This is a genomic window from Kitasatospora sp. NPDC047058 (assembly GCF_040643935.1).
In the GTDB taxonomy this organism is placed as follows: domain Bacteria; phylum Actinomycetota; class Actinomycetes; order Streptomycetales; family Streptomycetaceae; genus Kitasatospora.
The window spans coordinates 1-55,554 of sequence record NZ_JBEYVJ010000013.1 but is presented as its reverse complement, the minus strand read 5'-3'; the positions used below and the strand labels follow the sequence as shown (position 1 = coordinate 55,554).

Annotated in this window: 42 protein-coding genes and 5 pseudogenes; 16 read left to right on the top strand and 31 right to left on the bottom strand. The window is 73.3% G+C overall.

The window, feature by feature from the left end:
• Window positions 1-165: 165 nt before the first annotated feature.
• The 12 genes from ABZ885_RS03610 to ABZ885_RS03555 form a co-directional block, all read right to left on the bottom strand.
• Entirely contained in the window at window positions 166-2,370 is a 2,205-nt protein-coding gene (locus tag ABZ885_RS03610) for a bi-domain-containing oxidoreductase (RefSeq protein WP_360182939.1), read from the bottom strand.
• Window positions 2,371-2,406: 36 nt separating this feature from the next.
• Window positions 2,407-4,341, bottom strand: coding sequence for an asparagine synthase (glutamine-hydrolyzing) (gene asnB / locus ABZ885_RS03605; RefSeq protein ID WP_360182937.1), 1,935 nt, complete (start codon window positions 4,339-4,341; stop codon window positions 2,407-2,409).
• A gap of 3 nt (window positions 4,342-4,344) precedes the next feature.
• Window positions 4,345-5,886 (bottom strand): Wzz/FepE/Etk N-terminal domain-containing protein, encoded by a 1,542-nt coding sequence (locus tag ABZ885_RS03600; RefSeq protein WP_360182935.1) that lies wholly within the window; start codon window positions 5,884-5,886, stop codon window positions 4,345-4,347.
• Entirely contained in the window at window positions 5,883-7,271 is a 1,389-nt protein-coding gene (locus ABZ885_RS03595) for a Wzz/FepE/Etk N-terminal domain-containing protein (RefSeq protein ID WP_360182933.1), read from the bottom strand. Before ABZ885_RS03595 ends, ABZ885_RS03600 begins: the two co-directional genes overlap by 4 nt.
• Window positions 7,268-8,560 (bottom strand): glycosyltransferase family 4 protein, encoded by a 1,293-nt coding sequence (locus ABZ885_RS03590; RefSeq protein ID WP_360182931.1) that lies wholly within the window; start codon window positions 8,558-8,560, stop codon window positions 7,268-7,270. The genes ABZ885_RS03595 and ABZ885_RS03590 overlap by 4 nt, the downstream gene beginning before the upstream one ends.
• A complete protein-coding gene (locus ABZ885_RS03585; protein WP_360182929.1) occupies window positions 8,550-9,866 on the bottom strand; it encodes a nucleotide sugar dehydrogenase in 1,317 nt (438 codons plus the stop codon). The genes ABZ885_RS03590 and ABZ885_RS03585 overlap by 11 nt, the downstream gene beginning before the upstream one ends.
• Window positions 9,867-9,939: 73 nt before the next feature.
• On the bottom strand, window positions 9,940-11,403 hold the full coding sequence (locus ABZ885_RS03580; protein ID WP_360182927.1) for a sugar transferase: 1,464 nt from the start codon (window positions 11,401-11,403) through the stop codon (window positions 9,940-9,942).
• A gap of 584 nt (window positions 11,404-11,987) precedes the next feature.
• Window positions 11,988-13,010, bottom strand: a complete 1,023-nt coding sequence (locus ABZ885_RS03575; RefSeq protein WP_360182925.1) for a TolB-like translocation protein — start codon at window positions 13,008-13,010, stop codon at window positions 11,988-11,990.
• 111 nt (window positions 13,011-13,121) lie between these two features.
• Window positions 13,122-14,408, bottom strand: coding sequence for an MFS transporter (locus tag ABZ885_RS03570; RefSeq protein WP_360182923.1), 1,287 nt, complete (start codon window positions 14,406-14,408; stop codon window positions 13,122-13,124).
• A 2-nt stretch (window positions 14,409-14,410) separates the two neighbouring features.
• Window positions 14,411-15,307 (bottom strand): alkaline phosphatase family protein, encoded by an 897-nt coding sequence (locus tag ABZ885_RS03565; protein ID WP_360182922.1) that lies wholly within the window; start codon window positions 15,305-15,307, stop codon window positions 14,411-14,413.
• 188 nt (window positions 15,308-15,495) lie between these two features.
• Window positions 15,496-16,764: a S8 family peptidase gene (locus ABZ885_RS03560; protein WP_360182920.1), complete on the bottom strand. Its 1,269-nt coding sequence runs from the start codon at window positions 16,762-16,764 to the stop codon at window positions 15,496-15,498.
• Window positions 16,765-17,563: 799 nt separating this feature from the next.
• Window positions 17,564-18,580: a helix-turn-helix domain-containing protein gene (locus tag ABZ885_RS03555; RefSeq protein WP_360182918.1), complete on the bottom strand. Its 1,017-nt coding sequence runs from the start codon at window positions 18,578-18,580 to the stop codon at window positions 17,564-17,566.
• A gap of 341 nt (window positions 18,581-18,921) precedes the next feature.
• Here ABZ885_RS03555 and ABZ885_RS03550 point away from each other — a divergent pair, with 341 nt between their 5' ends.
• Both ABZ885_RS03550 and ABZ885_RS03545 read left to right on the top strand, forming a co-directional pair.
• Complete coding sequence (locus ABZ885_RS03550) at window positions 18,922-20,253, top strand: L-serine ammonia-lyase (protein ID WP_360182916.1); 1,332 nt, start codon at window positions 18,922-18,924, stop codon at window positions 20,251-20,253.
• A gap of 358 nt (window positions 20,254-20,611) precedes the next feature.
• On the top strand, window positions 20,612-21,991 hold the full coding sequence (locus tag ABZ885_RS03545) for a dipeptidase (RefSeq protein ID WP_360182914.1): 1,380 nt from the start codon (window positions 20,612-20,614) through the stop codon (window positions 21,989-21,991).
• A 522-nt stretch (window positions 21,992-22,513) separates the two neighbouring features.
• On the opposite strand, the gene ABZ885_RS03540 is transcribed toward ABZ885_RS03545, so the two are convergent.
• Together ABZ885_RS03540 and ABZ885_RS03535 are read right to left on the bottom strand one after the other, a co-directional pair.
• Window positions 22,514-22,666: a hypothetical protein gene (locus ABZ885_RS03540; RefSeq protein WP_209413824.1), complete on the bottom strand. Its 153-nt coding sequence runs from the start codon at window positions 22,664-22,666 to the stop codon at window positions 22,514-22,516.
• A gap of 222 nt (window positions 22,667-22,888) precedes the next feature.
• Window positions 22,889-24,457: an MFS transporter gene (locus tag ABZ885_RS03535; RefSeq protein ID WP_360182912.1), complete on the bottom strand. Its 1,569-nt coding sequence runs from the start codon at window positions 24,455-24,457 to the stop codon at window positions 22,889-22,891.
• 242 nt (window positions 24,458-24,699) lie between these two features.
• Between ABZ885_RS03535 and ABZ885_RS03530 the strand changes: the two genes are divergently transcribed.
• Window positions 24,700-26,373, top strand: coding sequence for an Imm49 family immunity protein (locus tag ABZ885_RS03530; RefSeq protein WP_360182910.1), 1,674 nt, complete (start codon window positions 24,700-24,702; stop codon window positions 26,371-26,373).
• Window positions 26,374-26,488: 115 nt separating this feature from the next.
• Here ABZ885_RS03530 and ABZ885_RS03525 read toward each other — a convergent pair whose 3' ends face one another.
• Entirely contained in the window at window positions 26,489-28,621 is a 2,133-nt protein-coding gene (locus ABZ885_RS03525; protein ID WP_360182908.1) for a SpoIIE family protein phosphatase, read from the bottom strand.
• Window positions 28,622-28,851: 230 nt separating this feature from the next.
• On the bottom strand, window positions 28,852-29,718 hold the full coding sequence (locus tag ABZ885_RS03520) for an alpha/beta hydrolase (RefSeq protein ID WP_360182906.1): 867 nt from the start codon (window positions 29,716-29,718) through the stop codon (window positions 28,852-28,854).
• Between the two features lie 63 nt (window positions 29,719-29,781).
• On the opposite strand from ABZ885_RS03520, the gene ABZ885_RS03515 reads away from it, so the two are divergent.
• The 3 genes from ABZ885_RS03515 (at window position 29,782) to ABZ885_RS03505 (ending at window position 31,545) form a co-directional block, all read left to right on the top strand.
• Window positions 29,782-30,333, top strand: coding sequence for a helix-turn-helix domain-containing protein (locus tag ABZ885_RS03515; RefSeq protein WP_360182904.1), 552 nt, complete (start codon window positions 29,782-29,784; stop codon window positions 30,331-30,333).
• 143 nt (window positions 30,334-30,476) lie between these two features.
• Window positions 30,477-31,130, top strand: coding sequence for a sigma-70 family RNA polymerase sigma factor (locus tag ABZ885_RS03510; RefSeq protein ID WP_360182902.1), 654 nt, complete (start codon window positions 30,477-30,479; stop codon window positions 31,128-31,130).
• A gap of 196 nt (window positions 31,131-31,326) precedes the next feature.
• Entirely contained in the window at window positions 31,327-31,545 is a 219-nt protein-coding gene (locus tag ABZ885_RS03505) for a DUF6480 family protein (RefSeq protein WP_360182900.1), read from the top strand.
• Between the two features lie 128 nt (window positions 31,546-31,673).
• Here the strand turns inward: ABZ885_RS03505 and ABZ885_RS03500 are convergent, their stop codons facing one another.
• The 7 genes from ABZ885_RS03500 to ABZ885_RS03470 form a co-directional block, all read right to left on the bottom strand.
• Window positions 31,674-32,408, bottom strand: coding sequence for a DUF1295 domain-containing protein (locus ABZ885_RS03500; protein ID WP_360182947.1), 735 nt, complete (start codon window positions 32,406-32,408; stop codon window positions 31,674-31,676).
• Between the two features lie 56 nt (window positions 32,409-32,464).
• Window positions 32,465-33,814 carry a cyclopropane-fatty-acyl-phospholipid synthase family protein gene (locus ABZ885_RS03495; RefSeq protein WP_360182898.1) on the bottom strand — a complete coding sequence of 450 codons (1,350 nt, stop codon included), beginning with the start codon at window positions 33,812-33,814 and terminating at the stop codon, window positions 32,465-32,467.
• Complete coding sequence (locus ABZ885_RS03490) at window positions 33,811-34,554, bottom strand: DUF1365 domain-containing protein (protein ID WP_360182945.1); 744 nt, start codon at window positions 34,552-34,554, stop codon at window positions 33,811-33,813. Before ABZ885_RS03490 ends, ABZ885_RS03495 begins: the two co-directional genes overlap by 4 nt.
• 44 nt (window positions 34,555-34,598) lie before the next feature.
• Window positions 34,599-35,936 carry an FAD-dependent oxidoreductase gene (locus ABZ885_RS03485; protein WP_360182896.1) on the bottom strand — a complete coding sequence of 446 codons (1,338 nt, stop codon included), beginning with the start codon at window positions 35,934-35,936 and terminating at the stop codon, window positions 34,599-34,601.
• 139 nt (window positions 35,937-36,075) lie between these two features.
• Window positions 36,076-36,822, bottom strand: a complete 747-nt coding sequence (locus ABZ885_RS03480; protein ID WP_360182894.1) for an anti-sigma factor — start codon at window positions 36,820-36,822, stop codon at window positions 36,076-36,078.
• Window positions 36,819-37,403 (bottom strand): sigma-70 family RNA polymerase sigma factor, encoded by a 585-nt coding sequence (locus ABZ885_RS03475; protein ID WP_360182892.1) that lies wholly within the window; start codon window positions 37,401-37,403, stop codon window positions 36,819-36,821. Before ABZ885_RS03475 ends, ABZ885_RS03480 begins: the two co-directional genes overlap by 4 nt.
• 224 nt (window positions 37,404-37,627) lie before the next feature.
• Complete coding sequence (locus ABZ885_RS03470; RefSeq protein WP_360182890.1) at window positions 37,628-41,296, bottom strand: DUF4132 domain-containing protein; 3,669 nt, start codon at window positions 41,294-41,296, stop codon at window positions 37,628-37,630.
• Between the two features lie 282 nt (window positions 41,297-41,578).
• On the opposite strand from ABZ885_RS03470, the gene ABZ885_RS03465 reads away from it, so the two are divergent.
• The 5 genes from ABZ885_RS03465 to ABZ885_RS03445 all read left to right on the top strand — a co-directional run bounded on the left by ABZ885_RS03465 (window position 41,579) and on the right by ABZ885_RS03445 (window position 46,682).
• A complete protein-coding gene (locus tag ABZ885_RS03465; RefSeq protein ID WP_360182888.1) occupies window positions 41,579-42,094 on the top strand; it encodes a hypothetical protein in 516 nt (171 codons plus the stop codon).
• Between the two features lie 4 nt (window positions 42,095-42,098).
• Window positions 42,099-43,127 (top strand): peptidase, encoded by a 1,029-nt coding sequence (locus ABZ885_RS03460; RefSeq protein ID WP_360182886.1) that lies wholly within the window; start codon window positions 42,099-42,101, stop codon window positions 43,125-43,127.
• Window positions 43,128-43,426: 299 nt separating this feature from the next.
• The gene (locus ABZ885_RS03455; protein WP_360182884.1) at window positions 43,427-44,182 is read left to right on the top strand and encodes a hypothetical protein; all 756 of its coding nucleotides are present in this window, start codon (window positions 43,427-43,429) and stop codon (window positions 44,180-44,182) included.
• A 130-nt stretch (window positions 44,183-44,312) separates the two neighbouring features.
• Window positions 44,313-45,887, top strand: coding sequence for an HD domain-containing phosphohydrolase (locus ABZ885_RS03450; protein WP_360182882.1), 1,575 nt, complete (start codon window positions 44,313-44,315; stop codon window positions 45,885-45,887).
• A gap of 108 nt (window positions 45,888-45,995) precedes the next feature.
• A complete protein-coding gene (locus tag ABZ885_RS03445; protein ID WP_360182880.1) occupies window positions 45,996-46,682 on the top strand; it encodes a class I SAM-dependent methyltransferase in 687 nt (228 codons plus the stop codon).
• Between the two features lie 55 nt (window positions 46,683-46,737).
• Here the strand turns inward: ABZ885_RS03445 and ABZ885_RS03440 are convergent.
• A pseudogene (locus tag ABZ885_RS03440) lies at window positions 46,738-47,352 on the bottom strand (zinc-binding dehydrogenase); the annotation flags it as partial.
• Between the two features lie 2 nt (window positions 47,353-47,354).
• Here ABZ885_RS03440 and ABZ885_RS03435 point away from each other — a divergent pair.
• A pseudogene (locus tag ABZ885_RS03435) lies at window positions 47,355-48,125 on the top strand (LysR family substrate-binding domain-containing protein); the annotation flags it as partial.
• 134 nt (window positions 48,126-48,259) lie between these two features.
• Here the strand turns inward: ABZ885_RS03435 and ABZ885_RS03430 are convergent.
• The 4 genes and pseudogenes from ABZ885_RS03430 to ABZ885_RS03415 all read right to left on the bottom strand — a co-directional run.
• Window positions 48,260-49,063: an exodeoxyribonuclease III gene (locus ABZ885_RS03430; RefSeq protein ID WP_360182878.1), complete on the bottom strand. Its 804-nt coding sequence runs from the start codon at window positions 49,061-49,063 to the stop codon at window positions 48,260-48,262.
• A 200-nt stretch (window positions 49,064-49,263) separates the two neighbouring features.
• Window positions 49,264-49,542 (bottom strand): hypothetical protein, encoded by a 279-nt coding sequence (locus tag ABZ885_RS03425; RefSeq protein WP_360182876.1) that lies wholly within the window; start codon window positions 49,540-49,542, stop codon window positions 49,264-49,266.
• 35 nt (window positions 49,543-49,577) lie between these two features.
• Complete coding sequence (locus ABZ885_RS03420; protein ID WP_360182943.1) at window positions 49,578-50,162, bottom strand: recombinase family protein; 585 nt, start codon at window positions 50,160-50,162, stop codon at window positions 49,578-49,580.
• 100 nt (window positions 50,163-50,262) lie between these two features.
• Window positions 50,263-50,460 (bottom strand): annotated as a pseudogene (locus tag ABZ885_RS03415) (CGNR zinc finger domain-containing protein); the annotation flags it as partial.
• 60 nt (window positions 50,461-50,520) lie between these two features.
• Between ABZ885_RS03415 and ABZ885_RS03410 the strand changes: the two are divergent.
• The 3 genes from ABZ885_RS03410 to ABZ885_RS03400 all read left to right on the top strand — a co-directional run bounded on the left by ABZ885_RS03410 (window position 50,521) and on the right by ABZ885_RS03400 (window position 52,963).
• A complete protein-coding gene (locus tag ABZ885_RS03410) occupies window positions 50,521-50,676 on the top strand; it encodes a hypothetical protein (protein ID WP_360182949.1) in 156 nt (51 codons plus the stop codon).
• 122 nt (window positions 50,677-50,798) lie between these two features.
• On the top strand, window positions 50,799-51,413 hold the full coding sequence (locus tag ABZ885_RS03405; protein WP_360182874.1) for a PadR family transcriptional regulator: 615 nt from the start codon (window positions 50,799-50,801) through the stop codon (window positions 51,411-51,413).
• Complete coding sequence (locus ABZ885_RS03400) at window positions 51,410-52,963, top strand: FAD-dependent monooxygenase (RefSeq protein WP_360182872.1); 1,554 nt, start codon at window positions 51,410-51,412, stop codon at window positions 52,961-52,963. The genes ABZ885_RS03405 and ABZ885_RS03400 overlap by 4 nt, the downstream gene beginning before the upstream one ends.
• Before the next feature lie 40 nt (window positions 52,964-53,003).
• Here the strand turns inward: ABZ885_RS03400 and ABZ885_RS03395 are convergent, their stop codons facing one another.
• The 3 genes and pseudogenes from ABZ885_RS03395 to ABZ885_RS03385 form a co-directional block, all read right to left on the bottom strand.
• Window positions 53,004-53,489 carry a Tn3 family transposase gene (locus ABZ885_RS03395; protein WP_360182941.1) on the bottom strand — a complete coding sequence of 162 codons (486 nt, stop codon included), beginning with the start codon at window positions 53,487-53,489 and terminating at the stop codon, window positions 53,004-53,006.
• Between the two features lie 428 nt (window positions 53,490-53,917).
• Window positions 53,918-54,261: pseudogene (locus ABZ885_RS03390) on the bottom strand (DUF4158 domain-containing protein); the annotation flags it as partial.
• Complete coding sequence (locus tag ABZ885_RS03385; protein ID WP_360182870.1) at window positions 54,164-54,364, bottom strand: DUF4158 domain-containing protein; 201 nt, start codon at window positions 54,362-54,364, stop codon at window positions 54,164-54,166. The gene ABZ885_RS03385 and the pseudogene ABZ885_RS03390, both read right to left, overlap by 98 nt.
• A gap of 343 nt (window positions 54,365-54,707) precedes the next feature.
• On the opposite strand from ABZ885_RS03385, the pseudogene ABZ885_RS03380 reads away from it, so the two are divergent.
• A pseudogene (locus tag ABZ885_RS03380) lies at window positions 54,708-55,442 on the top strand (GntR family transcriptional regulator); the annotation flags it as partial.
• Window positions 55,443-55,554: the final 112 nt, after the last annotated feature.

Here is a 55,554-nt window from a genome sequence, read left to right as displayed (position 1 = left end):
ACAAGGGCGACTGGGTGACGGTGAACTACACGGCCAAGGACTGGACCACCGGCAAGGACCTCTCCGACCGCCACCGCCGCCGGCGCACCGCGTCGCCCACCCGCCCGCCGACCTCCCGCGGCCCCATCCGGGACAGCCGCCGCAGGTACCACCCCGCGCTCATGGTCATCGCGTCCTCGCCAGGGTCACCGGTGCGCCGCCGGCCAGGCCGGCCTGCACGGCGAGGGTGGCCGCCGTGGTGGCGACCAGCGACTCCAGCGGCACCGGCATCGGCCCGCCGGTCCGCACGGCCTTGACGAACGCGGCCAGTTCGGCGGACTGGCCCTTGTCCCGCGCCTTGGGCAGCCGCGAACTGACCCACCGCTTGCGGCCGGCCGCGCTGCCCTCGAAGTACACCGAGGCGCGGACGAAGTCGTCGAGCTTCAGCACCCTGCCGTCCGCGACGAGGTCCAGCGTCTCCTTGGGGAAGCCGGGCGCGCCGGTGGTGACGTAGCTGAGGGTGGCGGTGGAGCCGTCCGGGTAGCGCAGCACGACCTGGAGGTCCTCGTTGCCGGACGGCGCGACCGCGTACACCGAGACCGGGTCGGCCCCCAGCAGCCAGCTCGCCGTGTCGATGAAGTGCCCGCCCTCGCCGGCGAACCGCGAGCCCTCCGTGCCCTGCTGGAGGTACCAGCTGCCGTGCTGCAGCCGGCCCGCGTTGACCAGGTAGCGGAGGTTCGCCGGACCGGTCCGGGCGCCGAACCGGCTCTTGGCCTCGCGCAGCAGCGGCGCGAACCGGCGGTTGAAGCCCACCTGCAGCCGGTCGTTGCCGGACTCCTCCACCGCCGCGAGCACGGAGGCCAGTTCCTCCTCGGTGAGGGCCAGCGGCTTCTCCACGAACACCGTCTTGCCGGCCAGCAGCGCCTTCCGGGTCAGGTCGGCGTGCGAGCTGTGCCGGGTGACCACGAACACCGCGTCGACGGCCGGGTCCCCGAGCACGGCGTCGAGATCGGTGGTCGCCCGGGCGAAGCCGAACTTCCGCTGCGCGTTGGCCGAGGACAGCGCCGTCGTGGTGACGACCGTGGACAGCGTGACGCCGTCGCGCTGTGCCAGGTGCGGCAGCAGCATCGACGTCGCGTAGTTCCCCGCGCCGACGAACGCCAGCCGTACCGGCAGGTTGGCGGACCGGACCGGGGCGGGCGCCGTCGTGCCGCGCCGTACCGCGGGCACCGCCACCGCCGGGGCCTCCGCCTCCCCGTCGCCCGCGGCCTCGGGGTACCGGAACAGCACGGCCACGGCCTTGAGGTCGCCGTCCTTCAGGCTCCGGTACGTCTCCACGGCGTCGGCGAAGTCGGCGACGTGGGACACCAGCGGTTCCACGTCGACGCGGCCGCGGGCGAGGAGGTCGAGGAAGCACGCCAGGTTGCGGCGCTCCGTCCAGCGCACGTAGCCGATCGGGTAGTCCCGCCCCTCCAGCTCGTACTCCGGGTCGTAGCGCCCGGGGCCGTACGAGCGGGAGAACCGGACGTCCAGCTCCTTCTCGTAGTACGCGTTCCACGGCAGGTCCAGGCGGCACTTGCCGATGTCGACGACCCGGCCGCGGTCCCGGCTCAGGTGGGCGGCCAGCTCCACGGGCTGGTTGCTGCCGCCGCCGGCGGCCAGGTACACCTGGTCCACGCCGTGACCGCCGGTCAGCTCGGCGACGGCGTTCTCCACGGCCGCGGAGCCGGGGTCGCCGCAGGCCACGGCGCCCAGGCCCTCGGCGAGTTCGCAGCGCGCCGGGTCGGGGTCCGCCCCGACGACGCGGACGCCCGAGGCGGTGAGGAGCTGCACCACCAGCTGCCCGATCAGCCCGAGGCCGATGACCAGCGCCACCTCGCCGAGCTGCGGCTCGCCCTGGCGGACGCCCTGCAGCGCGATCGACCCGACGGTGCCGAAGGCGGCGTGCCGCGGCGCGAGGCCCTCCGGTACCCGGGCGTAGAGGTTCCTGGGCACCCAGTTCAACTCGGCGTGCAGCGCGTGCTCGTTGCCGGCGCAGGCCACCAGGTCGCCGACCTTCACGTCGTCGATCCCGGCGCCGACCTGCTCGACCACCCCGCACAGCGAATAGCCCAGCGGCGTGTAGGAGTCCAGCTTGCCCATCACCTTGCGGTAGGTGGCGGGCAGGCCGTTGACGGCCACGCTCTGCATGACCTTGGCCACCTGGTCCGGACGCGAGCGGGCCTTGCCCACCATCGACATGCCGGCCTCGGACACCTTCATCATCTCGGTCCCGGTGGAGATCAGCGAGAAGGCGGTGCGGACCAGCACCCCGCCCGGCTTGCACCCCGGCACCGGCACGTCGAGCACCGACAGCTCGCCGGTCTTGTAGTTCTGCACAACCTGTTTCACCGGAAGTCCCCTTGCTTCTTAGCCGTCAGGTGAGCTCTAAGCCGTCACGTGCGTGCTGTGGCCGGAGCCGGAGGTCGCGCCGCGGTACCAGTACTCCAGGGTCAGCACGTGCCACAGGTGCTTGGAGAAGTCCCGCTGCCCGGAGGCGTCCTCGGCGACGAGCCGCGCCAGCGCGTCGCGGCGCAGGAACCCGGACCGGACGAGCTCGCCGTCGTTGATCACCTCGCGCACCAGCGGGGCCAGGTCCCGGCTCATCCAGGCCCGCAGCGGGGCGCTGAACAGGCCCTTGGGCCGGTACACGATCTCCCGGGGCAGGACCGAGGTGGCCGCCTCCTTGAGGACGGCCTTCCCCTGCCGGCCGACGATCTTGCGGTCGCCGGGCACCGTGAACGCCGCCCTGACCACCTCGACGTCCACGTACGGCACCCGCACCTCGGTCGACGCGGCCATGCTCGACCGGTCCGTGTACGCGAGGTTCAGGCCCGGCAGGAACATCCGGGCGTCGCCCAGGCACATGCGGTTGACGAAGTCGTCGAGGTCGTTGTCCCGGTAGACGTCCGCGTGCTCGGTCAGCACGTCCTCGACGGTGCCGGCCAGGTCCGGGTCGACCAGGGCGAGCAGTTCGTCCCGGTCGTACATGGTGTAGCTGCGCCGGAACGCGGTCTCCTCCGGCAGGTCGGCGAAGGAGAGGAACCGCTTCGCGAACCGCACCGACCGGAACCCCCGGCGGGCCGTGGCGACCGGCAGCCGGTCCACGGCCGCGGACAGGCCGCGCCGCAGCGGCCGCGGGATGCGCTGGTAGCGCAGCGCGAGCCGGTTGGCCAGGTGCTTGCGGTAACCGGCGAACAGCTCGTCGGCACCCATCCCGGACAGCATCACCTTGACCCCGGCCTCCCGGGCGGCCGAGCAGATCAGGAAGGTGTTGATCGCGGCGGGGTCGCCGATCGGCTCGTCCAGGTGGTACGTCATCTGCGGCAGCAGGTCGAGCACGTCCGGAGCGATCTCGATCTCGTGCAGGTCGACGCCGAACCGCTCGGCCACCCGCCGGGCGTAGCGGAGGTCGTCCGGCATCGCCTCGAACCTGGCGTCCTCGGCGCGGAACCCGATCGTGTAGGCGGAGATGCCGGGGTGGTCGCGGGCCGCCAGCGCGGTCAGGTAGCTGGAGTCCAGCCCCCCGGAGAGGAAGGTCGCCACCGGGACGTCGGAGAGCAGGTGACGCCGCGTCGACTCCTCGACGACGGCGGCGATGTCCGGCCGCTCGCCGGCCCGGGCCCGCTCCCGGCCCTCGGCGGCGACCTCCCGCAGGTGCCAGAACCGGCCGCGCTCCACCCGGCCGTCGGGGCGGCACCGGAGCCAGCTCCCCGGCGGCAGCTTCTCCGCCTCGCGGAACGCGCACCGCGAGTCCGGCACCCAGTAGTACAGCAGCGAGGCCACCAGCGCCGCGTGGTCCACCTGCAGCGACCCGCCGGTCGCGGCGGCCAGCGCCTTGAGCTCGGAGGCGAACACCAGGCCCTCGCCGCGCCGGACCAGGAAGAGCGGCTTGATGCCCAGCTGGTCGCGGGCGAGCACCAGCTCACCGGTCCGCTCGTCGAAGACCCCGAACGCGAACATGCCGCGCAGCCGGGGCAGGCAGTCCGTGCCCCAGCGCCGCCAGGCCTCCAGCAGCACCTCGGTGTCCGAGGTCCCGCGGAAGCGCACCCCGGCGGCCGCCAGTTCGGCCCGCAGCTCGGGCGCGTTGTACAGCTCGCCGTTGTACGTCAGGACGAGGCCGTCCCGGACCATCGGCTGGGCGCCCGTCCCGGACAGGTCGATGATGGCCAGCCGGCGGTGCCCCAGGTGCACCTCGCCGTCGCCGACGGGGTGGCTGTACCGGCCCGACCCGTCCGGGCCGCGGTGGGCGAGGGTGTCGGTGAGCAGGTCGGTCACGACCTTCCCGTCCGGCCACCGGTAAGTGCCTGCGATGCCACACATGTCCTACTGTGCCTCCTGGTCGCCGTCCGGGACCGGTGCGGCCCACTTCGGCAGTCGCTCCGTCCGCCGCCGGCCCGTCCCGTTCTGCCGGGCCGGCCCGTCGTTCCGGTCGTTCCGGCCGAACACCCCCGCGGTGCGCGGCCCGTCCCACAGCGTGCCGTCGGTCCGGTCCCGCGGGTCGGGGTCGACCAGCACCACACCGGCCACCGGAATGTGCTGGTCCGCCAGCTGCCGCGCCACGGTGTGCAGCCAGGCGGCGCTGCCGTGCCCGGCACGCACCACGAGCACCGTCCGGGTGCCCAGGTACCGCAGGTCGGTCCACGCCGTGCCGGGCGCCACCGAGCCGACGCCGAGCCGGCGCTCCGGACCCGGCGCGGCCGCGGCGTCCGCGCCGCCGACCACGGCCGGGTCGCCCGGCTTCGCGCGGCGCCCGGCGAGCTGCCGGCCCGGCAGACCGTCGACGATCACCACCGGCCCCTGCTCCGCCAGCGCCCGGGCGAGGTCCAGGGCGATCACGCCCGTGCTGCGCGCACAGCCCAGTTCCAGCAGGGACACCGGCTCCGCGGAGCCGCCCAGGGCGCGGGCGAGGGTCGTGGTGAGCCGTGTCCGTGCCGCCCGGGTCCGCCGGCGCTGCCACCGTCCGGCCGGCCGGCGGGGCACCCCGCGCAGCTCCGCGACGACCGAGGCGCCGAGGTTCGCCGCGATCTCCCGGCGCAGCACCGGGCGGTCCGCCACCACCGCGCCGACCGCGGCCACCGCGAGCCCGAGGACCAGCCCGAGGACGAGCCCGATCACGCCGTTGGTGGCGGCGGTCGTGGGCAGGGACTGCCGCACCACGCGCGGGGCGTCCACGATCTGGGTGCCGGCCACCAGCCGGGGCAGGCCGACCCGGGCCTCCGCGGCGCGTTGGCCGAAGTCGGTGATCCGCGAGGTGAGTTCGGCCCGGCTGGCGAAGAGCGACTCCAGGTTCGCCGACGCCTTCGGCCCGCTCTGCTGCGATCCGTCCCCGATCGCCTGGTTGACCTTGGCGAGTTCGTCCCGCAGGCGGTCACGCTGGTCGAGCAGGGCCTTGGCCTCGGCGTCCGCGGCCTCCTGGATCCGCCGCACGTGGTCCGCGACGAACGCGTCGGCCAGCGCCTTGGCCCGGGCCACCGCCTCCGCGTCGCTGTGCGCCGTCACATCGATCTGCAGCAGGTTGTTGGTCAGGCCGACAGCCGTGCAGTCCTTCAGGAAGTCCTCCGGCTTCTCCGGGGACCCGAGGGACTGCAGGGCCTTGCCGGCGATCCCCGTGGTCTGCAGCACGGCGACGTCGGTGCGGATCAGCGTCCCGGGGTCGTTCGGCTGGTCCGCCTCGTGCGCGACCAGGACCTTGGCCACCGCGGTCGGCGGCGGCGGCCGCAGGACCGCCACCGCAGCGCCGAGCAGCAGCCCGAGCAGCGCCAGGGAACACCAGAGACGGCGCCGCCTGCGCACCGCGATCACCAGCGATTGGAGGTCCACCAGCGGAGCGGCCGCCGGCGCCTCCGAAGTCGTACGCGTCGTCACCCCGTACCTCTCCCCGCGTCGTCGCCGGCCGTGAGCGCCGGCGTCGTGCCGTCCGCGAGCGCCGCCGTGGCGCCGTCCGGACGACGGCCGGACGGGCGCGCCGGACGGACCCGGACCGGGCCGGCGACGACGATGCCGACGACCTCGTGCCCGGCGTCCGCACACGCCCCGGCGATGCCGGCCAGCTCCCCCGCCGTCCAGCTGCCCGCGCTGAGCACGACCAGAGCACCGGACTCGTCGTCGCGGTCCGGCACCAGCGGCCGGGACACCGGGACCTCCGCCACCCGCAGCAGCGGATCGCTCCCGGCCTCCGCGACGAGCTGCCCGGCGGCCCGGCGGGCCATCTCGTCCCCGTCCGGGACGACCACCAGCAGCCGTCCGGCCGCCGGAAGCCGGTCCCGGAGGCGGGCGCACACCCGCCGGTAGCGGAGCTGCCGGCTGGCCTCGTCGCCGGAGGCGTGCGGGGCCGGCAGGTCCCACCGGACGTCGGTGCCCAGCAGCCGGCGGATCAGGGCCCGCGGGCCGCGGCCTCCCGGCCGGTGCGCGGGCCGTTCACCGGGCACGTCGACGGTGCCGAGCAGCGCCGAGCCCAGCGCCGCGGCGATCTCCGGCTCGGTGCGCAGCCGGCGGCTCATCCGGGCGGCGGTGAGATGGCCGATGACCGCGAGCAGGAACGCGGTCAGCGCCCCGGCGACGACGAGCTGAACCCTCGTCGGCGCCGCCTCGCCGGACGGCCGGGCCGCCGGCCCCATGACGACCATGTTGGCCTTGCTGACCGCCGGATCGGCCTGGTCCAGCTTCTTGACGGCCTCCTGCAGCGCGGTGCGCAGCTTCGCCAGCTCGGTGCGGGTCTGCACGCTCTCCACGGTCTTGCCCGGATCGGCCGCGTCGGCCAGGTCGGTGATGCGACGGCTGGCCTGCACCACCATCTGCCGCAGCGCCTCGGGCTGCGTCGCCTCCGGGTCGGTGCCGTCACCCGCGATCCGCGCGGCGAACGTGACGAACTGACGGGCCGCCTGGTCGGACAGCTGCTGAGCGTGCTCCGGGGTCTCGGCCGTACCCGAGATCTTGATGATGTTCCCGTCCGCGGCCGTGGCGCTCACCCGGTCCCGCAGCTCGCTGCCGCCCACCCCGGCCCAGCCGAGTGCGGCGGCCGTGCGGTCGAGCACCACCGAACTGGTCGCGATCTCCGCCTGGGTCAGCAGCTCGCGCTCCTGCCACGCCCCCGGCAGCAGCACCGACGCCGACGTCGTGTACCGCGGCGGGAAGAGCAGCGAGGCGCCGTACCCGACGAGCGCACCCAGCAGGGCGAGGACGGTGAGGAGCCGCCAGCGCCGGCGGAGGATCCGGCCGATCGTGACCAGGCGTATCGTGTCGTCGCTCAACGGCGCGGCCTGCTCCCTGCCCGGCCCGGGCCGCCCGCCGCCACCGGCGCGCGGCCACGGCAGGCGGCGGCGTAGGCGGCGAGCAGCGACCGCTGGGAGTTCCGCCAGGAGAGCGGCCCGTTGATCCGCTCCTGGCCGAGCTTGCCCATCCAGGCCCGCTTCTCCGGGTCGTCCAGCAGCTGTGCGACGAGTCCGGCGAACCCGACCTCGTCGTTGGCGGGCGCGTACACGGCGGCGTCACCGGCGGAGACCCGCGCCTCCCGGAGGTCGAACGAGACGACCGGCCGGCCCATCACCATGTACTCCAGGACCTTGTTCATGGTCGACACGTCGTTGAGCGGATTGCGCGGGTCGGGGGAGAGGCACACGTCCGCGGTGGACAGGTAGCGCACCAGGTCGGCGTCCGGAACGCGCCCGGTGAACTCCACCTGGTCCGAGAGCCCGAGCCGCCGGGACAGCTCCACCATCGAGTCGAAGGTGTCGCCGGCGCCGACGAACACCGCGTGCCAGTCGGTCCGCCCGAGCTCGTCGCGCAGCTTCGCGAGGGCCCTGAGGGCGTAGTCGACGCCGTCCTGCGGGCCCATGACGCCGAGGTAGCACAGCAGATGGGGCTTGCCGCGCTTCAGCTCCGGCTCGGGCGGCACCGGCCGGAACCGGTCGGTGTCGGGCGCGCTGCGCACCACGAAGACGTCCTCCGGCCGCCGGCCGCCGCGGCGCACCGCGACGTCCCGGTAGCTCTCGTTCGTGGCGAGCACGACGTCCGCGGCCCGGTAGGTCAGCCGCTCCAGCGCGCACACGGCGCGGTAGAGCAGGTCCCGGCCGCGGTCGAACCGGGAGAGGTACAGCTCCGGTACCAGGTCGTGCTGGTCGAACACGAACCGCGCGCCGCGCCGCTTCAGCCACAGGGCCGGCAGGAACAGCAGGTCGGGCGGGTTGCAGGCGTGGACCACGTCGACCGGACCGACCCTGCGGGCCAGCCGGGCGGTGTGCCACAACGCCGATCCGTACTCCCGCAGGTAGCCGGCCGGCCCGCCGGTGGCCGCGCGCAACGGGTAGCGGTGGATCCGCACCCCGTCGATCTCGGCCTCCGCCTCCGTGTCCCGCTTGCTCCCGCGGGGACAGATGACGTCCACCGTCCAGCCCGCGTCGCGCAGCGTCGTGCACTCCTGCCACACCCGCCGGTCGAACGGCACCGACAGGTTCTCCACCAGGATCAGCGCGCGCCGGGCCGGCCCGTCGCCGGCCGTGCCACCGGGCGGTGTGTCGTCGAACGCTGCGTCACCAAGCAAGGCCCATGTACCCCGGTTCGGTCCGGCGCGCCTCGGCGTCGGGAAGGCGGATGAGGTCGACGATCGCCGGGCCGCCGCCGTGCGGCAGCGCCGACAGCACGGCCGGGTCCCTGGTCCCGACCACGCACACCTCGGCGTGCCCGAGCACCTCGTCGACGGACTCCGCGAGCAGCTGCGCGAGGTGCGGCAGCCGGGTCTCGATGTACTCGCGGTTCGCGCCGAGCAGCCGGGAGAGGTTCACGTTGGGGTCGTAGATCCGCAGGTCGTAGCCCTTGCCGAAGAGCCGCTCCGCCAGTTCGACCAGCGGGCTCTCGCGGAGGTCGTCGGTCCCGGGCTTGAAGGACAGGCCGAACAGGCCCACCCGGCGCTTGCCGGTGCGCTCGACCAGGTCCACCGCGCGCTGCAGGTGGTCGGAGTTGGAGGACAGCACGTGGGAGAGGATCGGCACCGAGACGTCGGCCCGCCGCGCCGCGTGGACCAGGCTGCGCAGGTCCTTGGGCAGGCAGGAGCCGCCGAAGGCGAAGCCGGGCCGCAGGTAGGCGGGGCTGATGTTCAGCTTCCGGTCGGCCAGGAACACGTCCATCACCCGGTGCGAGTCCACCCCGAGCGCCTGGCACACCGCGCCCAGCTCGTTCGCGAAGCCGATCTTGAGGCCGTGGAACGCGTTGTCCGCGTACTTGATCGCCTCGGCCGTCGGGACGGGCACCCGGAACACCTCGCCGGGCAGTCCGCCGTACAGCGCCGCGACCACGTCGCCGCTCTCCCGGTCGAGCTCGCCGATGACGGTCTTGGGCGGGTCGAAGAAGTCCCGCACGCTGGTGCCCTCGCGCAGGAACTCCGGATTGACCGCGACCCCGAAGTCCACCCCGGCCGTGCCGCCGGCGTACTTCTCCAGGATCGGCACCAGCAGGTTCAGGCAGGTGCCCGGGAGCATGGTGCTGCGGAACACGACGGTCTGCCGCCCGCCCCGCTCGGCCACCGCGGCACCGATCTGCTCGGTGACCCGCTCCAGGTAGGTGGTGCACAGGCTGCCGTTGGGCTCCGAGGGCGTGCCCACGCAGACCAGCGACACCTCGCTGCCCGTGATCGCCTCGCGGACGTCGTGGGTGGCGCGCAGCGCTCCGGACCGCACGACCTCGGCGATGAGCTCGCCGATCCGCTCCTCCACCACCGGGGCCTTGCCGTCGTTGACCAGGTCGACCTTCACCTGGTTCACGTCCACGCCGATGACCTCGTGACCCAGGCTGGCCAGGCACGCGGCCGACACGCAGCCCACGTAGCCGAGACCCAGGACGCTGACCCTCATGACCCGCTCCTCCCCTCCGGCCGGCCTTTCCGGCCGGCTGTCCGCGCGCCGATCGGACGCTGCACCCGGCGCATCAGTAGGCCCCCTGACCCTGGATCACCGCGCGCAGCGTCTTCCACAAAATCACCGTGTCGAGGGCGAGCGACCAGTCCTCGACGTACCGCAGGTCGAGCCGGACCGCCTCCTCCCACGGCAGGTCGCTCCGCCCGCTGATCTGCCACAGGCCGGTGAGCCCGGGCTTGACGAGCAGCCGCCGCCGGATGTCCGGGCCGTACGCGGCGGACTCCTCCGGAAGCGGAGGCCGCGGACCGACGAGCGACATCGAGCCGGCGAGCACGTTGAGCAGCTGCGGGAGCTCGTCGAGCGAGTACCGCCGCAGCACTCCGCCGACCCGGGTCACCCGCGGATCCCGGCGGAGCTTGAAGAGCAGGCCGGCGCCCTCGTTGCGGTCGGCCAGCTCGGCCCGGGCCTGGTCGGCACCCACGACCATGGTCCGGAACTTCACCAGGGTGAACTCGCGGCCGTCCTTGCCGACCCTGGGCTGCCGGTAGAACGCCCCGCCCCGGCTGTCCACCAGCACGAGCAGCCCGACCAGCACCATCAGCGGCGCGAACAGGACCAGCAGGACCGCGGCACCCAGCCGGTCGAAGACCTCCTTGACCACCCGCGGGCCGCCGGTGAAGGCGGGCATGCTGACCCGCAGCATCGGGATCCCGAGCACCGCGTCGACGTGCAGCCGCGGGCCGGCCACCTCCATCAGCACGGGGGCCACGACCATCTCGGCGTCGCCGCCCTCGAGGTTCCACGCCAGCCGCTGCAGCCGGTCCGGTGACCAGTGCGGGTCGGGCGTGACCGCGACGACGCGGTAGCCGTCGCGGCGGACGTGGTTGGCGACGTCCGTCAGCCGGCCGACGATCGGCACCCCGTCCAGCCGGTCCTGGTTGCGCCCGAGGCTGTACGGCGTGCACACCGCCTCCACCCGCCAGCCGAGGTGCGGGAACTTGCGGGTCCGGGCGATCAGGTCACGCACGGTGGCCGGGCTTCCGGCGGCGAGCACCGGGCGCAGGCACCGTCCTGCGTTCCGCTGTTTGTGCAGCCAGAGGCGCAGCAGGTACCGCTCGGTCATGGTGACCAGCGTGATCGCCGGGATCGCGACGAAGATCCAGAGCTTGATGTTGTGCGAGGTGAGGGCGATCCCGCCGAGCGCGAGCACGACGGCCGCCGTGAACAGTGCGCGGCCGAGCCGGCGGAATTCCTCGGCGCCCTGGCCGAGTACGGCCGGAGCCCACGACCGGGTCATCGCCAGCGCCCCCAGCACCAGCAGCTCGGTGCAGAAGGCGAGAATTCCCCATTTCTCGTGCCAGTTGGCCGCGTCCCTAACGCCGAAGAAGCGGCCAATCGCGCCCACCACGAACGCGGTGGCCGCGGTATCGCTGATGATGACGGTACGGCGGTACTGCTGCTCCCAGTCGAGCGCGGGCCGGCCGATTTTCCCGTTGGCCGGACGCCCCCGCGCCGGTTGAAACGGGATGGCCAATTCTCCTTCCCCCTGCTTGACAGCCCCGTCCAGGTCGGCAGTGGGTTCGACGTGCTCGCTCCACACGGTTCCTCCCCCCGGGGAGGCCTGCGCCTCCCGCACTGTTCCTCCCCCCGGGAGGCCCCGCCTCCCGTGCCGCGCTGTTCCTACCTCCGGGAGGCCCCTCCTCCCGCGAATGGCGAACGGCTATTGCAGTGCTACGTGAAACATCCCACCGGGGCGGGTGCGTGGATAAACCGTCGACGGCTGCTCTCCGCACGCAAAGCCCTCTCGGGTACCTGCCGCCGGGGACATGACTACTGACCGTCCGCAGTGGCTGACCTGTAGATCGCTATCTGTCACCTCGCATCCAGTCGTACGAAGTGAAAATCAATCTAGAGCATCGGGGCCGCCCGAAGAGGGCGATGTGTGAAATGCGTGGTCGAGATTTGAAGCTTGATCAACCGGGCGGTGACGGAACGGGTTTATCGGGAATGGAGTTATGTATTGTGACGCGTGTTGCAGGAGTTGTCCGGGCGGCCGGCGCCGGAAATCCCGGGGCGACCCCGGCCGCCGTCCGGGCCGGACCGGCGAGACGGGTCGTGTCACCGCACGACGGCGGGGGAGAGGGCGGCGGCGGCGAGCAGGGCCGGGGTGCCGGTACCGTCGGCGGGGACGGTCCACAGGTCGCTGCCGTCGTCGCCGGGGAGTGCGTACGCGAGGGTGCGGTCGTCCAGCCAGAGGGCCTGGTCGTCGATGGTGCGCTCCTCGGTGGTCGCCGTCTCGGCCATGGTGGCCAGGTCGAGGACGTAGAGCCGCCAGGGGGCGTCGTCGCTCAGGCCGGGGACGCGCTTCTTGTAGGCGATGTGGCGGCCGTCGGGGGACAGGGACGGGCACTCGACGTTGTCGTGCAGGGTGGTGAGGGTGTGCCGGCCGGTGTCGCCGGCGACCAGGTGGGTCTGCCCGCCGGTGGCGAGGGTGGCGTAGAAGTGCTCGTCGTCGGCGAAGGTGACGCCCCAGATGTTGGTGTCGGCGGCGCGGTAGGGCTTCCCGTCGAGGGTGACGGCGTACGTCTCCAGGTCGTCCTGGAGGGTCCAGGTGCGGGTGTCCAGGATCGTGGTGCGGGTGGAGAAGTCGGTGCCGGCGTAGGAGTCGCCGCCGACGAAGACCGTCCAGGCGACGAGGTGTCCCGAGGGCGACACCCGTGCCCGGGTGGGGATGCCGGCGAGGTCGTACCCGCGCCGCTCGTGCAGGTCGGCGTCGAGGACGACCGCGCGGTAGGTGTCCTCCAGCAGACCGTGCACGGCCTGGAGGCAGATCCCGGTGCCGGCGGCGGCGTGGAAGCGCAGGCAGGCCGGCACCGCCACCGTCCGGGTCGTCCGGGGACCGGCGAGCGGGACCGCGGCGAGGTGGTCGCGCCGGGGGCCCCAGGTCATGGAGCGGAACACCAGCTGCGCTCCGTCGGCGTGCGGTCCCAGGGTGACGACGCCCGCCCTGGCCGGCGGACCGTCGTCCGCCCGGTCGCCGCCCCGGCTCGCGTCGCCGGCGCGCAGGACGGTCCAGGCGCCCGCCGCCACGAGGACGGCGGCTGCGGCGAACAGGACGAGGAGGCGGCGGCCGAAGGTCATACGGGGTCCTCTTCCAGGGGTGCTTCGACGGGCGGGCGGAGCGGCAGGGCGGAACGGCAGGAGGGAACGGCAGGGGGAACGGTAGGAGAAGCGGGCGGGCACCGCGGCCGGTCAGCCGCCCGCCGCCCGCCCGCCGCCGTCGGTGAGCCGGCCCAGCAGGCGGGCGGCGATCGTGACGGCGACGGTGAGGGCCACGGTCATGGCGGCCAGGGCGGCGGTGTCGCCCCAGCGGCTCCAGAGCGCGCCGACCGCGAGCGAGCAGGCGAAGCGTCCGGCGGCCTGGCCGGTGCCGACCAGGGCGAGGCCCGCGCCGCGCCGCTGCTCGGGCACGGCACCCGCCGTGGCGGCGGCGAGGACGCCGTCGGTCGCGGCGTAGAAGAGCCCGTGCAGGGCGAGAACCGCGGCGGCGAGCACCGCACCGCCACCGGGCATCGCGCCGCCACCGGGCCGTGCGAGCAGCAGGCCGTAGCCGGTCAGCAGTGCGGCATGGCCCAGCACGAACACGCGCCGGCGCCCGATCCGGTCGGCGAGCGCGCCGGACGGGACGGCGAGCAGCAGGTAGACGGCGGCGGTGCCCAGCGGCAGCAGCGGGAACCAGGCCGCCGGGAGACCGAGCCGCCGCTGCAGCAGCAGGTAGACGAAGGAGTCGCTGACCGTGGCGAGCCCCAGCAGGGCGGCGCACGCCGTGATCCGGCGCAGGGCCGGCAGGTGCAGCAGCTCGCGCAGGCGCAGCCGCGCCGTGGGGGCGGGTGTGGAGCGCAGGCTGCGGCCGGGGACGAGGAGGACCAGGACGAGCACGCCCAGTGCCGCGACGTACGAGCTGACGGTGAAGACGGCGTGGAAGCCGCCGGGGGCTGCGCGCAGGATGAGGAACGCGAGCAGGGGCCCGGCCAGCGCGCCGACGGTGTCCATCGCCCGGTGCACGCCGAAGGCGCGGCCGCGCCGCTCGGGCGGGGTGGCGAGGGAGATCATGGCGTCACGGGGTGCGGTCCGCAGCCCCTTGCCCACCCGGTCGGCGGCGAGGACGAGGCCGATCAGCGGCGTGGTGCGGACCAGGAGGAGCGCGGGCCGGCAGAGCGCGGAGAGGCCGTAGCCGGCGCCGGCCACGGCCTTGTGGCGTCCGCCGCCGTGGTCGCCGAGGAAGCCGCCGAGCAGCCGCAGGACGGCGGAGGCGCCGTTGAAGACGCCGTCCAGCACGCCGAAGCCGAGCGGGGAGACACCGAGCGCGGTGACGAGGTAGAGCGGCAGGACGGCGGTGACCATCTCGGAGGAGACGTCGGTGATCAGGCTGACCGTGCCGAGGGCGAGGACGGTGGGGGCGATCCGCGCGGACCGCCCCGGCCCGGGGGCCGGGGCGGCGGCGGACGCCGCGGAACGTCGGCTGTCCGCGAGGTACAAGGTCAGCTCCAGACGCCGGCGATGTCGTGGGCGTTGGCCGCCTTGCCGGCGTGCGTGCCGAGCCCGGCCAGGTCCTCCAGGGTGCGGAGCATGTCGTAGTGGTTGTATTTGGTGGTCGGCGCGGAGCCGGCCTTGACGGGCTGTCCGTACAGCACGGTGGGGATCTGGTTGCCGCTGTGCTTGTCGTCCTCGTCGTAGGTGATGACGAGCAGGCTGTTGTGGGTCCTGGCCCACTCGGCGTACGCGCCGAGGTTGTTCTTGATCCAGCCGTCGCCGGTGCCCACGGAGCAGTCGTGCATGTCGGAGCAGAGGTTGGGGGTGACGAAGGAGACGGCGGGGAGCTTGCCGAAGTCCGTGGGGAACTGGTCGAAGGTGTGGCCGGTGGCGGTCGGCACGTTCTTGAACGCGAACCAGGGGTTGTGCTTCTGGGCGTACTTGCCGCTCTTGCAGGTGGTGGATCCCTCGCTCGGCAGCGACTCGTTGTAGCTGCCCCAGGTCCTGCCCGCCGCGATCAGCTCGGAGGCCAGGTTGGGGGCCGACATGGAGCCGACCTTGTAGCAGCCGTCGTCGGTGACGCCCTGGGTGCTGCCGGAGAAGACGGCGAAGTAGTTCGGCTGGCTGGGGTGGGTGATGCCGTAGGAGGCCTTGAGGACGGCGCCGCCCTTGGCGAGCGAGTTCAGGTACGGCGCGTCCTTGCTGCCGATGATCTGCTGGAAGGCGTGGTTCTCCATCATGACCACGACGACGTGGTCCGGCTTCGGCACGGTCGCCGCGGCGGAGGCGGAGCCGATCCCCGCCGTGGCGGTGGCGGCGCCCGCCGCCAGGGCGGTCGGCAGGGCGACGGCGAGCAGGATCTTCTTCCGGGAGCGGCGGTGACGGCCGGGGGTACCGGTGGACATGGGTGTCTCCTGTGTCGGGGTGCGGGGAGGTGGTTCAGGACCCGGGCGGCGGCACTCGGCCGCCGGCCCGGACGGGGCTCGGTGAACCGGCCGGGACGCGCGGGCGCGGCCGGCCGGGGAGCTGGTCGGGAGCTGGTCGGGGGTTGGTCGGGGGTTGGTCGGGGGAGCCCGACCCCGGGGAGCGGTCGTCACCTGGTGGGGTTGTCGCCCAGGCCGCTGACGTAGAGGAGCCGGTTCGGGGTGTTCGTCCCGGCCTTGCCGATCTTGCCGGTGGTGGCGGCCTTGACCAGCGCGTCCTGGACCTGCGCGGGAGTGGCCTGGGGGTGGGCCGACAGGTAGAGCGCGGCGGCACCGGCGACGTGCGGCGCGGCCATCGAGGTGCCGGTCAGCTGGTGGCTGTCGTCGTCGCCGCCGTTCCAGGCCGAGGTGATGCCGGTGCCGGGCGCGAACAGGTCCGTGCAGGCGCCCCAGTTCGAGTCCGAGCGGCGCTGGTCGGCCGAGGTGGAGTTGTTCACGACGATGGCCTCGCCGATGTCGCCGGGCGAGTTCCTGCACGCGTCGGCACCGCCGTTGCCCGAGGAGACCACCCACGTGATGCCGGAGGCGATCGAGTTGCGGATCGCCTTGTCCTCCGCGGCACTGACGCCGCCGTTGATGCTCATGTTGACCACGGCCGGCCTGACGGCGTGCTTGGTGATCCAGTCGGCGGCCGAGACGATGGCGGACGTGGGGATGGAGTCGTTGCACGGGGTGACGCGGACGGAGACCAGCCGCACGCCCTTGGCCACCCCGTAGTCCTTGCCGCCGACGGTGCCCGCGACGTGGGTGCCGTGCCCCAGGCAGTCGGCGCCGTTGCGACCGTCACCGACCAGGTCCACCCCGATGCTCGCCCGCCCGCCGAACTGGCTGTGCGTGGTGCGCAGTCCGCTGTCGACCAGGTAGACCGTGACGTTGGCGGCGGTGTTCGGTGCGGTGTAGCCGTTGTCCAGCGGCAGGTTCCGCTGGTCGATGCGGTCCAGGCCCCAACTGGCCACCGAAGCCGCCTGGGCGGCCTGCGGCGCCGACCCCGAGTGCCGGATGCCGTCCTGCTCCACGGACTCGACCGCCGGGTCCGCGGCCACCGCCTTCGCCTCGGCCGGTGTCATCTCGGCGACGTAGCCGTGCAGCGCCGTGTCGAAGACCGTCCGGACGGAGCCGCCGTGGGCCTGCGCCAGCCGGGCCGCGACGTCCGCCACCGGCATCCGCCCGGCCTGCGCGGCGGCTCCTGGTGCGGGGGCTTCCTGGACGGGGGTTTCCTGGGCGGGGGAAGTGGGCGGCGCCGCACCGTCCTTGAACACCACCAGGTAGCGGCCGGCTATCGGCTCTGCGGCGGTCCGCGCGTCGTCGGTGGCGTGCTGGGCCGCGTTCGCCGGGCTGATGACCACCGCGGCCGCTGCGGCGGCGACGGCGGTGGCCACGGCGACCACGGTCGTCGGCTTCGTCCTACGGGCACGGCGACGTGTGCGGTACAGGGACAAGGGAACTCCTCGAGGAGCGCGGCGGGGTTCGCCGCTTCGGGACGGGGGTGGTGGGGCGCCCGACGTCGACGACGCGGAAGGCGCCGGTCGTCCGGGCGGACCGGCGGACCGGTGACGGCGGGCGTTCGTCCGGCCAGGCGGTACGCGGATGCGGCGGCGGACGTTCAGAGGTGAGGATGGCGCGGGCCCGCGTGGCCGGCCGCCTCCGAGGTCGTACCCGGCCGCTGTCCGGGCGGCATCCGACCGCTTTCTGCGCTGAACGGTGCTGCGGTGAAGCGGGTGTGTCGGAGCCTCAGCTCAGGAGGGCCGTTGTGGCCGGGGGGCTTGAAGGCGCGCTGTCGTGGCCGGCGCCGAACTCCCACGGCTTCCTGCCTCGCGGCGAGGCGGAGGAACGGGCGCCTGCCGGGGAGAGGGTGTCGGCGCCGGCGGTGACGCCTGTGCCGATGGCGAACTTCCTGAGCATGAACGTCTCCTGGGTGGGGTCAGGATCCGGGCGGAAGGGTGCGAGCCGTGTCGACCCGGCCGAGCCCGGCACGGGGGAGGGCTCACGGCCCGACGCGAGAACTCCGGTCCGGCGGGGGGAGCCGGTGCACCAGAAGTACCGTCAGAAAGGCTGTGGCAGGAGTCACTTGCCGCCACTGGCGCACTTTGGCCATGAAGGTCGCACACGAGCCGGTGGCTGCAGCCCGTCTGGAGGCGGGGTCGCTTCCGGCCCCGCCGCGAACGGCCGGCGACCGGATCAGATCCAGCCGTTGCGTGCCGCGTGCAGGGCCATCTGGAAGCGGGTGACCGATCCGGCACGGGAGTTGAGCTGTTCCAGGTGGCGCGAGAGGGTGCGGCGGCTGACGCCCAGCAGCTCGGCGATGGTGTCGTCGGTGACCCCGGTGGCGAGCAGCTCGATGATGCGCCGGTGGATCGGGGTGAGAGCCGGCGGCACACGGCCGCTCAGGTGCATCGGCAACGCCGCCCGCCAGGACGCCTCGAACAACCCCGTGAGCGCGGACAGCAGGCTCGACGGACGGACCAGCAGCAGCGAGTCGTTGACCTCCGCCTCGACGAACGACATCGACACGATGGCCAGCCTGCCGTCGAAGATGGTGAGCTTCACCGGGACGGTGGGCAGGATCCGGGCCTGCTCCCCGGCGGCGATACAGGGTTTGATGTTGGCGGCGTAGTACGCGGCGTTCTGGACGGCCGACCGGGAGTACACGACGCGGTACTCCACACCCTGCCGGAGCTTCTCGATCTGCGTCGGGTTGGCCGTCCCGTGCGTGTGGTACGGCGGAGAGTCGAAGCGCAGCACCTCGCTCTCGGCGGCCGCCTCGATGGTCTCGATGCGCTCGACGATGGAGGCGCCGGTGACCACCTCGACCAGGTTCTCGGTCGGTTGGGGACTGACGGAGCGCCGGTAGCCGCCGTAGGCGTTGACGGCGGCCTGCTGGGCCTCTCTTAGCTCCGCGGCGCGGCTGTGCGCCAGGAACTCCAGCGCGATGGTGGGCTCCACCGGGACGTGCCGGCCGCCCTCGGCCTCCGAGACGGTGACCAGGCCGAGCCTGCGCAGCTGGGCGAGGTCCTGCTGCAGCGCCGGATCGCCGTCCGGGCCGCGGTCCCCGGGCGCTCCCCGGTCGCACCGCGGGCTCCCGGCCGGCCGCCCGCCGTCGTCGGACCGGGCGGCGAGCAGCGCGGTGTAGGCCTCCGCCTCACGGCGTGTCAGCCCCAGGCGGCACAGGTGCGTCGGCAGGTCCTCGGCGGTCATCGGCGTTTCTCCCGGTCAAGGTGGGCCGGCTCGGGCGTGCACCGGAAGCGGCACGGCCGCTCCGGCCCCGTCGCTGCCGGCTGCGTGCGGTGTGCCGGGCATCGTGGCACGTACCAACCGGTAGGTGTCGGGCGAGACCCCCCTGGACCAAGATCCACACCAGGCCCGACCGGGATCCGCACCATCCGGCCGGAGCCCCGGACCGGCAGGGCGGCCGGACGGAGGTCCGCAATCCCGGCCGGGTGCCCGTCCACGCCAGTGGCGGTCCGTCGCCACCACGCGGGTCCGGCGGGCGGTAGACCGATAGCCCCACCCCCGGCCGCCTCCCCCTGGAGCCCTCATTGATCAGCGTGTTCGACCTGTTCCGCGTCGGCATCGGACCGTCAAGCTCCCACACGGTGGCGCCGATGCGCGCCGCCCACCACTTCGTCGGGGGGCTGGAGCGGGAGGGCGTGCTGGCCGAGGTCGCCACCATCGACGTCGAACTGTACGGCTCGCTGGCCGCCACCGGGGTCGGTCACGGCACCGACAAGGCCGTCCTGCTCGGACTCGCCGGCGAACGGCCGGAGACGGTCGACGTCACCACCGCCGACGAGCGCTTCCGCCGGATCACGGCCGAGCGCCGGGTCCGGCTGTGTGGGTCGCAGGCCGTCGAGTTCGCTCTCGTCCTCCACCACCGGTTCCTGCCGGACGCCCACCCCAACGCCCTGACGTTCACCGCCCTCGACCGGGACGACGTCGTTCTGGACAGCCGGACCTTCCACTCCATCGGCGGGGGCTTCCTGCTCCACGAGGCCCGTGACGCCCCGCACGAGGTGCCCCACCCCTTCACCGACGCCGAACAGCTCGTCAACCGGGCCGGAGAGGGCCGGATCAGCGACCTGATGCTGGCCAACGAGACCGCCCGGCGGCCCGAGAGCGAGGTCCGCGAACGGCTGCTGCGCCTGTGGGACGTCATGCGCGACTGCGTCGACCGCGGCTGTCGCACCGAGGGCACCCTGCCCGGCGGCCTGGACGTCCCCCGTCGCGCCCCGGCGCTCCACCGCCGCCTCCGCCGGCACGGCGGTCCCGGCGACCCGCTGCACGCCATGGACTGGGTCGCGCTCCACGCGCTGGCGGTCAACGAGGAGAACGCCGCCGGCGGCCGGGTCGTGACCGCGCCCACCAACGGCGCCGCGGGCGTCCTCCCCGCCGTCCTGCACTACTACCACCGGTTCGTCCCCGGCGCCGACGACGACGGCACCGTGCGCTTCCTGCTCACCGCCGCCGCCATCGGCATCATCGTCAAGCGCAACGCCTCCGTCTCCGGCGCCGAGGTCGGCTGCCAGGGAGAGGTCGGCACCGCCGCCGCCATGGCCGCCGCCGGCCTGGCCGAACTCCTGGGCGGTACCCCCGGCCAGGTGGAGAACGCCGCGGAGATCGCCCTGGAACACCACCTCGGCCTGACCTGCGACCCCGTCGCCGGACTCGTCCAGATCCCCTGCATCGAACGCAACGCCATCGGCAGCCTCAAGGCCATCGCCGCGGCCCGCCTCGCCCTCAACGGCGACGGGCGGCACCTCGTCCCGCTCGACGCCGCCATCCGTGCCATGCGCGACACCGGGGCGGACATGAGCAGCAAGTACAAGGAGACCGCACTCGGCGGCCTCGCCGTCAACTTCCCCCAGTGCTGACCGGAGGGGCATCTCCGGTGCCGGGGCCCCGGTCACGTCCAACGGCCCAAGCGGGCGTGCGGCGGGAACGGAGGGCCGCCACGATCGGAGACGACGTGTGAAGCGTCGACCGGCCGGGTGAGGAGGCTTCCGTTGAGCACCGTTGACAGGCCGGGTGGTGGCGCCGGCCGGGCCGGAGGCGGCAGGGTCTGTGGCGGGTCCGGATCGCCAACGGCGCCGGCCGGTCCCGGGAGGCGCCCGGTCATCGCCGACAGCCGGATCCTGGCGGCGGGCGCCGAAGTGATCAAGGTGTACTGCCCGGACAGGCCGGCGGGCTACCGGGAACGGTTCGACGCGCTCAAGACCGCGGACCGCGTCGATGACTGAGCCGACCGCCGCCCCGCACGCGGCCGACGACCTCGCCGCCCGGGTCGCCGCACTGATGCCCCGGGCCATGGCCGACCTCGCCGAACTGGTGGCGATGCCGTCCGTCGCCGACGCCCGCCAGTTCCCGCCCGAGCACTGCCGGCGCACGGCCGACTGGGTCGCCGCCGCCTTCGCCGAGGCCGGGCTGCAGGACGTCCGCCTGGTGGAGACCCCGGACGGCAGCCACGCCGTCCTCGGCCACCGTCCGCCCCCGCCCGGCGCCCCCACCGTCCTGCTCTACAGCCACTACGACGTCCAGCCCCCGCTGGACGACGCCGCCTGGCACTCCCCGCCGTTCGAGCTCACCGAGCGCGACGGCCGCTGGTACGGGCGCGGCGCCGCGGACTGCAAGGGCAACATCGTCCTGCACCTCACCGCCCTGCGGGCGCTCGGCGACGACGTTCCGGTGGGCATCAAGCTGGTCGTCGAGGGATCGGAGGAGCAGGGCACCGGCGGACTGGAGGCCTACGTCCCCGGCCACGCCGACGAGTTGCACGCGGACGCCCTGCTGATCTGCGACACCGGCAACGCCGCCGTGGGCACCCCGACGGCGACGACGGTGCTGCGCGGCCTGGCCGACGTCGTGGTCACCGTCTCCACCCTGGCCGGGGACGTGCACTCCGGCATGTTCGGCGGCCCGGCCCCCGACGCGCTCGCCGCGCTCATCCGCCTGCTCGACTCGCTGCGCGACGCCGACGGCGGCACCCGCGTCCGCGGCCTGGACGGCGGCGGCACCTGGCCGGGCGTCGGCTACGACGAGCAGCGGTTCCGCGCGGACGCCGGGGTGCTGGACGGCGTCGCACTGCTCGGCTCCGGCAGTGTCGCCGACCGGCTGTGGGCACGCCCGGCGGTCACCGTGCTCGGTATCGACTGCCCGCCCGTGGTCGGCTCGGCCGGCGCCGTCCCCGCCCGGGCCAGGGCCCGGGTGAGCCTGCGAGTACCGCCCGGGACGGACGCCGGCGCGGCCGCCGACGCCCTCACGGCCCACCTCAAGGCCGCGGCCCCCTGGGGCGCGCACGTCGAGGTCGAACGGGAGGGCACCGGATCGCCGTTCCGCGCGGCGACCGACGGGCCGGCCTACGCCGCGCTCGACCGCGCCATGCGCGAGGCGTACGGCAAGCCGGTCTCCTACCTGGGCCAGGGCGGTTCGATCCCGCTGTGCAACGTCCTCGCCTCGGCCTTCCCCGACGCCGAGCTGATCCTGATGGGCGTGGAGGAGCCGCGCTGCCTCATCCACGCCCCCAACGAGAGCGTCGACCCGGCCGAGATCGAGAAGATGGCCCTGGTCGAGGCGCTGTTCCTGCGTCACTACCCCCGAGCCGCCGGCCGCTGATCCCTCGTCGCCCCTCCGAACCGGGGGTGCAGCGGCGGCCGACGCCTGACCAGCACCCGTGTGGAGGAGTCGCCGTGATCGACCGGTTGCGTGACCTGCCGGCAGGGGTCATCGGATTCGAGGCCGGCGGAAGGATCTCGGCGGAGGACTGCCGAGTGGGTACGCGCCTGACCGGGGCGCCGCCGGGCCGCCATGGCGGCCGGCTCGGCCGGGGCGGAACGAGCTCGCGAAGGTGTTCCTGAGGCCGGCGTCGAGCTCGCGGAGGCGGAGTCGGGTGGATCACGGCCCGCTTCGCGGCGGCGCACGGGCACCTGCGGAAGACGGGCCGGCGGGCTTCCGGCCGGCTGTCGTACGGGGACCGGATCGTCAACCGCGTCAGGGGCGGGCGCACTCCGGAGCCGCGGTGGTGCGGCCGTGGCCGGTGTTCGATGAGCGGGGAGACGCTGCTCCCGGGTCAGCGACCCGCCGGCCGGCCGGTGGCCAGGGCGTCACGCCGCGGGTGACGCCCTGCCGGGGCGGTGCTCATCCGCCGAGGCGGGCGAGGAGCAGGCGGGCCCGCCGGGTCTTGGCCTCGGCGCGGTTCTTCAGGTACAGCGCGTGGGCGAGGCGGTGCTGCTCGGCCTCCCGCATCCGCTCGTCGATGATGGCGCGCGCGGTGTCGAGGTGGTAGTTCATGACGGTCGTTCCCCCTGTCGGCGGGTGGCCTGCCGATGGCTTCCGCATCAGCCCCAAGGCCCCCTTATGCCTAGGATTCTACACCAATTTTTGGGAAACTGCCGCCAATTCATAGCCTGATTGGGTTGTTGTCCTGGTGTTTGAAGGCTTGTCGGTTGGTGAGCAAGAGGTGTGCCGGGTGTGGCCGCCTGCTGTCCGGCGCCGGTCCGCCTGGTTGCCGGCTCAGGCCTGGCCCTCGTGGCCGGTCGGGAGGGGTTGCTGTTGCTCGGGGGCGGGCTCGGCCTGCACGCCCGGGCGGAGGCCGACGATCGCCACCACCGCGGCCACGGCCATGATGCCCGCCATCCAGTAGAAGACCGTCTGGGTGGCGTGCGCGAAGTCGACCCGGAAGAACTGCGGGATGTCCGCGGTGCCTCCGCTCCCTCCGCTCTGCGCCTGGACCTGGGAGAGGTGGGCGGCCGTGGCGGACGCCTGGTCGGGCGGCACGCCCTGGGCCACCAGGGAGTCGGTCAGCCGGGAGCGCAGGTCGGTGACCAAGACGGTGCCCAGCACGGCCAGTCCCAGGCTCGCGGCGTAGTTGCGAACCGTCTGCGTGATGCCGGTCGCCTCGCCGTAGGACAGCCGCGAGGCGCGGTTGACCGCGTCCGTGCTCGCGGGCGAGAGCATGAAACCCATGCCTGCGCCGGCCAGCACGATGTCCCACTGCTGCTCGCTGAAGCTCAGCGAGGTCACGTCGCCCGCCCACAGGTAGAACCCGACCGTGGCCAGCACGCACCCGAGCACCACCGGCCGCTTCGCGCCGCCCCGGTCGAGCATCCGGCCGCCGATCTGCGAGGCGATCACGAACCCGATGAAGAAGTAGAGCAGGAAGACACCGGCCTCCGAGGAGGAGTCGCCCAGCGCGATCTGCGCGTACTCGCTGGAGAAGAAGAACACCGGGACGAAGACCAGCATCGAGACGCCGAGCACGAGGTTCTGCACGGAGAACGCGCGGATGCGGAAGATGTCCACCTGGATCAGCGGCGAGGCGGTGCGTTTCTCGACGAGCACGAAGACGACCAGCAGCGCGGCGCCGGCCGCGATGCAGAGCCCGATCGCCGGGTTCGACCAGCCCCAGACCTGCGACTGCTGGAACCCGAAGACACTGAGCCCGACACCGCCGGCGATCAGGACCAGGCCCCGGTAGTCCATGGGCGCCGGACGGATCTCCGTGACCGGCTTGGAGAGCGCGACCAGCACCAGTGCGACGGCGGCCACCGGCAGGTTCACCCAGAAGATGGCCCGCCAGGTCCATTCGGTCAGGTAGCCGCCGAGGACCGGGCCGATCGCGGTCAGACCGCCCGCGATGCCGAAGAACAGGGCCAGCGCCCGCCCCCGCTCGCGCAGCGCGAAGCTCTGCACCACGATGGCGAGGGCCGCCGGGAACATGATCGCGCCGCCGAAGCCCTGGACGGCGCGGAAGGTGATCAGCCACGCCTCGGCCAGGCTCCCGGTGGGGGTGAGGCCGCAACAGGCCGAGGCGCCCGCGAAGACCAGCACCCCGAGGACCACCATCCTGCGGTGACCGACCGTGTCGGCGAGCCGGCCGCCGAACGCGAAGAACGCCGCCAGGGTGAGCAGGTAGGCGTTGACCGCCCACTGCACCCCGGTGCTGGTGAGCTTCAGCTCGTGCTGGATGTTCGGTACGGCGATCGACACGATGGTCTGGTCGATGAAGGTCATCGCAACGGCGAAGATCATCGCCGCCAGCACCAGGTAACGCGAGGATCCGCCGGCGGGAGCAGTCTGCATCGCCATCCCTTCGGGGTGCGTCCGCGCGTGCACTGCCGGCGGACCACCTGGGGGGACGGGCCCGTTCGTGGCGGAACGGGCCCGGATTCCTGCCGTTGGCTCGGCGGCTCCCATGCTAGCGAGGGGCCCCGGGCCGCGCCCGGCGTAGCTGCGCCCGGCGTAGCCGCGTCCGGAGCGACGGCGCAGGTTGTCGGACCCACCGCTTAGGCTGGGCGCAGCTCGATGATCAAGGGGGCAGGACTGTGCGGATCGAACGTCACCAGGTGGACGGGGCGAGGGTGGAGAAGGCCCGGGAGGACTTCGTCAACCGGATCGGGAGGCAGGTCCACTCCTACTCCCGCGCCGGTCTGATGACCACCATGGAGTGGCAGCTGATCGCCGACTCCTTCCTCGACTACCTCGGCGCGCTCTCCACCTCCCGCCCCGACCTGCACTTCCCCGAGGCCAAGGCCGTCCTCAAGGACGCCACCGAGGCGGCCTGCGGCGCCGTCTCCTTCGCCGCCTACTACCCGCACGACGGCTTCAGCGTCTTCCTCGACTACCCGAACTTCGGGATGAGCTACCACCGCGAGGACGGCCTCGAACGTGACCCCTTCCACCGGGTGACGCCTCGGGAGTGGCTCGACGCCTTCTGCCTCGCGATCGTCGCCGACAAGGTCTCCCCCCACGGCGAGGCCTTCTGCTGGGCCCGGCAGCTGATGCCCGACGAGCCGGTCACCCCCGCCCTCGAACTCGTCGACGGGTTCGTGGCCCACTTCTTCGAGGAGGAGGGCCCCGCTGCCGCCTCCGCCTCCGCCGGCGAGCCGCAGCCCGGCCTGCGCGCGCTGCGCGCCCTCACCGACGCGGACCGCGAGGCCTTCGACGCCGCGCTGCTCGCGCTCCTCCAGGAGGGCCCGCACGGCACCGGGCCCGCCGGCCTCCTGCCGCTCGTCCCGATCGCCCTCGCCGCCCTCGCCTACCGTACGCACGGCTGGGCCCCGGCGGTGGAGACCGACTACCTCCCCCACGCCCTGGTCACCGGTTTCGAGACGCCGGGGCCGCGCGTCGCCGGCCTCGGCCGTGGCCGGCGGCCCGACGCCGTGGCCCGGCTCGCCGCCGGTCCCGTCGACCTCGAGCGGCCGGTCCTCGACCGCCGGCTCAGCCCGGACAGCGAGGCGCGGTTCGAGCGGCGCACCCGGGAGGCCATCACGCCGAAGGAGGGCGAGCCGCTGGACGCTCGGGAGCTCTCGGGCGCCCTGCGCTACCAGACCTGGCTCCTCATGGGCCACGCTGCGCAGTCCGCCGACGCGACCGACGCCATGCTCGCGCACCTGCGGCTCGGCTCCCAGCTCGGGGCCGCCGCCTTCCGGGCCGCCCTCGCCGAACCGGGTACCGAGGCCGAAGTGTCGATCGACGGCCGGGTGTTGCGCTTCCCGGCCTGCCGGGACAGGGACTTCGGCCCGGTCTTCTGGCAGACGGCCCTGTCCTACGCCCTGATCACGAACAGCTCCGAGGCCCTGGAACCGCTCCTCCTGGCCGGCCCGACGATCGCCGCCGGGGACCGCTCCCCGTTCGCCGCCTACCGCACCGCCCTGCACGACCACCTCCGCGGCGCCGACCCGCTCCCGGCCACCGAACGCGCCCTCAAGGAGGCGGAGCGCACCGGGGACCAGAGCGGCTTCCTCCCGCCCCCGGTCGTCCTGTTCTCCCAGCTCGTCGAGGGTGACGAGACCAGCTTCAACCTCGCCCTGCTGGATGCCCTGGAAGCCCACCGGGACCACCACTCCGTCGCCGACCGCGCCGACGATCCCGGCGCCGCGCTCAGCCTGGACGTCCTCGCCCTCGCCTGCCACGCCCACCACAGCCGGGGCTGGTCCGTCCGGGTCCGGTCGCCCTACCTCCCGCCGCGCCTGCTCGCGCCGGCCGCGTCCGCCTGACGCACGGTCCGCACCCGGTCCGGCACAGGCACGCCACACCGGACCGGGCACGGACCCGGCAGCGGCAGCCCCGCACGGCCGCCGGCCGCGCAGGGCTGGACACCGCCTCGGACGGTCAACCCGCCAGCGGGAATTCGCACCAGACGTTCTTGCCGCTGCCGAGCGGTTCCACGCCCCAGCTCCCGGTGAGGGCGTCCACCAGCAGCAGACCGCGGCCGGAGGTGGCGGTCTCGCCGGGGGACCGGCGGCGCGGCAGGACGCTGGAGCGGTCCCGGATCTCCAGGCGGATGCACGGGGCGGCCCCGGCCCGCAGTTCCAGGGTGAGCAGTGCGCCCCCGTCGGTGTGGACCAGGGCGTTGGTGATCAGTTCGTCCGCAGTGAGTTCGACGTCCGGCATGAGGTCGGTCGCACCCCACGCGGCCAGGGCCTGGCGGAGCATGGCCCGGGTCTCCGCCAGCCCTTCCGGATCGGCCTGGTGGACGTGCTGGGTCATCTGCCGGGTGGCCTGGGCGCCGGGTACGGCTGCGCGGTGCAGCAGCAGGAGCGCGACGTCGTCGCTGCTGCCGAGGCGGCTCGGATGGCCGCCGCACAGGTGGTCGGCGAGCGCCTCGGTGTCCCGGGGGCCGTCGCGCAGGGCGGCGACGAGGGCTTCGATGCCGTCCGAGATGTCCCGGCCGGGGTGTTCGACCAATCCGTCGGTGCACAGGAGCAGGGTGTCCGCAGGGTTGAGGTCGAGACGGGTCTCGGGGTAGCCGTCCTGGCCGAACACCGTGGCCACGCCGAGCGGCAGGCCACCGCGGACGCCGGCCCAGCCGGTGAGGCCGCTGCTGTGCCGCACGAGTGGCTCGAGGTGGCCGGCCCGCACCAGGCGCAGGGTTCCGGTCTCCAGGTCGGCGTCGACGTAGATACAGGTCGCGGACCGCTCGGTGTCGAGGTCGGCGAGGAACCTGGACGCGCGGGCCATGACCGTGGCAGGGGTGTGTCCCTCGGTGGCGTAGGCCCGCAGAGCGATCCTCAACTGGCCCATGATGGCGGCCGCGTGGCTGTCGTGGCCCTCCACGTCGCCGACCACGAGACCGACCCGCCGGCCCGGCAGGGGGATGACGTCGTACCAGTCCCCGCCCACCTCGCGTCCGCTGCGGCCGGCCCGGTAGCGGACGGCCACCTCGCCGCCGTTGATCTCGGGGATGCGGCGGGGCAGCATGGTGGTCTGGAGCGTGGTCGCGAACTCCCGCTCCTGGTCGAAGAGCATGGCGCGTTGCAGGGACTGGGCGACCGCGCTGCTGAGCGCGATGCAGATGTTGCGGTCCTCGGTGCTGAAGTGGTGCCGGTCCCGGTAGAACAGGCCCAGGGCGCCGATGGAGCGGGCCTGGGCGGCCAGGGGCAGGAAGGCCGCCGCCTCGATCCCCATCTCCTCGGCATAGGGCAGCAGGCGGGGATAGCGGGTGGTCAGTTCCTCCCTGGTGCCGAGGAATCGCGCGCGTCGGGTGAGCACGGCCTCGGACAGCGGGAGGCCGTCCCCCAGGTGGGTCAGTGACAGGTCGTCCCGGGCCCTGAGCTCGGCCGACGGTTGCTCGGTCGCGGCGACGAGGCGCATGACGTCCCCGTCCACCAGTCCGAGGGCCAGCCCGTCCGCCCCGAAGCGTCGCAGCCCTTCGCTGTCGGTCAGCACGTTGGTCACGTCGCCGACGGTGATGGCGCGGGCGAGGGCTTCGGTGGTGGCGCGCACGGAGTCCGTCTGGCGGCGCCGGTCGGCGGCGAGCGTGCGCATCCCCTCGGCGTGGGCCAGCTCCTCCTCGGCGTTGCGGACGATGCCGACGATGCGGTAGGGGCGCGCCTGCGGGTCGCGCAGGATGCGCCCCTGCGTGTGGGCCCAGCGCAGGGTTCCGTCGCGGCAGATCAGGCGGAAGTAGGACGCGAAGGTCAGGTGTCCCTCCCGCAGCGCGAGCGACACGGCCTCGTCGAGCCGCTCGCTGTCCGTGGGCACCACCCTCGCGGAGAGTGACGCGGGCTCTCCGTCGAACTCGTCGGCCCGCAGGTCGAACACGTCCAGGCCCACGTCGTCGAGGTGGTAGGTGCCCTTGTCGAGGTCCCAGTCGAAGCTGCCCATGCCGTTGAGCGCCAGCCGGTCGTTGGCCGCGGTCGGCTCGGTGTCGTCCCGGGGAGCCGACGACGAGGGGGCGCGGTCGGACACGGGGCGGGTGATCTCGGGGTGGTGGCCGCCCGGAGACCTGGACGTGTTCGCCATGGCAGGGCTCCCGTCCGATCGATGGCCCGCTGCCGGATCATCTGCGACCGGCTCGCCCCCGCCGCTGCGGTCCCGGAGAGTGCCGTACACGCGACTGCGGGACGCGGCGGGTGCTCCGTCGCCCGCGCCGGGTCCGTTCCCGGAACGCCTGGTCAGTCTATCCACGGGGCGACGGCTCGGCATGGACGCGTGAGCCGTGGGGCAGGCCCGGGCGGGCGGCGGGAGTCCTGTCAGGCCGACCCGGCGCCCGCCCGGCCGGTGTGGGCGAGGAGGTGCTCGACCCTGTCGGCGACGATCTCCGGCTGCTCGGCCATGATGAAGTGACCGGAGTCGACCGTTTCGAACCGGCCGTCCGGGAGGGACTCGGCCCAGCGCCGCTGGTGCGCGGCCAGGTCGGCGTGGTGCCGTGCCCGGCCCGGCTGGGGACGGGAGGCCGAGAGCAGGATCGTCCGGCAGGCCGGCGGGGCCGGCGGGTCGGCGCGGAAGACAGGGATGGCCGCGGCCACGGCCTTGATCTCCTTCCGCGTCTGTGCGGTCCCGGACGGGACGAAGTCCTCGGCGAGCATGGCCTCGTAGGTGTCCGCCGGGAACAGCCGCCGGATGTTCCCGCTGGCCAGGCGGGCCAGGCGGCGGGAGCGGAACAGCGCCTGGGTCACGGCCAGCGAACGGTCGACCTTCGCGGCGGTCCGGTCGAAGGTGTCGTAGACGGGCGCGCCTTCCGCTGCCGGATCGAGCAGCAGCAGCCCCTGCATCCGCCGGCCCAGGCCCTCCGCCGCACGGCGTGCGACCAGCCCGCCCATGCTGTGCGCGACGAGCACGAAGCGGTCGGGGACGACCGCCTCGACCAGCGCGACCAGGTCCGCGGCCAGGTCCTCGATGCTCAGCTGGGTCGCCGTCCGGCCGCTGCGGCCGAAGCCGGCGCGGTCGTAGGCGACCAGCCCGGCCCGGTCCGTGAGCCACGGCAGCACGGGATCCCAGCAGGTGCGCCCCATCCCCCCACCCGCCTCGAAGACCACCCGGTCCGCCCCGCTGCCGGTTTCCTCGACATGGACGGTCCGGCCGTTGACCCGCACCGCCCGCCCCGAAGCCTGACGCATGTCCCCCTCCAAGGTCATTGATTCCATTTTCGATAATAGTAACGAGTATGGAATCGTCAAGCCATGGACACCACCGACGTACTTCTCCACCCGGTGCGCCTGCGCGTGGTGCACGCGCTCTCCGGCGGCCGGGTGCTCACCACCGCGCAGCTGTGCGAGCGCATGCCCGAGGTGCCGAAGGTGACCATGTACCGGCACGTCGCCCTGCTGGCCGAGGCGGGCTTCCTGGAGGTGGCCGGGGAGCAGCGGGTGCGCGGCACTGTCGAGCGGCACTACCGGCTGCGCCAGGACCGCCCGGTCATCGATGCCGACGCCGCCGCGGCGATGACGCCGGAGGACCACCGCCGCGGCTTCGCCACCGCCATGGCCGTGCTGATCGCCGAGTTCAACGCCTACCTCGACCGTGACGGCGCCGACCCGGTGGCCGACGCGGTCTCCTACCGCCAGGGGACGCTCTGGCTCAGCCCGGACGAACTCGCCGACATGACAGCTGAGTTGCTCGCGGTCATGGGCCCCCGGCTGGCCAACCGGCCGGCCCCGGGCCGCGCACCCTACCTGCTCAGCCCCATCCGCTTCCCGGTCGGTCCGCCCATCACCGACGAGGAGCGGCCTTGACCTACCTCATCGCCACTGAGCTCGATCACGCCGGGCGTGGGCAAGCCCCTTGAGCCCGACGCGGGCCGCACGGCCCCGATGGAGAAGCGCTGCACAAACGGTTCGACTGGGCCGGTCGGGGTGAATCGCTGCACGGTGGAGCCGTGAGTTCGTCGAGGAGCATCGACTGCCACGCGCCGGCGGGTGGCGACCTGCCCCGCCTGCTGCAACGGGCCGCGCGGGGCGACGAGGATGCCTTCGAGGCGCTGTACCGCGTGGTCGCCGGCCCGGTGTACGGGGTCGCGCTGCGGACGCTGCACAGCCCGGTGCACGCGGAGGAGGTGGCGCAGGAGGTCCTGCTGGAGTTGTGGCGCACCGCTGCCGCCTACCGGCCGGAGCGCGGGTCGGTGATGACCTGGGCGTTGACCATCGCGCACCGTCGGGCGGTGGACCGGGTGCGGTCCGCGCGCGCGTCCGCCGAGCGGGACCGCCGGGTCGGGGCGCAGGAGACGGCGCCGAGTGAGCCGCCGGAGGACCAGGCGGTCCGTTCGCTCGACCGGCAGCGGGTCCGGTCCGCGCTCGGCCAGCTGAGTGCGGTGCAGCGCGAGGCGGTGGTGCTGGCCTACTACGGCGGTTACACGCAGCGGGAGATCGCGTACCGGATCGGGGCGCCGCTGGGCACCGTCAAGACCCGGATCCGTGACGGGCTCATCCGGCTGCGGGCGGCGATCGCGCCCGAGGGCGAGCCGGCCGGGCCGGGAGCACGGCCGGCAGGGCCGTTCTCCGTACCGGGCCGCCTGCCGGGGGCGCGGCGATGAACGCCGCGGGCCCTGCCGTCGAATCTGCGGGTCGGCTCCCGGCGATGCGCAGACGGAGCGAGTGGCCGCAGGAGCCCGGACCGGACGACCATGGACCTGAGAACGCAGCGGCATGCCCCGGCCGTCACCAGGATGCCGGAGTTCGAAGTACGGAGTTCCCTACGTCTGCCGAACTTCCCAGCAGCGGGAGGATGTCATGACCGTCGAACAGCAGAGCACCGTCCGTGGGCGCCCCGTGCCCGTGAGCCTTCCCACCGAGACGCCCGAATGCGAGGCGTCGACATGCTCGGGCATCTCGACTCCGGAGCCGGTCGAGCTGCACAACGCCTGGCCCTCCTGGATTCCCCTGCTGGTGATCGCCGTCCTCGTGGTGTGCTGCGTGGGCTTCGCCGTGGGGAGGATCGCGGGATGGTGACGGTCGCGGGACGGTGACCTCGCCCGCCGCCCACGGTGCCCGGGCACACGCCGGTGGCCCCGCCGCCGCTTCGGAGCTCCTGGAGGGTGTGGGTCTGCCGGCCGGGGGCGTGGTCCCACCATGTGGGCTCATCGGCGCGGGGGACGGGGCAGGAAGCCGCTGGTGCGGGCGACGTAGGCGTCCCAGCCGGGCTTGCCGGAGCCGAGATGGCGTTCCAGCAGGGGCTTGCCGCTGCCGAAGGCGAGCAGGTAGGTCATCAGGACGGGACTGAGGACGAACGCCCAGCCGACCGGCTCGACGGCGGCGAGCAGGAACAGGGCCCACCAGACGCAGGCGTCGCCGAAGTAGTTGGGGTGCCGCGTCCACGCCCACAGGCCGCGCTCCATGACCTTGCCGCGGTTCGCGGGGTCGGCCCTGAACCGGGACAGCTGCCAGTCCCCGACCGCCTCGAAGAACATCCCCACCGCCCACAGGGCGAGCGCGGCGACGGCGAGCGGGCCCAGCGGGTCGGTGAGGTACTGGGCGGCCTGCACGGGAAGGGACACGAACCAGACGATCGCCGCTTGCAGCAGGTAGACCATGCGCAGGGCGTAGGCGCTGCGGCGCCCGCCGGGGGCCTTGGCGAGCATCCGGTCGTAGCGGGGGTCCTCGCCGTGGCCGCGCGAACGCGACCGGATGTGGCCGGACAACCGCAGCCCCCACACCGTCACCAGGGCGGTGGCCAGCAGGCGGCGTCCGGGGTCGCCGTGGCCTGCGGAGAGGGCGTAGCCGGTCCAGGCGACGGCGGTGAACGCCAGGCCCCAGGCGACGTCGACGCCCCGGTGGCGTCCGGTGCGCACCCCGACGGCGAAGGCGAGGAGCATCACGACGAGGGCGGCGCCGGCGGTGGCGGCGAGGTTGACCGCGAAGGCGGCGGGGTTCACGAGGGCTGCCCCGGTCCTCGGGCGGGCTCCGGGCGGGTTCGGGCGGGCTCCGGGCGGGTGAGGGCGGGCTCCGGGCGGGTGAGGAGGATCTGCTGGACGTCGAGGTAGCCGGCGGCGAACCCGGCCTCGGAGTAGGCGAGGTACAGCTCCCACATGCGCCGGAAGACCGGGTCGAAGCCGAGGGCACCGACCTGTCCGGCGCGGGCGGTGAAGCGTTCGCGCCACAGCCGCAGGGTCTGCGCGTAGTGCGGACCGAAGGAGTCGCAGGCCGCGACGCGCAGGCTCGTGTGGCGGGCGGTGCTCTGGCGGATCGCATCGAGGGAGGGGATCTGGCCGCCGGGGAAGATGTACTTGAGGATCCAGGTGTGGGTGCCGCTGCTGGCGAGCATCCGCTCGTGCGGCATGGTGATCGCCTGCAGCGCCGCTCGCCCGCCCGGGGCCAGGACGCGGTCGATGGTGGCGAAGTAGGCGGGCCAGAACGGCCGGCCGACCGCCTCGATCATCTCCACGCTCACCACCGCGTCGAACTCGCCCTCGGCGGCGCGGTAGTCGCACAGCCGCACCTCGACCCGGTCCGCGAGGCCGGCGGCGGCGATCCGGCGCCGGGCGAGGTCCTGCTGCTCCTCCGAGAGGGTGAGGCTGACGACCGTGGCCCCGCGGGCGGCGGCGCGCAGGGCGAGTTCGCCCCAGCCGGTGCCGATCTCCAGCACCCTGCTGCCGGTACGGACGCGAGCCAGGTCGAGGAGACGGTCGATCTTGCGGTGCTGGGCCTCGGCCAGGCCCTCCCACGAGGCGAGCGGCGTGCCGTCCTGCGCGGTGGGGAAGACGGCGGAGGAGTAGGACAGGGTGGGGTCGAGGAAGAGCGCGAACAGGTCGTTGGACAGGTCGTAGTGCCGGTGGATGTTGGTGCGGGCGTTGTCCGGGGTGCTCAGCTCGGCGGCGGGCCGGCGCGAGACATACAGGCGGCGCAGCCACTGCGCGCCGGCGGGCACCAGCGTCTCCGGGGCGGTGGCGAGTTCGGTGAGCAGCGCGACCAGGTCGGGGGAGTCCCAGTCGCCGGCCTGGTAGGACTCGCCGAAGCCGATCAGGCCGCTCTTCCCGATGCGGTGGAAGAACGCGTCGGGCCGGTGCAGGCGCAGGGTGGGGGCCGCGGCGGGGGCGGGGACCAGCAGGCGCCCGCCGGGGAGTTCGACGCGCAGGCCGCGGCGGCGGGCGATGCGGGCGAGCAGCCGCCGCGCCACCGCGGCGCGGGCCGGGACGTGCGGGGTCCGGGCCACGTCCGGCCAGTGGTGCGCATCGACCGGGGCCGGTGCGGCGGGTGTCAGGGGTTCGGCGGACAGGGTCATGGGGCGGAGACCTTCTGCTGGGAGGCGTGGGCGGGCCGGGGGTGAACGGGCAGGCCGCGAAGCCACAGCCGGATGCCCTGGAGGCGGATGTGGGCGCTGACCGCCCAGGTGGAAAGGGGGTGCCGGGCCGCGGCGAGCAGGAGGCGGGCGGCTGTGGCGGGGCGGCGGGTGCCGTGCACGGTGGCGGTGAACGGGCGTGCCCCGGCGCGCTCGAGGTGGACGGTCAGGGCCAGGCGCTCGCCGGGTTCGGGCAGTGCCATGCGGTAGCGGCCGTCGACGGGGAAGAACGGCGAGACGTAGAACTCCTTCGCCGCCTCGGCCGTCCCCTGCCCGTCGGGGCGCAGCAGGTAGCGGTGGCGGCCGCCGTAGGTGTTGTGGACCTCCGCCACGGTGCACAGCGGGCGGCCCGTGGGGTCGCTGCACCAGTAGACCGTCAGCGGGTTGAAGACGTACCCGAAGGAGCGGGCGTGGGCGAGCATCAGCACGCGTCCGCCCGTCAGGTCGATGCCCTCGCCGTCCAGGTGGCGCTCGAGGTCGCGGCGCAGTGAGGGGCCCGGCCGGCGGGCGTGGCCGCGGTCCTGGAAGGTGGCCAGCGGGCGCAGCGGCCACGGCAGGGCCGGCAGGTGGTCGAGGTCGACCAGCCACAGGTAGGTGCGGTGCGTGAAGGCGTGGCGCACCGGGCTGGTGCGCACGTGGGCGATCCGGCACTCGTACAGCGCCGCGCCCCACGCGCCGGGCACCACGGGTGCCGGGCTTCCGGCCGGCGGGGCCGGCGGGGTGGTGGTCACGGTGCGCTCACCCCGAGCAGGGCGTGGGCGGCCGCGAGGCCTGAGCGGCAGCCGTCCTCGTGGAAGCCCCAGCCGTGGTAGGCGCCGGCGAACGCGGTGCGGCCGGCGGTGAGTTCGGGCAGACGGGCCTGGGCGGCGACGCTCCGGCGGGTGTAGACGGGGTGCTCGTAGACGGTGCGGGAGACGACGTGCTCGTCCGCCACGGGATGGTTCGGGTCCTCGTTCAGGGTCACCAGGTAGTCCTCGGCGGCCTGGAGGCCGAGGAGGCGGTTGAGGTGGTAGCTGACCCGCACTCCCGCGGCGCCGTCCGCGCAGTGGGCCATCCGGTAGTTCCACGACGCCCGGGCCCGTGGAGCGGCGGGCAGGTGGGAGGCGTCGCGGTGCAGCACGGTGGGGTTGCGCGAGTAGCGGAACGCCCCCAGCACCTCCCGCTCGGCCGGGGTCGGGTCGCCGAGCAGGGCGAGCGCCTGGTCGGCGTGGGTGGCGATCACCACGGCGTCGACCTCGCGGGTGTGCCCGTCCTCGGTGGTCACCGCCACGTGGTCGCCGTGGCGGCGCACCGTGCGCACCGGCGCGCCGCGGTGGACGGCGCCCAGCTGTTCGGCGATCTTCGCCACGTAGGTGTGCGAGCCGCCCGCCACGGTGCGCCACCTGGGTGACCCGGTGATCGAGAGCAGGCCGTGGTTGGCCAGGAACGTGAACAGGTACCGCGCCGGGTAGTCGCCGGCCACGTCCGGCGCGCACGACCAGACCGCGGCGACCAGCGGCGTCATGAAGTGGCTCGTGAAGTAGCGCGAGAAGCCGCCCGTCGTGAGGAACTCGCGCAGCGTCGGATCGCCCGCGCCCGGATCGGCCGCCAGCGCGCGGGCCCGGCGGTGGAAACGCGGCACCTCACCCAGCATCCGCAGGTACCGCCCGCGCCCGAGCGAACCCGGCCGGGCGATCAGCCCGGTCGCACCGCGCGCCCCCGCGTACTCCAGCCCGCAGCCGTCACAGCGCACCGACATGCTCATATCGCTCTCCCGGGTGGCCACTCCCAGCTCCCGGAACAACGCCACCAGGTGCGGGTAGGTCCGTTCGTTGTGCACCAGGAACCCGGTGTCCAGTGCCAGCGTCCGGCCGTCGGCACCGGTGGCCTGCTGGGTGTGGGCGTGGCCGCCCAGACGCCCGTCGGCCTCGAACAGCTGCACCGCGCGTCCCGCCCGGTGCAGCCGGTAGGCGGCCGTCAGACCCGCGACACCCGCCCCCACCACCGCGACCGTCCCGCCGCCGTCCTCGCCACCGGGACGCCGTGCAGCCGCGCCTGCCCGACGCACCTCCACCGGAAACACCATCGTGTCCTCCCTCCCGGGCAGTCCTTCCAGGAGCCGCCCACCGTTGTGCTCTCTGGTCCTTCGGAGCACGCAGCGGCGAGGATTGCTCCGAACCTGAGCCCGGGTCCGTGGATGGAGGCCGCCGGATGCCGGCAGGCGTTCAGCTGAAGGGCAGGAGCAACACGGGCCGTCCGCTCGGATGCCGGGAGCCGCCCGCCGGTTCCACCGTCACGCCGATCCCGGCCGCGTCCTTGATCTTCCCGTCGAGGAGCACGGTCCCCGACGAGGTCGTCAGCAGCCCGCCCGGGCGCATGGTCCCGGCGTCGTCGAACCACAGCTCATACGTCGTGCCGGATGCCAGCGGGGGCAGGCCGTCGGCCAGGAACCCGGCCTCGCCCAGGTGCTGCGACCACACCACCGTGCCGCTGCCCCCGCCGCTGCGCGCCGTCGCGGTCCGCACGTCCGGCGCGGCCAGCAGCGCGGTCAGCCGCGCCTGCTGCGTCTGGAGCTGCTGCGCCCGCACGCCGGCGTGCTCGGCACGCTGGTACTGCTGGACCGCGATCCCGCCCAGACCTGCGGCCGCCGCGACGCACGCGGCGAGCGCCAGGCGCGTCCACGTCCGCCGTCGCCCGCCGCGCCGTCCGGCGACGGCCTCGCCCGGTGTGCTCGGCGGAGGCAGCTGGCGCACCGTGGCCGTCTTCGCCAGGACCCGCGCCTTCAGCGCGGGCGGCGGCGCCACCGTCTCGGCCGCGCCCAGGCGCGCGAGCGTGTCCCTGAACTCCGCCACCTCCAGCGCACACGCCTCGCACTGCAGGAGATGCCGCTCGAACGCCTCCCGCTCGGGGTCGTCGAGCGCGTGGGCGGCATACGCCCCGGTCAGGGTGTGCAGATCCGCCGAGCTCGTCACCACGCCACCCCCAGGCAGTCGCGCAGCCGGATGAGCCCGTCGCGCATCCGTGTCTTGACGGTGCCCAGCGGCACCCCGAGCATGTCGGCGACCTCCCGGTAGGAGAAACCCCGGTAGTACGCCATGGAGACCGACTCGCGCTGAAGCTCCGTCAGCCCCTTCAGGCAGCGCCGCACCTGCTCGCGCTCCAGCCTGCCCTCCACCTGCTCGGCCACCTCGTCGAAGGGCGGCACGTGCGAGCGCGCGGCCGCCTTCTGCTCGCGCTCGCCGGCCGCCTGGGCCGAGCGCACCCGGTCCACGGCCCGGCGGTGCGCGATGGTGAGCACCCACGACATCACCTCGCCGCGTTCAGGCTGGTAGCGCGCCGCGTTGCGCCACACCTCCAGCATCACCTCCTGCGTCACCTCCTCCGACTGCGCCGGGTCGCGCAGCACTCGCCGCACCAAGCCGAACACCGGCCCGGCCGCCGCGTCGTACAGGTGCCCGAACGCCACCTGGTCACCGAAGGCCACCTGCGCGACCAGCTCCCGCAAATCGGGGCCCCGGCGCTGGGGCGCCGACAGGTGGACGACGGTGCTCACCGGCGCCCCCCGATCCCGCGCGCAGGCCGGGCCGGCGGTGCGGCAGAACGGCAGGGGCCGCCAGCGGGCCGGCAGTCAGGCATGAAGACCTCCGAAGACACGTAGGAGCGCGCCTGGGGACCAAGCCGCGCACCCTGCGTTCGGACCCGTGGGCCCGGCGGATTGCCGCCCCGCGCGACGACGCCGCGGATTTCCCGGGTGGCCGTCGGTGAGGCGGCGAGGGGTCACAGGATGGTCAGCTCGGTGAGGTCGGCGATCACCTCGGAGGCGATCACCGGGTCGAGCTCGGCGAAGGTCGGGAAGGTGCGGTTGTGGGTCCAGTAGTCTCCCGGGCTCCTGTCGAGCCACACCGTTTCCACCCGCTGCTCGGGGTACGAGTCGAACATGCCGACGGCGATGCCCTCCTCCGGGGCGATCACCACGTAGAGGTCGGGCCCGACCCGGCGGGACAGCCAGCGCTCGATGCCGTTGTCCAGGGCCTCGCCGCGCCGCCAGCCGCGCCGTTCCATGCCGACCAGCCGGGTGGTGGGCAGCACCGGACCGTTCTCGAAGCGGGTCAGGCGGTGGCCGGCCCGCTCCTCGTCGCTCAGTGCGTGCACCGGGCGGCCGAGCTGACGGAACGGCTGCAGGATCTCGTAGTCGGCGAACAGCTCCGACCAGTCGGCGAGGCCGTCGCCGAGCAGGAGCGGGTGCGCCAGCCGGACGGAGGCCGTGGCCGGCAGCGCGAACGCCTCGTCCCGGACGTCCGCCAGGGTGCGGTCCTCGGCGACGCGGAACGCCGTCACCGTGCCGTCCGTCTCGGACAGCCACACCAGGCGGCGCACCAGGTGCCACAGCAGCGGATGCCCGAGGAAGAGCTGGTCGAACTCCTGCGCCGTCCATGAGCGTTGGGTGACCATCGCCTCCTCCAGGCGGCGGATCTGGTCCCCCGCCACCGTGCGGACGTCCTTCTTGAGCGCGGCGAAGCGCTTGCGCTCGGCGGGCGCCAGCTCGGCGTCGTCCCGCGCCCCCGGGGCGGGCAGGTCCTTGCGGCGGGCGCCGGCCGCGTCCAGCACGTACGGCTTGAGCTGCTCGTCGAAGCCGACCGTGAACGTCCGGGTGCCGTAGTCGATGACGGTGGTCCCGTCGGCGTCCAGCCCGAAGTCCGGGACGAGACGGTCGGACAGCTGCTCCCCGGTCAGGCCCAGACCGGCCGCCACCTCGGAGATCTTCTCCTGGGCGCGGGTCTTGAGCGCCTTGAACCTCACCCGCTGGGCGATGCCGTGCAGGTGCAGCAGGGCCGTGTCGGTGCCGATGACGGCCAGCACCTCCAGGCCGTCCACCGCCCGGTGGTGCGCCCCTTCGCCCGGCCAGGCGCGGAGCACCGGCGTGAGCCGGCGGACCGTCCCGTCGTCACCGAAGCGGCCGAGCACGTGCAGCGCCCACCCGTCCTGGGCCGGCATGCCGGCCAGCCGCCACTGCTCGAACACCGCCCAGCAGAACTCCGTCAGCGACTGCGGCTCGCACAGCTCCTCGACCTGGTCGAGGCCGGGGTAGAACGCCCCCGGCGCGGACACCGCGAACATGGTGAGCACGTGCCGCACCGCCTCGGCGGGAAGGGCGCCCTCGCCGCCGCGCAGCAGCAGCTGCGGCAGCATCACCGGCTCCGCCCAGTCGCAGGGCGGGGGCAGCTTCGCCGGGAGCGCGGTCACCAGCGGGTCGGCCGACAGCAGTGCGCCCACGGCCTCCTCCGCCTTCGGCCCGTACTCGGCGGCCACCGCGCGCACCGCCGCCGCGCCGTGCGCCTCGGCGACCACCCGCAGGGCCTGCTCGGCGCCGAGCCGGGCCGCCCCGGCCTTCCCGAGTGCGGCGGGCACCAGCAGCCGGGCCGCGTCCACGCCGTGCCGGACGAACCAGGAACGCGCCGTGCTCCCGGCCGACTTGAGGCGCACCAGCCAGTCCACCATGGTCTCGGCCACCCGGGCGTCCAGGTACGGAAGCAGCAGGGGCGCGTGCGTGGCCGGGTTCCCCACCGCGGCGGCCCGGATCGGTTCGACGGCGTCCGTCCCGAAGCGGGCGGCGACCCGGCGCAGGGACTCCCCGGAGTGCCAGATGCGCTCGCCGACGCGCCACTGCGCGAGCAGGGGCCGGGCCAACTCCTCGTCGCCGTAAGCGAACAGCGTCAGCTCGGCGTGCTGCCCGCCGTGGAGCCGCGTGTCCAGGGGCTGCCCGTTCCTGGCCCGGATCGTGGCCGCGACCCGCTGCCAGTCCTCGTCCGACCAGTGCGTGTACCAGGACTCGGAGCTCGCCGCCCACGCCTCGCGCTCACCCGGCAGCCACCGCATCTGCGGTTCCTGCGGCGCGCTGAGTCCGGTCAGCACGCGGGGCTTGCCGGCGGAGCGCGGCCGCGCCCACGGCGGGCTGGTGAACAGCTCCGGCAGCGAGTCGGGGCCGACCTCCGGCACCCGCTCGCCGAGGTCGGTGAGCGGCTCGACCAGGGCCGCCTGCTCCGGCGTCAGCTCCGGCAGCAGTTCGAGCCCGGTCGCGCGGTGGACCGCGACGTGGCCGGTGAGGAGCTGCCGGGCGAGCTGCTGCGCGGCCGGGTCGGTGGAGGCCACCGCGGCCTCGGCGAGCAGGCGCACGGCACGCCGGGGGAAGCGGCGCAGACCGGCCAGGAGGGCGGCGCGGGTGGACTTGATGCCGTCCTGCTGGGCCAGCAGCCCCCGGAAGCCCTCGTCGGAGGGGAGCTCGGCGAGCGCGTCCAGGATCCGCTTCCTGCCGTCCTTGTGGTGGTAGCTGGTGGTCAGGTCGTGCAGCATCAACGGTGCCGCGTCGCTGCCGAGGCCCTCCGCCACGGTCGCGATGATCTCGGTGGACCACCCGGCATAGCCCAGGTTCGGCAGCCGGGGGAGTTTCTCCAGCGGTTCCGCCGAGGAGAGCGAGCACAGCAGCATCGACCACTCGACGACGGCGAGTCGGGAGCCCGACGCGACGCACTCCTCGACCCAGGCGGTCTCGGACGGCACCAGGTACGCCGCCACCACCAGGCGGGTCAGGCTGTCGCGGCAGTCCGCCAGGGCCTCGACCGCCGCGCGGTGGGTCTCCTCGTCACAGGCCGCCAGCAGCGAGCGGACCCGGTCCGCGGCGGGGCGGTACGCGCCGTGCCGCTGGTGGGCCCCGCGCCGGACACGGGGGTGGACGGACCTCTGGTGGATCCAGTCGGTCTCGACGGCCGTCGTGAACAGCTCGACGGTGGCCCTGGCCGCGAACGGCAGGCCGAACTCCGCCACCCAGGCGTCCACGGCCGCGCGGACCCCGTTGTCACCGGGATACGAGAACACGGCGGCGAGTACCGCCGCACCGAGCGGGTCCCGGCTGCCGGACTGGTGGGCGCGGGCGGCCGCGACCAGCTCCGGGTCACTGCGCTCCGAGGTGAGCGCCTGCTCCAGCCAGTCCCCCGTCTGCCGCAGCCCGTCGCAGTACGAGGCCACCGGGTCCTTCCCCGGCGCGGACGGCTTCCGGGGAATGCCGCCCCGGCGCGGGATCAGGGCCCGACGCCAGGCGTCCGGCATGACGAAGACGTCCTCGTCCTCGTTCTCGGGACCGGCGGCCTCGGCCGTGGGCGCGGACACGCCGGGCTGCGCCACGGCCACCGGATCCGCCGCCGCACCCGGCTCCGCCCCCGCACCCGGCTCCGTACTCGCCCCCGCGCAGATCTCGCGGTAGCCCTTGCGCTGCTTCTCGGCGACCACCTTGGCGAAGTGCGCCTGCGCCTCGTCCACGGTCGGGAACGCCTTGACCTGCTCCCGCCCGTCCGTACCGGACCGCCCGTACCGCACGGTCACCGCGGCACCGTCGACCGCGGCCTCCCAGAACTTGTCCGAGCCGCCCCCGACGAACTCCCAGCGCCGCACAGCCCCGCCCCTCTCCTCGAACCGATGATCAGAAGGCGAACGTTAGCGAGTCCCACCGACAAGTCCCCGGGCGACCACCTCCGCACTCACCTCCCCGCCGAAGTCACCGTGTGCCGGCGAGGCGAGCTGGGCTTCGCTCCGGCTGAGATGTCGCCGATCCGTGTGGCGCAACGCGGCGCGCGTCGGCTTGTGTGAACAGGTCACGCCGGATTGTCTGGGGCGCGTCAATCAGCATGTCCGCCGTCAGCCAGACTGTCCTCTGGCGGGATTCCAGGAGTCATCATGCGCACACGAAGCCTGTCTGTCGCGGCCGCAGCCGCCATTCTCGCCCTGGTCCAGCCGGGCATCGCCACCGCGGACGGCGACCCCAGCACCACAGTCACGTTCACCGTCACGACCGGCGCACTGTCGATGTCGGTACCGGCCAGCGCCACCCTCGGCTCGGGAGCGCCCGGCACCACGATCAGTGCACCGATCGGCGCCTGTACCGTCACCGACGACCGCGCCCTCCTCTCGGCCTCCTGGACGGTGACCGCGGCGGAGACGGACTTCACGAACGGCTCGTCGACGATCGCCGCCACCAACGCCACCTACACGGTCGGGACGGTGACGACGACCGGAACCATCACCGCCACCCCGACGAACGTGACGCTCAGCAACTCCGCGCAGACGGTGCTCACCGGGAGCGCCGGTGTCGGAGACAACACCGCGAGCTGGAACCCGACGGTCGGCGTGAACGTGCCCGCCGGCGCCGTCGGCGGAACCTACACCGGAACGCTGACCCAGTCCGTTGCCTGACGGAATGAAGGGTGTGCGCCGGTACTTGGTTCTCCTGCTGATGCTGGTCTTCGTGCAGGCCACCGGGGCGATGCCGGCGGCGGGGCAGGCACCCGGGGCACCCTCCCCCCAGGACCCGGCTGCGGGCAGGAGCATCGCCATCAAGCTTCTCGACGCTCCGGAGAACCGCCGTGCCGATCCCAGAGCGCATGCCTACATCGTCGACCATCTCGCACCCGGCTCGACCATCGAACGGCGGGTGGAGATCACCAACGAGTCGTCCACACCGATGCACGTCGACGTCTACGCCGCGGCAGCCACCATCGCGAGGGGTGAGTTCACCTTCGCGCCGGAGCGCACCCCCGACGAGCTGACCGGCTGGACGTCATTCGATGCGGCGGACCTGGAGCTGGGAGCCTCCGAAACGGCGCGGGTGCGCACCACCATCCGAGTGCCCGGGGACGCCGCCGCCGGGGAGCGGTACGGCGTCATCTGGGCGCAGACGAGCGCCCCCACCGATCGCTCGCACACGCTGACGGTGCTGGGCCGGGTAGGCGTCCGCATGTACGTCGACGTCGGTCGCGGTGACGAGCCGCCCTCGGACTTCACGATCGAACGGCTCTATCCGACCCGAGCAAGCGACGGGCGTGGAGAGGTTCACGCCCGGATCCGCAACACGGGGGGTCGCGCCCTGGACATCGGCGGGACACTGTCCCTTCTCTCCGGGCCGGCCGGACAGCACGCCGGACCGTTCCCGACCGCCAGGACGGGCGCCACACTGGCTCCGGGCGACAGCGGAGACGTGGTCGTCCCACTGGACGCAACGCTGCCGAACGGCCCGTGGGCCGGGGAGCTCACGCTCGGAAGCGGCCTGGTCCAGCACGACGCCCGCGCCACCATCACCTTCCCGTCGACTCCCGGTGGCGTCGGAGCGGACGCCGCGTCGGTCGCCCTGCAGGGGGACTTCCCCACCTCGGTGGTCGCCTGGCTTTCGGCCCTCGCCCTCGCCGCTCTCTGCCTTCTGCTCTCCAGGTTCCTCCGGCGCCGTCGATGACGACTCCGACCGTGACCCGCCCCCGCAGCCGGCTGATCTGCTCCGTGAGCGACGTATGACGGTCCTCGTCGAGCGCGTCACCGCTCCTTCTACGCCGGTGCCATCCTCGCCGGCGCGCCGACGTCGGCACACCTCTCGTCCGCCCCCGGCCGTGCGGATGCCTTAAGTAATGCCCATGTCACTATGAGTATCCACGGCTTGTTCTCGACGGTTGGAATTGACGGGAAGCGGAGATGTCGGTGTTCGGACACGGGAGAGGGCGGGCCGGAGCAAGCCGCGGCACGGGAGGTGCGGGCGGCATGGTCCGATCCTGGCTGAGGGTGCGGGCCCGGAGGGCGGGGGCGGTCACGCTGACCGGGCTGGCCGTCCTGGCGATCGTCCTGGCCACAGCCTGGACCGCGACGGTTCAACCCACCTACGTCGCCCAGGTCGGCGACGCGACGACGCCGGTGGTCGAGCCTTTCACCGCCATCGGCCTCACCGAACCCGGTGGCACCACCACTGGCCCCGGCAGCACTGCCAGAGCCAGCACTATCGGCGGTACCGGCCTCACGTTCACGGTCATCCCGGTCGGCCTGACCATCGCCAAGAGTCACACGGACCCCTTCATCAAGGGCGAGGACGGCGTCTACATCATCACTGTGGGTAACCTCGCGACGGCCAGCCCGACCAATGGCACCACGGTCACCGTCCACGACCGCCTCCCCGAAGGTCTTCGGGCCGACGGGATCAGCGGCGCGGGATGGACCTGCATTCCGGCCACCCTCACCTGTACGCGCAGCGACATCCTGCCTGCCGGTCACAGCTACCCACCCATCACCCTGAACGTCGATGTCTCCTGCCACGCCCGTGAGCGGGTCACCAACGTCGTTACCGTCACAGGCGGAGGTGACAGCACCACCCACGCCGCCACCGACCCCACCACGATCAAGCGCCACGGGCGTGACGACGACGGGCGTGACGACGACGGGCATGGCGGCGACGGGCATGACGACGACGGGCATGGCGGCCACGACGGGCATCATGACCACTGCGATGGCCACGACCACTGGTAGCACTCAACCTGCGTGGATGTAGCGGGAGGTGCGACCGCTGCGAGAACAGCCTCCTCCCGTCGGCCGAAGGCTGAAGCCTGCTGTAGAAGGCCGTCAGCGGGCCCGCTCGACGGCGGCGTAGGGTCGTGGTGTGAGCGGTAGCGACGCCGGTCCGCGGTTGCGGCTGGCCGAGCTGGTCGCCGCGCTGTCGTTGGGCGTCGACCTCGGCTTCGGCCAGCCGATGGAGCACGTGCTGCGCCAGTGCCTGATCGCCCTGCGCCTGGCCGAGCGGATCGGTCTGGACGACGAGGAGCGGGTCGCCGTCTACTACACGGCACTGTTGGTGAACGTGGGTTGCCACTCGGATGCCCACGAGCAGGCGAAGTGGTTCGGCGACGACATCGCGTTGAAGGCCGGCAAGTACCGGTACGAGCAGCGCAGCCTGGCCGGTGCCGCCGCGGCGGTGCGGCTGATCGGGTCGGGCAACCCGCCGCTGCACCGGTTCCGGGTCGGGCTGGAGTTCGCCCTGGGCGGCTTCCACGAGGTGGACCGGATGATCAGTGGCCACGCCGCCCTGGCCGCCTCGCTGGCCGGGCGGCTCGCACTGCCGGACTCCGTCCGGCGCGCGGTGGCCGCCTCCTACGAGCAGTGGGACGGACGCGGCTGGCCCGGGGAGCTCAAGGGCGAAGCCGTACCGATCGCGTCGCGCCTGGCGCAGGTGGCCGAGTTCACCGAGGTCGCGCACCGCCTGGGTGGCACCGCGGCCGCCACGGCGCTGGCCGAACGGCGCGCCGGAACCCAGTTCGATCCCCGTCTCGCGGCCGTGCTCCGCCGGGACGCCGAGACGGTGCTCGGCGAGCTGGACGCGGTGCACACCTGGGAGGCGGTGATCGCCGCCGAACCGGCGTTGGGGGTGTGGCTGGGTGGGGAGCAGTTCGACCAGGCGCTGCTGGCCGTCGCCGACTTCGTCGACCTGAAGTCGCCCTACACCCTGGGACATGCGCGGGCCGTGGCCGAGCTGGTCGACGCAGCCGCCGCCGGACTGGGCCTGGCCGAGGACCAGCGGACCCGACTCCACCGGGCCGCCCTGCTCCACGGTCTGGGACGCCTGGGTGTGTCGAACGCGATCTGGGACAAGCCCGGGCCGCTTGGCACGGGCGAACGGGAACGGGTGCGCCTGCAGCCCTACCTGACGGAGCGCATGCTCTGCCAGTCGCCGACGCTGGCACCGCTCGGGGCGATCGCCGTGCAACACCGGGAGCGGCTGGACGGCTCCGGCTATCCGCGCGGACTCACGGCGCCCGCCATCTCCCGGCAGGCTCGGATCCTCGGCACGGCGGACGCCTACCGCTCCATGATCGAGCCAAGGCCGCACCGCGACGCGCTGACCGCACCGCAGGCCGCCGCCGAGCTGCGCGCCGAGGCCGCGGCCGGCCGACTCGACGCGGAGGCCGTCACGGCGGTGCTCGCCGCGGCGGGCCATCGCGTCCCCCGCCGAACCACTGGACCCGCCGGTCTGACCGGCCGCGAGGTCGACGTGCTGCGGCTGCTGGCCCGCGGCCTGTCCAACAAGGAGATCGCGAGCCGCCTGGTCATCTCCCCGAAGACCGCCCGCAACCACGTCGAGCACATCTACGCCAAGATCGACACCACCAGCCGCGCCGGCGCCTGCCTCTTCGCCCTGGAGCACGGCCTGCTGCCGCAGGCCGAGCCGGCCACCGCGTGAGGACGCCGCGAAAGATGGGGCAACCGCCCCACGCGATACCCGCCCCCGGTCCGTAGCGTCGAAGGTGCACCGGGCGCGTGAGCCCGGTGGTGAGGAATCGAGGCAGCCATGAGCATCCACACGGCGTTCTTCGCACTGACCTACGACCGCGCCATGGCCCGGGCCGAGGAGGCGGGGCTGCGCGAGCTGCGGCGCCGGCTGGTCGCCCGAGCAACCGGGGAGGTCCTGGAGATCGGTGCCGGGACCGGCGCCAACCTTGAGCTGTACGGCCCCGACGTGCTCTCCCTGACCGCTACCGAGCCCGAAGCCGCGATGCTCCGCCGACTCGAACGGCACGTCCGGGAACGCGCACCGCAGACCACCGTGCTCCGCGCCCCGGCCGAGGACCTCCCCTTCGAGGACGACAGCTTCGACACGGTCGTCTCCACCCTGGTCCTGTGCGGCGTCGCCGACCAGCCGCGCGCCCTGCGCCAGATCGGCCGGGTACTGCGTCCTGGCGGACAGCTGCTCTTCCTCGAACACGTACGCTCCGGAGACCCGCAGCTCGCCCGTACCCAGGACCGCTTCAACTGGCTCAACCGCCTGATGGTCTGCTGCGAGTGCAACCGTCCGACCCTCGATTCGATCGAGGCTGCCGGCTTCGAGGTCGAGTCCGTCGAGCACGGCGAACTGCCCAAGGCGCCTCCGTTCGTCCGCCCACTGATCCTCGGCACCGCGCGGCGGCCGCAGAAGGTCGACGTCCCGAGCCCGCACCTGGACGGAACGACCAGGACCCGAACCCGTGAGGCGCCCTGAGGGTTGTCCGATCTCCCTCCTGCACTAAAGGAGTTGGCTGAGATCGCACCCGTATTCAGCGAGCTGGTGGGGTGAGGGCGGTGCGGTCGAACGGGCCACCATGTGAGGCGGCATACGTCACGGCGTCGTTGACGGCATCGAGGCCGAACGACCGGACCCGTTCGGGGGCGAGGTCCAGCGTGCCGGAGGCGAGGAGCCGGATGATGCCGACATTCGCCGTACGCGGGTACATCCACTGCCCGCGCACCGTGATCGAGTTGCGCATGACCCATGGGTACGGGAGTGCGAGGTCGTCGCCACCGAGCATGCCGACGCCGCCCATGAGGACGACGCGGCCGTACTCGCGTACGGTCATGGCCGCCGCGCGCGCCGCCGAGCTGGGTGCGCTCGGCGGTAGCAGGTCGATCACCATGTCGATCGGGCCGTCGGCCGCCGCGGACATCGCCGCGCGGTCCCCGGCCTCGTCCCCGGTCAGCGGGACCGGGCGCACACGCGGGCCGAACCGGTCGGCGAGGAGGTCGAGCGCGGCCCGGTTGCGGCCCGGTGCGATCACACGGCCCGCCCCCATGGCGAGCGCGACCGCGACCGCACTGCTGCCGAGGTTGCCGGTGGCCCCGCTGACGAGCAGCGTCTCACCGGCTGCCAGCCCGCCGGCCAGCAGCCCGCCGTAGGGAACGAAGCGCGGGCGCCGCCCTGTTCGAACGCCGCCCCGGCGGAGTGCGGCTCACCCCCGCGGGCCTGACCCTGTTACGCCACGCCCGCACGATCCTGGACTGCCTCACGGCCGCCGAGCGCGACCTCGACGGCACCGTCCCGCGGACCGAACCGGTGCGGCTCGGAGTGTTCCTGAGCGCGGGCGCGGCCCTCCTGCCTCCCTCGCTCGCCCGTCTCGTGGCAACCGATCCAGAGATCACGGTCACGACTACCGAGGGCACCACGCCCACCCTGATCCGGGCACTGCGCGCGGGTTCGATCGACCTCGCCGTGCTGACGTCCCGCCCGCCCCACCGGCCCTTGGACGGCGAGTCACCGCGCCTGCACGTCGAGACCGTCACGGAGACCGAACTGGTCGTGGCAGTGCCTTCGACCGGAGAGTTCGCCGGCCGCACCGCGGTGCACGTCGACGAACTGGTCGACGCCCCGTGGATCGCTGCCCCGGCGTCGAACTCCGAGCCGCTGCTCGGCGTCTGGCCCGGTCTGCCCGGACGGCCGCACATCGTCCACGGCGCGCGCGACTGGCTGACGAAGCTTCAACTGGTCGCCGAGGGCTTCGGGGTGACAACGGTGCCCTCCCGGCTCTCGCCGATGCTGCCCTGCGGGGTGAGTCTGCTGCACGTCGAAGGCGCACCTCCCGAGATCCGCCGCATAGTCGTTGCGCGGCTACCCGGCCGTCCGACCCCGGCGATCACGGCCGTCACCCGAGCAGTCGCCTCGACCGCCTGATGCGTGCCGCCAGGGTCGCCGGAGTCGTGCCGCAGCCCGCCGAGGGCGTGTCACCAACGTCCGGCAGTTTGTACCCAGCACGCAGTGCCTCGTCGGAGACCCGTGTCCGGCGAGGCACTCTCCCGTAGGCGCTATCAGAAGTCGTGGCTGTACACAGCGGTGACCGGCGCGTGGTCGGACCAGCGCTCGGGGTGGGTTTCGGCGCGCTCGACGTAGGCCTCGACGGCCTTGGCGGCGAGGCCGGGGGTGGCGACCTGGAGGTCGATGCGCCAGCCGGAGTCGTTGTCGAAGGCGCGGCCCCGGTAGGACCACCAGGAGTAGGGGCCGGTGCGGTCGGGGTGGAGGGCGCGGACGACGTCGACGTAGCCGGCCTCCTCGTAGACGCGGGTGAGCCAGGCGCGTTCCTCGGGGAGGAATCCGGCGGACTTCTGGTTGGCCTTCCAGTTCTTGAGGTCCTCCGGGCGGTGGGCGATGTTCCAGTCGCCGCAGACCACGACCTCGCGGCCGTCGGCGGCGGCCCGGGCGCGGAGGGCGCCGAGGTGGACGAGGAATTCCGCCATGAAGCGTTCCTTCTCGTCCTGGCGTTCGGTGCCGACTTCACCGGAGGGGAGGTAGAGGCTGGCCACGGTCAGTCCGGGAAGGTCGATTTCGACGTACCTGCCCGAATTGTCGAATTCCGTCGACCCGAATCCGACCACCGTGCGCTCGGGTTCCTGCCGGGACAGCACGGCGACGCCCGCCCGGCCCTTGGTGGCCGAGGGTGCCCAGACGGCGTGCCAGCCCTCCAGGTCGCGCAGCTCCACGGGCAGCTGTCCGGGCTCGGAGCGGACCTCCTGGAGGCAGATCACGTGCGCCTCGGTGGCGGCCAGCCATTCGATGAAGCCCTTCTTGGCGGCCGCCCGGATTCCGTTCACGTTGACACTCGTCACCACAATCACCCGGGCAGCCTACCGAGCGCCGTCACGGGTCGGGTTCGCGACGCGTCCGGGGGCGGGGGTGGTGTCCGAATGGCGGGACGACGGGGGTCCGAAATGGGGTCCCAGTAGCACTCGCCGAAAAAGCAACGAAGTAGGCGCTGAACTGGTCCTTTGGCGTGGAATCGGCTGGCTGGTCGGCGGCCCGACACAGGGAGCCGGGTTCACGTCCTGCTGGCCTCGTCGTGTTCGCGCAGCATTCGCATGACGGTGGCGGGTGAGGGATGCTGGCCCTTCTTCTTGCCGGTGGTGATGACGAGGCGGGCGGCGATGTCGCGCAGGCTCATCTCCTGGTCTCGCAGGTGGAGGGCCATGGACAGCATGGACTCGTCGGTGACGCCCGCGCCGCCGATGGTCTTGCCGCGTCGGCGGGCGGACTCGTGGCCTTCGAGGGTGCGGTCGCGGATGTACTCGCGCTCCATGCCGGACATGGCCGCGAGCACGGTGAACACGATCCCGGACGGGTCGTGCGAGCCCTTCAGTTCACCGGTGAGGATTCCAGGCCGACGTCGCTCGCCTTCAGCTCCTCGGCGAGCATGGCCAGTTCAATGCCTCGGCCGAGCCGTTTGTGCTTGTGAACGACGAGGGTCACGGCGACGCCGGAGGAGCGGATCTCCCCGGCGAGCTTCACGGCGGCCTTCAGCTCTGGGCGCCTGGTGGCACGGGTGGAGATCTTCTCGGAGAAGATCCGGGTGACCCCGGCTTCGGTGAGGGAGTCGAGCTGCGCGTCCAGGGACTGCCGTGTGGTCGAGGCGCGGGCATAGCCGAGGCGGACGTGCCCGACCGGTTCGGTGCCGGCGTTCACCGGCCGGGGCAGCTCGGTCCACGCCGACCCCGGCTGCCGTACGGCCGGAGTCGGCACGTTCAACACCTTGGCGAGTTGGGGCACGAGGCGGAATCGGGCGGTGTGGTACCGGATCGCTACCTTGCCCTTGCTGGTCCGGCACGGCGAGCCTGCGGGGGCTGCGCAGGTGGACATCGGGCAGTCGTGCGATTCCACGCGCTTGAAGTCGTCGCTCACACCCCGGACTGTTTCATGAGGGCGTTTCAGGCTTCCGGTCATCTGCAACAACTCATGAAACGTGATCGCCGCAGGTGGACGGCCCGCCGGGCGGCTGTTTCACAGGTGAACACTTATGAAACGGCCCGGGGCCGTCAACTGGTCAGGTGACCGCGGCTCGCGCCTGGTGTCTGCGGACGGCGTCGCGGTCGGCGCAGGGCTGGGAGCAGTAACGCTGTCGTCCGGTACGTGAGGTGTCGGCGAAGGCTGTGTCGCACTGAGTCGCCTCGCAGCCCCGGCCTGCCAGATGCAGTGCGGTACCGACCGCGAACAGCGTGAACAGTAGGGAGCCGACCCGTGGGTCGCCTACGTCACCGAAGCGGCCCCGCCAGGCAAGACCGGCTTTGCCCTGGGCCTGGCCATGTCCGTCAACCAGATCGCCATCGTCACGGTGGCGCCCGTACTCGGCCTGCTGGTCGACCTCACCAGCAGCTTCACCCCGGCTTTGGCGCTGCTGTCCCTGCTGACCGTCGTCGCTCTGGCGGTCACGGCCGAGGCGGAACTCCGCACCCGCTGACACGGTCGCCGTCGTCGCGCCTGCTCCCAAGACTCACCCTTGCGCTCAGTATCCTCGCGACATATGATCGGATCCAAGTAATCGATACCAAGTATTTCACCAAGCCGATGCACTGGAGCTCCATGCCCACCCGTGAACCCCCCGCCGTCCAGAAGCCCCCGAAACGCCCCGCCAACGCCCTCGCCCTTGCTGTACTCGGATTGCTGCTGGAGCAACCGATGCACCCCCATGCCATGGCCAGCGCGCTCCGCGAGCGCGGCATGGATCGCACGTTCAAGCTGACGACCGGATCGCTCTACGACACCGTCCGCGCGCTCACGCGGGACGGGTGGATCGAGGCGGACGGCACCGAGCAGGTCGGCAATCGCCCGGCCCGCACCGTCTACCGCCACACCCGCGCCGGGCGGGACGGCTTCACCGACTGGCTCGACGAGCTGATCCGAGAGCCCTCACCCGAGTACCCGCGGTTCCTCTCCGCCGTCGGATACCTCGGCGCGCTGGGCCGCGTCCGCGCGGCGGGGGCGTTGCGCGAGCGGGCCGCCGCGCTGCGGGAGCGGATCGCGCAGGACGCCGAGGGCTACCGCGCGGCCCGCGAGGAGCACAACGCGCCGCGCCTGTTCGTCATCGAGGCCGAGTACGCCGCCGCCATGGCACAGGCCGAGCTGGCCTGGGTGGAGCGCACCGCCGACGAGGTCGAGCGCGGGACGCTGACGTGGCCGGAAGGGGGCGGACGATGAGTGACAGCGCGTCGAAGGACGAGGTCGTCGACGTCCTGATAGCTGGAGCGGGGCCGGCCGGGCTGGCGCTCGGCGGGGAGTTGGGGCGCGCGGGGGTGCGGGCGCTGGTCCTGGAGCGGGAGCCCGAACCGCCGGGCTTCTGCCGCGGGTTCAACCTCAACGCCCGGAGCCTGGAGCTGCTCGACCGCCGGGGCCTTGCCGCCCGCTTCCTCGCCGAGGGACCGACCGTCCCGACGACGATGTTCGTCGGCCCCTCCCACCTCGACCTCGCCGCCATGCGCACGAAACACCCCTACGCCCTCGGCATCCCCCAGACCCGCGTGGAGGAACTGCTCGCCGAGTGGGCCGTGGGGTTAGGCGCGCGCCTCGTCCGCGGCCGGCGCCTCACCGGGCTGCGGCAGGACGGTGACGGCGTGACGGTCGAGACGGACGGCGTGGACGGCCCGTCAACCGTGCGCTGCCGATGGCTGGTCGGCTGTGACGGGGGCCGCAGCACGGTGCGCAAGGCGGCCGGGATCGGCTTCCCCGGGACACCCGCACGCAAGTTCACCCTGCTCGGGGACGTGGTCCTCACCGACCCGTCGGCCGTTTCATTCGGCCCCAACACCGGGCCCGGCGGCCGCTCGGTGTTCGCGATCCCGCGCCCCGGCTACGTCCGTCTCATCACCGCTGACCCGGCACCGCCCGCAGCCCCGCACGAGCCGGTGCCGCTCGACTCCTTCCAACGCGCGATCGATGCCGCGCTGGGATACCGGGCCGAGATCGCCGAGGCGCTGTGGCTGACCCGGTTCGGGGACGCGGCGCGGCTCGCCGAGCAGTTCCGGACGGGCCGGGTACTACTCGCCGGGGACGCCGCGCACATCCACCCCCCGGCCGGCGCCATCGGCGTCAACGCGGCGATCGACGACGCCGTCAACCTGGGCTGGAAGCTCGCCCTGGTGGCGCGCGGGCAGGCGCCGGACACGCTGCTCGACACCTACCACGACGAGCGCCACGCGGCCGGCCAACGCCTACTCCGCAACACCCGCGCGCAGGCGGTGCTCGCCCAGGCGAATGGGGACGACGACCGCCTGGCACCTGTCCGCGATCTGCTCGCCGAGCTGGCCGAGTCCGGGGACACGGCCGGGCCGTTGGCCGAGGCGATCACCGCTGTCGGCACCCGTTACCCCGCCTCCGGAGACCCCGGGCACCCGTGGGCGGGACGGATGGTGCCGGACATCTCGCTAGGTCAGGACGGCGAGGACAGCCTTTCGGCGCTGCTGACCCGGTCGGCCGGCGGCGCACTGCTGCTCAACGGCGCGGCGGGCTCGCACGCCCTCTCCGCAGCCGCCCGTCCTTGGGCGGACCGGGTCACCACCGCCCATACCCACCCGCACGCCCTGGAGCGCGCCCACGCGATCCTCGTCCGTCCGGACGGGCACGCAGCGTGGATCGGCGCCCCGTCGACACCTGTAGACGCCGCGGCGGAGGAGCTGCGGGAGACCCTCGCGCGCTGGTTCGGGCGCCCGGCGGCACTCGTTGACGGTACCCCGAGGACTGGCCACCGTTGAGCGGGCGAGCCCACGGTACGCGTCCCGAGGCCGGTCGCCGCTACAGCCCGGCTCCGAGCTCGTCGCTGGCCACCGTCCGCAGCGGGCGGTGGCCCTTCTCGTCGAGCTGGGCGAGTTCGCGGTCGTAGTCGACGGTGATCGAGCCGTAGTAGTTCACCGCCGAGCTGCGAGCCGGGGAGATGTGTGCCAGCACCTCGGCGTCCACCTCGCGGCCGGCGGCGCGCAGTTCGCCCACGGCCAGGCCCATGTACTCGGTGTGCCAGCAGATCACGGAGTTCGTCACGACAGTCAGGCACCACGCCTGCTCGTTCTGCTGGTCGGGCTGGCGCCGGGTGACCTTGCCCTCGCGGGCGTAGTGGAGCTGGCGGCGAAGGGAGTGGAGGGACTCGCCCGGGTTCAGCTGTCGGGCGATCTTGCGCCGGTAGCCCTCGTCCGACAGGTATTTCGCCGCGTAGATCGTGCGACGAATGGCCCCGTACTCCTTGAGTGCTGCGGCGAGCGCGTTCTGCCGGGAGGACGCGGACAGCTTGCCGACGACCAGGGAGACTGCGCCAGCAGCGTCAACAGGATCGGATGACGCCGGTTCGGCTCCCTGCGGACCAGCGCCTGCGCCGTCAGGCGGCGGCCGACCTGGGCCAGATAGCGACGGCGCTCAGCAGGCAGCGCGGACAGATCCAGGGCGTCGGCGCCGAGCCTCCGCAGGAACAGCAGCTTCTCGACCTCGTCCTTCACGCTGTTCGGTGACGCCTGCACCGGCCCGGTCACCATCCAGTGCAGCCGCGTAGAGCACAGCTTCGGCTCGACCACCAGCAGAGAGTCCAGCCCCTGGCAGGTCTCGTCGGTCAGCAGGTGGGCCACTCGCGCGTGGGTCTCCGCCTCGGCAGCCTGCCGGGCGCTGGCAACCTTCTCCAGCAGCGTGACCACACCAGGCCGGATCACCTGCGCCGAACGCAGGTACTCGCAGCCCATCCGGAACAACAGCGACGGCGAGTCGTGCTCCATCGCCCGCGCGAGCAAGAACTCCTCCAGTTCCTTGTACTCCAGCGCCTTCGCCGGCCGCCAGCCCAGATACCTCGCCACCTGCCGAGATGGTCCGTACGCGTCTGCTCCCGTGGCACCCCGTAGCTACGCAGAACCTCGACCGGCAACCCGAGCTGAGAGGCCACACGGCCCACCGCCGCCAGCGGAGCCGCAGTCACCTCATCCGGGACGAACCCCAGCCACGGCAAACGTGCACAGCTGCACAGCAGCACCCAGGACCGTCTGCGGACGCAGGAACTTCCGCAGGAACGCCTCATCGGCCGGCGCGAGGGTGAAGAAGCGGATCAGCTCATCCTTGCCGATCGCCGGGAACGACCGCAGAGCCTCCAGGTCCTCATCCGAGAACACCGTCGTGGTCATCTGCCGCCCCTCCGTCGCCACCACTCGTTCCAGCCCAACGAGGCAACCAACTCCACGGCAACGGGCCAGGTCAGGGCCCACTCGGTTGTTTTCTCGGCGAGTGCTACTGGGATCCCGAAATGTCGAGATGTCGTGAACACGGCATGAATCTGCGGGGCAACAGCGCCGAGGCCCGCCATTGGTCTTGACCATCTCCGGAGGCAGCCCCTAGGGTCACTTACTGCAAAGACCTTTAATAAAGAAGGACGGATAAAAGCCCGCTCTCCCACCTGCCGCAACAGCGGACAGCGGGCCGGCATCCGCCTCCTTCCGGCAGGGCGGACAGAACAGGGTGGAGGCCACGGTGGGAACGACAGGACAGCTCACGTCGGTGCCGGAGCCGAAGTACTGGCACTTGCGCACGGTGCTGCTCCGGGCGATCGACTCGGAGTTCTCCACCGGGCAGGTCCTGCCCAACGAGCGCGAGCTCGCCGCCCGCTTCGGCGTGGCCCGGGCCACCCTGCGCCAGGCGCTCGACCAGCTGGAGCTGGAGGGCCGGCTGGTCCGCCGCCGTGGCATCGGCACCCTGATCGCCGCCCCGCGGGTCGGCGTCCCGGTCAGCCGGCACGAGGAGGGCTGGCCCGGTACCGCGCGCAGCCAGGCCTGGCGTACGGTCGACTGCACCACCGCCCCGGCCTCCGCCCGGCTCGCCAAGGCCCTGGGCATCGCCGAGGGCGCCACCGTGCACACCGTCCGCCGGGTGCGGATGGTCCAGGGCCAGAACATGGCCACCGAGTCGCTGCACGTGCCCGCCTCCGCGCTGCCACACCTGCCGGGCTTCCGCGCCGAGAGCGACCGGGCCCGGTCGGTGCTGCGCCAGCTGGAGCGCCTGGAGGTCGACGGCGAGGCCCGCTCCGTCGAGCTCGGTGTCGCCGAGGCCGAGGAGGCCGCCCTGCTGGAGCGCCCGCCCGGCTCGCCGGTGCTGGTGATGACCACCCAGTACGCCTCCGCCGGCCGCCTGGTCGCCCTCGCCGTCTCCACCTACCGCGCCGACACCTGCAAGCTCACCTTCGGTGAGGCCGGCCTGGTCGAGGTCACCCCCGTGGGGGGGGGGGGCGGGGGGCGCCCCCCGGGGCCCCCGCGCCCCGGCCCGCGCCCCCCCCCCCCCGCCCCCCCCCGCGCCCGCCGCCCCGGGCGGGCGGGGGGCCCGC

Coding starts and splice junctions, on each gene's coding strand:
- ABZ885_RS03575 (WP_360182925.1), bottom strand. CDS start 13,010: ATGACCTTCGGCCGCCGCCTCCTCGTCCTGTTCGCCGCAGCCGCCGTC.
- ABZ885_RS03485 (WP_360182896.1), bottom strand. CDS start 35,936: ATGGTGTTTCCGGTGGAGGTGCGTCGGGCAGGCGCGGCTGCACGGCGT.
- ABZ885_RS03410 (WP_360182949.1), top strand. CDS start 50,521: ATGTCCGTCAACCAGATCGCCATCGTCACGGTGGCGCCCGTACTCGGC.
- ABZ885_RS03400 (WP_360182872.1), top strand. CDS start 51,410: ATGAGTGACAGCGCGTCGAAGGACGAGGTCGTCGACGTCCTGATAGCT.
- ABZ885_RS03555 (WP_360182918.1), bottom strand. CDS start 18,580: ATGACCGCCGAGGACCTGCCGACGCACCTGTGCCGCCTGGGGCTGACA.
- ABZ885_RS03385 (WP_360182870.1), bottom strand. CDS start 54,364: ATGACCACGACGGTGTTCTCGGATGAGGACCTGGAGGCTCTGCGGTCG.
- ABZ885_RS03520 (WP_360182906.1), bottom strand. CDS start 29,718: ATGCGTCAGGCTTCGGGGCGGGCGGTGCGGGTCAACGGCCGGACCGTC.
- ABZ885_RS03420 (WP_360182943.1), bottom strand. CDS start 50,162: ATGACCGGAAGCCTGAAACGCCCTCATGAAACAGTCCGGGGTGTGAGC.
- asnB (WP_360182937.1), bottom strand. CDS start 4,341: ATGTGTGGCATCGCAGGCACTTACCGGTGGCCGGACGGGAAGGTCGTG.
- ABZ885_RS03500 (WP_360182947.1), bottom strand. CDS start 32,408: ATGCTCCTCGCCTTCGCCGTCGGGGTGCGCACCGGACGCCACCGGGGC.
- ABZ885_RS03460 (WP_360182886.1), top strand. CDS start 42,099: ATGAAGGGTGTGCGCCGGTACTTGGTTCTCCTGCTGATGCTGGTCTTC.
- ABZ885_RS03535 (WP_360182912.1), bottom strand. CDS start 24,457: ATGCAGACTGCTCCCGCCGGCGGATCCTCGCGTTACCTGGTGCTGGCG.
- ABZ885_RS03540 (WP_209413824.1), bottom strand. CDS start 22,666: ATGAACTACCACCTCGACACCGCGCGCGCCATCATCGACGAGCGGATG.
- ABZ885_RS03495 (WP_360182898.1), bottom strand. CDS start 33,814: ATGACCCTGTCCGCCGAACCCCTGACACCCGCCGCACCGGCCCCGGTC.
- ABZ885_RS03565 (WP_360182922.1), bottom strand. CDS start 15,307: ATGTCCACCGGTACCCCCGGCCGTCACCGCCGCTCCCGGAAGAAGATC.
- ABZ885_RS03585 (WP_360182929.1), bottom strand. CDS start 9,866: ATGAGGGTCAGCGTCCTGGGTCTCGGCTACGTGGGCTGCGTGTCGGCC.
- ABZ885_RS03465 (WP_360182888.1), top strand. CDS start 41,579: ATGCGCACACGAAGCCTGTCTGTCGCGGCCGCAGCCGCCATTCTCGCC.
- ABZ885_RS03505 (WP_360182900.1), top strand. CDS start 31,327: ATGACCGTCGAACAGCAGAGCACCGTCCGTGGGCGCCCCGTGCCCGTG.
- ABZ885_RS03455 (WP_360182884.1), top strand. CDS start 43,427: ATGGTCCGATCCTGGCTGAGGGTGCGGGCCCGGAGGGCGGGGGCGGTC.
- ABZ885_RS03515 (WP_360182904.1), top strand. CDS start 29,782: ATGGACACCACCGACGTACTTCTCCACCCGGTGCGCCTGCGCGTGGTG.
- ABZ885_RS03445 (WP_360182880.1), top strand. CDS start 45,996: ATGAGCATCCACACGGCGTTCTTCGCACTGACCTACGACCGCGCCATG.
- ABZ885_RS03525 (WP_360182908.1), bottom strand. CDS start 28,621: ATGGCGAACACGTCCAGGTCTCCGGGCGGCCACCACCCCGAGATCACC.
- ABZ885_RS03545 (WP_360182914.1), top strand. CDS start 20,612: ATGACTGAGCCGACCGCCGCCCCGCACGCGGCCGACGACCTCGCCGCC.
- ABZ885_RS03405 (WP_360182874.1), top strand. CDS start 50,799: ATGCCCACCCGTGAACCCCCCGCCGTCCAGAAGCCCCCGAAACGCCCC.